Below are 57,671 nucleotides of genomic sequence, written 5' to 3'. Positions count from 1 at the left end.
TTCGACCGTTTCCATCGCGGTGATCGATCCGACGGCTCTGGTTTGGGACTCACCATTGCGAGGAGCCTCGCGCTGGCGCATGGCGGCAACCTGACGGCCCGCCGCAACGAGCAGCCGCTCGGCAGCACGCTCGTCCTCACTGTGCCGATGGGACTCAGGCAGCTGCCTTGAACGGATCGTGCTCGGCGATCAACTTCTCGAGTCGAGCCTCGTCCACTCGAACCCTGACGGTAGACGCCTCCTGCTGATCACGAATCACCTTGGCCAACGTGAACGTACTGGTGACCAAGAACAGCAAGGACATTCCGAGAAATCCGCGTTGCCACGCATCGATCGGAAGATACGCAATTCCGAGGAGGGTGCCGACAAAACTGACGGCAAAGGCTATTCCGGCCTGCAGATAGAAGGCTGCAGTGGTCTTCGAAGGTGTTGTCGGTGTGCTCATGCTTCGAAGTCTGCTCGCCCATCCCGGCACTCGGATGCGTAGTCCTACTCGAGTGCGCACGGTACTTCCCCGGCACAAATCAGATGCCGTTACCCATCCTGGTGGATAGTCTCGGTCCGGTATCCGGAGTTGTTCCAGAACAGTTGTTGTTCGACAACAGTCAGACGGCAGGAGTGATCGATGACCCGCAGACATATCGCCATGGTGAGCATTCCGGCACCTGGCCACGTCAATCCAAGCCTGGCGATCATCGCGCGTCTCGTCGCCGCCGGTCACCGCGTCACCTACGCCAACGACGAGTCGATGCGCGAGGTCATCGAGGCGACCGGGGCCGAATTCGCACCGTACGTCTCCACGCTGCCCAGCCTCGTTCCTTCCCCTGACGGCGCCGAACCGGAGAAGAGTTGGGATGGGGATCTGATCGATCAGTTGACGATTTTCCAGGACGACTACGAGGCGATGCTGCCGCAGCTGCGCCAAATCTACGACGACGACCGTCCCGACCTCTTTCTCTACGACATCGCCGGGATCCCCGCGCGAATACTGGCTCAGCAGTGGAACGTTCCCATCATCCAGTTGTCGCCGACGTATGTTGCCTGGGACGGCTACGAAGCCGACGCCGCACCGATGTACGACGAGATTCGTTCCGATCCGAGAGGCGTCGACCTGCTCGATCGGGAGGCCCGGTTCTTCCGCGCCGAAGGCGTCGAGGTCGATCCGCGTGAGTTCACCGGACGCCCACCCCGTGCAATCGTGCTGATCGCAGAATCGATGCAGCCCAACGCCGATCGAGTGAACCGCGACGTCTACACGTTTGTCGGCCCCGCACTCGAACCGAGCAATCAACCCTGGGTGAACCCGGATCCCGAACGCAAGCTTGTGTTGATTTCGCTGGGTTCAGCCTTCACCGATCATCCGGATTTCTATCGCACCTGCGTCGAGGCTTTCGGCCAGACGGACGGCTGGCACGTCGTCCTCCAGATCGGAAAGCAGGTGCAGATCTCGGATCTCGGACCACTGCCCGCCAACGTCGAAATACACCGCTGGGTACCGCAGTTCGCGATTCTGCAGCAGGCCGACGCATTCGTGACCCACGCGGGTATGGGCGGATCCAGCGAGGGGCTCGTGACCGGCACGCCCATGATCGCGGTGCCGCAAGCCGTCGATCAGTTCGGCAACGCCGACTCGCTCGTCGACGCCGGTGTCGCAGTACGCGTCGACGGCGCCACCGTCACGGCAGTAGAGCTTCGTGAGGCGCTGACTCGGGTGAGCTCGGACGAGTTCCGCCGACGCAGTGCAGAGTTGGCAAAAGAACTCGCAGCGGCGGGCGGTGTATCTCGTGCCGTCGAGTTGATCGAGTCCGCCCTGCCAGACAGCGGGCGGCGGTAGTGGTGGCTACCAGTGCCAGGCGTCGCCGCCCACGTTCTTGACGGTTCGCTGCAGAACCGTGATGGTGGTGACGAATTCTTCTTCGCTGATTCCCTGCATCCGCTCTTCCTGCAGCATCTGCTGTACCCGCGCGGCGCGATCGAACTGCTGGGTGCCCGCATCAGTAGGGAGAAGGACAGACTCGTCTTCACGCGCCCAGCCCAGGTCGAGAGCAGAGTCGACGGCCGCGTCGATCACGTCGGTTGATTCGTTCGGACCGATCGTTCGCAGGAGGACAGCTCGCTCCACCCCTTCAGGGTGCAGCGAAAGTTGGTGCAGGACCCACCACCCCGGCTGGGTCACGCCGATTGCTTCGAGCGCTCCGCGCGTGCGCGCGCGAATCGCTTCACCGGCACGCGCTGTCCAGAATCCGATCGGCTGATTGGCCGGTGGCTGCATCGCTTGTTTGTTCATGGACACGACGATAAAACCTCAACGGAAGTTCAGGTCAACCACCAGCGAGGTGAAGTTCTACATATGTTGTGTGATTGCTCGGCCGATGATGCGGGCGGCGTCGGGGAACTCACCCGGGTTCGGTCCGGCGTAGTTGAGCCGCAGGAACTTTCCGGTCGGTTCTGCCGGGAACCAATCGTCACCGGCCCCGACGATGACGCCGGCCGACCGGCAGTCCTGCACGACACGTTCGAGATTCGTGGTGTCGGGGAGCCGAAGCCAGAGGTTGAGTCCGCCTTGCGGTACAGCGTCGAGGTGAGCGTCCGGCGCATGCTCGCGCAGACTCGACACGAGGAGGTCGCGTCTGGCCTCGAGTTGGTGACGAAGCCGGCGCAAGTGCGTGCGCCAGGCCGGCTGAGTCACGACGTCGAGCGCTACCGCTTGCAGCATCCCACTGACATACATCGAATCTGCCTGTGTATCAGCAAGAATCCGCTCGTAGGCCGGGCCTCGGGCGATTAATCCGGCAACTCGCACCGATGGCGACACGCTCTTGGTCAGTGCACGAAGGTAGACGACGTGTCCGCTGTCGTCGCGTGCAGCAATGGGGCTGGGATCTGCGGTGATTCCGAAGTCGAGCGCCGAACTGTCCTCGATGAGGAAGGCGCCGTGCCGACGGACGGTGTCGAGAACCTTGTCAGCCAACGACGGCGACCACAGTGCTCCCGTCGGGCTCGCGAAGCTCGGTTGTGCGTAAAACGCCCGGGCACCGGTCTGTTCGAATGCACGCGAAAGCTCTTCGGGATCAGGGCCGTTGGCGCCGCTGGAGATCGGAATGACCGTGACTCCGGCCTGGGCGGCAGCCAGGATCGCACCCCAGTAGGTCGGCGATTCCATGAGCAACGGACGCCCCTCCCCCACCAGCGCACGGAAGGACGTCGCAAGCCCACCCTGACTGCCGGGAAGTACAACCACGTCGTTCGGCCCCGGCGGAGTGATCCCGGCAGGAGTTGCGGAACCCAATTCGGAGGCAAACCAGGACTGCAGTTCCGGAAGCCCGGCAGCGAGGGGCCGATTGAACACGGCGTCGGTTCGCGTCGCTCTGGTGAATGCTGCACGAACCAGCCCTTCGGGCAACAGCTCTCGGGCCGGATAGCCGGAATGCAGTGCGATCACGTCGTTGGAGGTGGACTGCAGCGCAATAGGCAGCTGCAGACGATAGTTCGGCGATCCGAGCGCCGCGGTCTGCCACCCGTAATCGTTGGGTCGCACGACGCGTGCGGCGCGTACGAAGGTCCCCACACCGGGACGAGCCTCCACCACCCCCTGAGATACCAGCGTTCGCAGCGCCTTCTGCACGGTGACCGGACTCGCCCCGTGCAGGCTCACGAGCGACCGAGTGGACGGAAGCTTCGCGCCTGGAGGAGCCGTCGCGATCCATTCGCGCAAGGCTGCGACAATCCTCGAACTGCTATCATTGGACATGTCGAATAATAGTAGCGCTACTCTTCTTTCGCCGCCAGCGCTATCGCGAATCAATGTCCGTTTCCAGACCGAACCCTGAGGCGCCCTTCTCATCTGAAACACAACTCACCCACCCGAACCGGAGAGGTACGTAACCGCGTGAACACACCCATCGATCAGGCCCGCAAGCTCGAGAATGTCAGGTACGACATCAGAGGGCGAATTCTCGACAAGACCGAAGAACTCGAGGATCAGGGACACACGATCCTGCGACTCAACGTCGGCAATCCGGCCCCCTTCGGGTTCGAAGCTCCGGACGAAATCATGATGGCCATGATCCGCAATCTCCCTACCGCGCAGGGATATTGCGATTCTCGCGGACTGTATTCGGCGCGCACTGCGGTGGTCCAGTACTACCAGACGCGGGGTATCACCGACGTCACCGTCGACGAGATCTATCTCGGAAACGGTGTGTCCGAACTGATCACCCTGACGATGCAGGCCCTCTGCAATCCAGAGGACGAGATCCTGATTCCCGCTCCCGATTATCCCTTGTGGACGGCTTCGGTTTCACTTGCCGGCGGCACGCCCGTGCACTACCTCACCGATGAAAGCCAAGGCTGGGCACCGGACTTCGACGATCTGGAAGCTCGGATCACGCCGCGCACCCGAGGGATTGTCGTCATCAATCCCAACAATCCGACGGGCGCCGTCTACTCGACGGAGGTGCTGCAACGCTTCGTGGATCTAGCGCGCAAACACGATCTGATGCTCTTCGCCGACGAGATCTACGAAAAGATCGTCTACGACGGCCGATCCATGACAAACCTTGCGACGATGACCGGGCGAGACGTTCTGTGTCTGACGTATTCGGGACTGTCCAAGGCCTACCGCGTGTGCGGATTCCGAGCCGGATGGCTGGCCATCACCGGACCACTCGAGCGGGCGTCGAGCTTCATCGAAGGCATCAAATTGCTGGCCAACATGCGAATGTGTGCCAACGTGCCGGCGCAGCACGCTATCCAGACTGCACTCGGCGGACGCCAGTCCATCGAGGACCTGTTGCTTCCACAAGGTCGGCTGACGGCCCAGCGCGATCTCGCACACACCACGCTCAACAGCATCGACGGGATCAGTTGCCAACAGGCCGACGGGGCGCTGTACCTGTTCCCCAAGCTCGACGTCGACAAGTTCGGCATCGTCGACGACGAGAGGTTCGTTCTCGATCTACTGGAATCGGAGAAGATTCTTGTCAGCCACGGCCGCGCGTTCAATTGGATCGAACCCGATCACTTCCGGTTGGTGACTCTCCCCAACACCGACGATCTCTCGACGGCACTCGAGCGACTCGGCAACTTCCTCAGTTCCTACAGCCAGTAGCCCTGGGTACCGGGCCCACATACGACTGAACGCCGACCGGATTTCCGGTCGGCGTTCAGTGGTGAAAATCAGCAGGCGATCAGGCAGTGACGATCGCGTCGAGGGCCGAGTAGAACAAGCCCAATCCGTCGTCACTGGGACCGGTGAGAGCCTCGGTGGCGTGCTCGGGGTGCGGCATCAAACCGACGACCCGGCCGTTGGCCGAGGAGATGCCGGCGATACGACGCTGCGAGCCGTTGGGGTTCTCCTCCGAGTAACGGAAGACGACGCGGCCTTCGCCCTCGAGTTCGTCGAGAACCTTCTCGGACGCCTGGAAGCGACCTTCACCCGACTTGAGGGGGATGAGGATCTGCGCGCCGGCCTCGTATCGCGAGGACCACGCCGTGTTGTTGGCTTCGACCGTCAACCACTCGTCGCGGCAGATGAAGTGCAGACCCTGGTTACGGGTCAGGGCACCGGGCAGCAAACCTGCTTCGCAGAGGATCTGGAAACCGTTGCAGATGCCCAGGACCGGCATGCCGCCCTTGGCTGCTTCCACAACCTTGCCCATCGCGGGAGCAAAACGTGCGATCGCGCCGCAACGAAGGTAATCGCCGTACGAGAATCCGCCGGGCACGATGACCGCGTCGACACCCTTGAGGTCTGCATCGCCGTGCCAGAGTTCGACAGCTTCACCGCCGGCCAGGTTCACTGCCCGAGCCGCGTCGATGTCGTCGAGCGTGCCGGGGAAAGTGATTACTCCGATACGTGCGCTCATGCCTCGACTCGCCTGACGGTCCAATCCTCGATCACCGTGTTGGCCAGCAGGCCTTCGGCGATCTTCTCGAGTTCGGCGTCTTCGACACTGCCGTCGATCTCCAACTCGAACCGCTTGCCCTGACGGACATCGGATACTCCTGCAAAGCCCAGGCGAGACAGCGCCCCGACAATTGCCTGTCCCTGGGGGTCGAGAATCTCGGCCTTGGGCATGACTTCGACGACGACACGGGCCACGTGCTGCTCCTCGGTACTAGTGCGCGAACCCGGAGTGAAACGCTCGGGTGATGGCCAGTTTACCGGGCGGACCCGAGATGGTTCGCATCGAGTGATCGGGGCGTGACGGCCACCACCTGTGAAACCCGCCTGCGAGTCCCTTCGGGGCGGCGCATACTCGAAATCATGCGACTGACACATTTTGGCCATTCCTGTGTGCTCGTGGAGTTGAACGGCTCGAAGATCCTCTTCGATCCCGGCAACTTCTCGCACGGATTCGAAGGCATCACCGGCCTCGACGCCATCCTCGTGACACATCAACACCCCGATCACGCCGACCCTGCGCGGCTGCCCGAACTGGCCGAAGCGAATCCCGACGCCGTGCTCTACAGCGATCCGCAGACGGCTGAAAAGCTCGGTGGGCGCTGGGCCGGCGTCCGGCCGGGCGACCGGTTCAGCATCGGCGACGTCGAGGTGACCGGAACGGGCGGAGAGCACGCAATCATCCATCCGGACCTACCGATGATCGACAACACCGCGTTCCTCCTCGGTGACGCCACCAACCCGGCACGGTTCATGCATCCCGGCGATTCCCTCTACGTCCCCGAACAAAAGATCGACGTTCTCGCCCTCCCCGCCGCCGCACCGTGGCTCAAGATCTCGGAGGCCATCGACTACCTCCGCGCGGTGGCGCCGCGCGTTGCGGTTCCCATTCATCAAGCGATCATCCGCGACGAGGCCGCAGGCATCTTCTACGGTCGCTACTCGGAAATGGCTGCCGACGGCACCGAGTTCCGAGTTCTCGGCGAGGAGTCGAGCGTCGAAGTCGCCTGATTCGGTTCTCACGCACTCACATCGACGATGATCCAGCCGGTGCTCGTGCCACCGGCTGCGTCGGTGAGTGTGTAGAGAATCCTGTCGGTGCCTGCCTTCGTTCCGGCTTCGAACACCACTTCGCCGTTTTCGAGCTTCACGGTGCCACCGAGAAGTGACGTCGCCCCGACGCCGGTCACTTTGATCGAATCTCCGTTGCTGTCATGATCATTCGCGACGGCGTCGACGGTGACTGTGCCGCCTGAGCGGACCCGCGCGGTGTCGAGTGCGGCGTACGGCGGGATCGGGCTTGCCGTGTACCGACCGACGTCGTCGAGTCGAGCCGAGGCAACCTCCGCCGCATCGACGATGGCAGCGAATTCGGTGCCGTCGAAGCGCGAGAGGTCGTTACCGTTCATGATGGTCGATCCCTCGGCTCCGCCGCCGTGGTAGTCGTCGGCATAGAAGTTGTGGCCCAACTCGTGGCGGAGAACGCGGCTGAAGTTGCCGTCGGATTCGGCACCGACATGCGCGTAGCTGTGGTCGAGTTCGAACTTCGAGTAGTAGGCATTTCCGCCACCGGATGCGCACACGACGGTCGCCTGATCGACGCTCGACCCGACCTGATCGGACCACAGATCTTCCAACTGCTCGAGATTTTCACAACTGCTCGAATACGGATCGCTGGCGGAATCTGCCCGAAGGACAACTCGACCGAGGACCGGCCGAATCCCGACGTCTCTGATCCAGATGGCAGCGGTGCGGGCCATTGATTCCTCGGCCCGATCCAGAGCGACGGCGGGACTGCCTGCGCCGTGCGCGGAGTACCACTCGCCACTGAGGTCCAGTCCCACCACGAACTGCTTGACCGTCTTGCCGACCCTTGCGGCCGAGGCCGGCGCAATGGCCGCGGTGGGCCACTTGGGTTTTGCGTCGATCGGCGCCGTGCTGCGACCGACCACCTCGGATCCGACGAACTCTATCGAAACACCACGATCGAAAATCACCTGCCCGCGCAGTGTTCCGGCGGAGTCGACGATGGCCGAGACGATTGCGTCCGGACGCCCTTCCACGCTGCCGATGTACGAACGGGGCGCCGGGATCACCGCGTCGGTCAGCTCTCCGTCGCTGTCTTGTACAGCCATCGAGAACTCGGATCCCCGCAGGTTCATCTTGTGAAGGCGCAGTGTGAGTTGCTCACCTTCATCGTCGACGGTTGCGGTGCGGACGCCATCGCTCGATCCGCTCGACCCGCCGTCGACACTGCCCGACGGCAGCGTGTGAACCGCGCCGGTCGGAGCGGCAGACGCGAGCGCCGGAACGAACGCAGCACAGACTACTGCGCCCACAGCCACGGCGAAAAGACCCTCGGCCGACTTGGAGAACACTCTCGTGCGCATGGCGAGATTCCGATCCCATCTACTAGCGGCAGATTAACTGCACGCACTCTAGCAGTGGGAGAGTTGGCTGACCCAGCGCTCTAATTGAACGTCCGTTTTATGCGATTTTGACCCACTCTGCACTACTACCAGCAAGGAAGTGGAGAAACGCGAAGAGTCTGCCCGCTCGGACAACCCGGACAGATGACATAGTCTCGTAGCTATCAAATAGTTGCCACCTGCCGAATTCAGGCAGCGCCGAGCTCCTGAGACGGGGAGTTCCACCGATACACCTGCGAGTCGGCTTCGTGGAAGAGGGCAAGGTCGACGGCGTCGAGGACGGCCTGACGTGGGCCCTCGTTTCCCAACTGCTTGGCCGTGATCGACAATCTGACCAGTCCCCCACGTTTGGCGGCACGCCCGGCTCCGAGAACCAATGCGCGACACCACCACGGCTCGGCCTTGAAGCCTTCGCCGATCCCGAAAACCCTTCCCCGTTGCAAGGTTCCGCGGGTCAGATCATGTACTGCCCCGAGGCCTGCCATCGTGCGAAAGCCCGTCTCCGGCAACACCGACATGGCACCGGGCGATGCCACCCAGCGCGGCGGTGCGAACGCCCGCGTCCGAAGGCCTGCATGCTCGAGAACGCGGTCCGCAGCGAGTAGTCGCAGTTTCGCTTCGTGCTTCGACAGAGTGGCGAACTCGGCTCGGCGACGCTTGGTCGCGGCCTGGTCGTAGCCGTGCAGAACGATGGCATCGCCGTGCTCGCGACGCTCACGCAGCCAAGCCGTCGTCACCGCGTCGTCGGCCAGTCGGTATTTGTCCTTCAGTCGCGGCGCCACCAGGAGCGACAAGCGGACACCACGGGCGTCCATCTCGTCTGCGAATCCGGCAGCGAGATAACATGTCTCGTCTCTGATTCCGGATACCGACACGATCAGTTCTGCGGACATACTCCGATAGTGGCAGCTGTGGGTGAACAGCACACTGCCGCCGGATGATCATCCGGCGGCAGTTTTCAGCGCACCTACTGGTTCTTGGGAGCCTCTAGTTCTTGGGAAGCGCAGCTTCGATCGCGGCGACAACCTCGGGTGCGTCAGGCTCGGTCCGCGGACGGAAGCGGTTGACGACGGTGCCGTCCGGTCCGATCAGGAACTTCTCGAAGTTCCACTGAATGTCTCCCGCAGCGCCTTCGGCGTCGGCCGCCTTGGTGAGCTCGGCGTACAGCGGATGCTGGTTTTCGCCGTTCACCTCGATCTTCTCGAGAAGCGGGAACGTGACGCCGTAGGTAGTGGAGCAGAACGTCTCGATCTCTTCGGCGGTACCCGGTTCCTGCCCCATGAACTGGTTGCACGGGATACCGATCACGGTCAGACCGCGATCGGCGTACTCGCTGGCCAGCTTCTCGAGCGCCGAGTACTGCGGGGTCAGTCCACACTTGGACGCGACGTTGACCACGAGGACGGCGCGGCCGTCGTATTCACCCAAAGAGGTGGGCACGCCACCGAGGGTGTTGATCGCGATGTTCTGTACTGGAGTTGTCATAGGCTCCAACTTAGCGACTCTCTCCCGCACTGCTCCTTCGCGCACTGCTAATTCGACGCTCCGAGAATGCGATCGAGGTCGTCCAGAACGGTGAGGCCGCCGAGCGGTCCGACGCCGGTGATCCAGTAGGACATGTCCACCAGATGCGGGTTCGGGAAGAATCCGGCGTTGTCTGCCACGGCCTTCGGCATCGTGCCGGCATCGGCCGGTTTCGCGGAGGTGACCAGGATGAGGTCGGCGTTGGCTCCGGAGACGAATTCCGGGGAGAGGTCGACGGAGATCGAGTTCTCCCAGTCGCGTGCGGGAATCGTGAGTCCAGCACATTCGAGAGTGCTTCCGGCAAACGACGTGGGTCCGTACAGCGTCAGAACGTCGTCGCGTGGGCGGATCAGCTGAGCGGTCTTGCCCTCGGTGCTGTGCTTGCTCGCCACTTCCTCGCAGCGTGCCGTGTAGTCACCGAGCAGTTCACCTGCCTGATCGGTCTTGTTCAACGCCTCTGCGACGAACTGGACGTTGTCCTGCCACGGATCGGTCTGAGTTGCCATGTAGACGGTCGGCGCGATGGCAGCGAGCTGCTCGTACATATCACCGTGCCGCGATTCCGTTCCGATGATCAGGTCCGGGCTCAGTGCGACGATCTTCTCGAGGTTCGGTGCCGCGACGGTTCCGACCATCTCGATCTCCGCCGCCTTCTCACCGAGGTACGCCGGAACGCCGGTCGTCTCGCTGAGTACCGCGGTGCCCACGGGAATCACGCCCAGCGCTACCGACGTGTCGAGCTGAACCGGCTCGAGCACGACAACTCGCTGTGGATCCGTCGGTACGTCGGTGGTTCCGCGGGCGTGGGTGATCGCGTGCACGGTGTCGGCAGACTGACTGCCGGTATCCGTCTTGTCGTCACTGCCACACGCCGTTGTCGTTGCCACGATGGCGGCGAGGACGAAACCACCCAGCACGTACTTCGCCCGCGAGTTACTGCGTTTCATTCCCAACACTCCTGTTACCGACTGCTTCCGACCGTCACAGCCACGCGCATTCACCACGGCTGAGCAAAGGATTCACCATCCAATAGTCTGGTGAGCCTAACCTACGAGACTGGAGCCTCATCATGTCTTCCCTCCCCTGCCACAGCGACGGTGTCCTGGGGAAAGGATCTATGCAGTGCCTTTCGGAATTTGTCGCCAATCCGCAAACCAGTCGACGCCCTCACGCCTGTACACGGCAGTCGTCGACCGCCGGCGAACCGATGGTCGGTCGCGCCGGAATGACACATCTGTGGGTATTGATCGAGCACCCCGGCCCCTGGCCGGCGTCCGCCCCTGACGACATTCTCCCCGTCGCGCTCACCGAAAAAATCTACGCAGCGCAGGGCCGTATCCGTGTCGTGGTGATCCGGCGGACCCGCAACCGCCGAGCCCTCACCCCGACGTGCGTACTCGCCTGGACGGACGGCACACGTCAGTGGATGCGGGAAGGGTCGGTCGACCGATACGAGGACCTGTCGGTACTGCCGTTCGAATCGATGGCCACCGGTGTGGAACCCGACTTCGGCCGCTCCCGCACGGAACCGCTCTTCGCGGTCTGCACACATGGAAAGAAGGATGCGTGCTGCGCGGAACTCGGTCGCCCGGTCGTGTCGGCACTGAACGCGGCACAGATCGCAGATGTGTGGGAATGCAGTCACATCGGCGGAGATCGTTTCGCGGCCAACATGATTGCGTGGCCCGCCGCAGTCTATTTCAGCCGACTGGACGGCAACTCCGCAATCGATGCAGCCGAAAAATACCAAGCCGGAGAATTGGAGCTGCTGCACCTGCGCGGCCGAGCGGCACTGTCACAGGCCGCTCAGGCCGCCGAACACGCAGTCCGACGCGTTACCGGCATCGTCGCGACGGACGCACTCGAGAGTGTCGCCGAGAGCGTCGACGGAGAACATACGACTGTCGATCTTCGATTGGAGGCGAGAGACTTTCGCGTGGTCGTTCGACCCGGCTCTCCAGGGCAGCCGTTCCGACACAATTGTGGTTCCGGAGGAACTGTCGAATGGAACGGATGGATCGTAGAACACCTTCACGAGCAATCGCACTGACCATTCGATTCCGGCCCAACTGCCCGGCAGGCCATCGAACCGAGATTTGCGCGGACTGACAACACTTCGAATCAGGTCGCGATGAAGGATCGACGCCCCTGGTGATTACAGCTTGCATTCATCCCATGACCACCGCACTGACGCCGAATGCCGTTTCCCGGTCTGCAGATCCGATCAAGAGTGAGGTCGACTACGAAACACTGGCAGCAAAATTCCGTCCGATCTTCGCGGACATCGCACAAGCCGTCGTCGAACGCGAACGCGATCACGTGCTTCCCTTCCAACAGATCGACGCACTCAAGAAAGCAGGCTTCGGCGCCGTTCGGGTGCCGACAACACACGGTGGATCCGGCGCGAGCATCCCGCAATTGATCCGGTTACTAGTCGAGTTGTCGAGCGCCGATTCCAACATCACCCAGGCACTGCGCGGTCATTTCGCGTTTGTCGAAGACCGACTGGTCGCCGACCCCGGGCCTGAGCGTGACACCTGGCTCCGACGCTTCGCGGAGGGACAGTTGGTCGGCAACGCGTGGACCGAAATCGGCGACGTTGCATTGGGCGAAGCCAACACCAAGGTCTCGCCCGCACCCGATTCCGACCACTTCCTGGCGAACGGGGCAAAGTTCTACAGCACGGGTTCCATTTTCGCCGACTGGATCGACCTGTACTCGCAGCGCACCGACACCGGCGCATTCGTGATCGCCGCAGTCGAAGCAAGACAACCCGGTGTCACACACAGTGACGACTGGAACGGGTTCGGCCAGCAGACGACTGGCTCCGGCTCGTCCGTCTACGAGAACGCAATAGTCCAGCCGGAGAACATCTTCGACTTCTCGACGCGCTTCAAATACCAGACCGCGTTCTACCAACTTTTCCACCTCGCCACTCTCGCCGGCATCGCCAAGGCTGCGACAACCGAGATCTCTCGTCGAGTCGCCTCTCGTACTCGAACCTTCAGTCACGGCAACGCTCCGAGATACGCGCAGGATTCGCAGATCCAGCAAGTTGTCGGCGAGGTGTCCTCGGCTGCCTTTGCAGCCGAGGCCGTGGCGCTGCACGCAGCACAGTCGTCCCAATGGGCATACGAAGCCGCATTCTCCGGCTCGCCGGAGGAAGAGAAAGCCGCCAACATCGCAGCCGAAATCGATTCGGGGCGAGGGCAAGTCGCCTCGATCGGACTCGTCGTTCCAGCCACGGCCAAGATCTTCGACGCACTCGGCGCTTCCGGAGTGAGCCGCGACCTCGATCTCGATCGGTTCTGGCGCAACGCGCGCACCGTGGCCAGTCATAATCCGGTCGTCTTCAAATCCAAAGTTGTCGGCGACTACGAAATCAACGGAACCGAACCGATTTACGTGTGGGCCATCGGGACTGCACCGACCGAAAAGGATGTACAGGCATGACCGTGACCAGTGAAACCGAAGTCTTCGTCGGCGTTCCCGACACATCCGAAGGCTGGATCGACCGCGCTCGCGAGGTGAGCAACGTCCTTGCCGTCGACGCGCTCGCCCGCGACCGAGCCGGCGAACCACCGTTCCGAGAAGTTCAGCTGCTCAAGGACAGTGGTCTGGTGACACTGCTGGGTCCGATCGAGTTCGGCGGCGGTGGGCAGCGATGGGAGACCGCCTACAAGGTGGTTCGGGAGATCGCGCGCGCCGACGGCTCGATCGGGCAACTGCTCGGGTATCACTACCTGTGGGCATGGGCAGCCAGATTGGTCGGAACCGATCCGCAGATCTCCGCTGTCGAGGAGCTGTACACGAGCAACCGATTCTTCTTCGGCGGCGCGGTGAACCCTCGAGACACCGACCTCACCGTCGTGGATCGCGGAGACACCCTGGTATTCAACGGTGTGAAGTCGTTTTCCACCGGCGGACGAGTCACCGACCTCACGGTGCTCGAAGGAATCATCGACGGAACTGCGACGCATGTGTTCGCTATCGTGCCGACTGCTCAGGACGGCATAGTCTTCCGCGGCGATTGGGACAACCTCGGGCAGCGCCTCACCGATTCGGGCAGTGTCGAGATCAACGACGTCGAGGTCGACTGGGCAAGTGCGGCAGGCTTTGTCGACAAGGAATTCCAACCTCTGGTCTACAACACCCTGAACTTCCCCGCGATCGAGATCGTGTTCGCGAACTTCTACCTCGGGATCGCCCGTGGCGCACTGGACACTGCGGCCGAGTACACCCGAACCCGTACGCGTCCATGGCCGTACGGCGGTGACAACCGCGAAATCGCAACCGACGAGTGGTACCTCCGTGAGGGCTACGGCGACTTGCAATCGAAGCTGTGGGCAGCGGAGGCCTTCGTGGATCAGGTCAGCCGTGAGGCCGACGCCGTGCTCCACGACGCTCGCGAAAACCTCACCGAGCAGGCTCGCGGCGACCTCGCCGTACGCATTGCGGCCGCAAAACTTCGCGCCGCCGACGTCTCCTTGGAGATCAGCAACAAGATCTTCGAACTGACCGGTGCCAGAGCCACGTCCAACGATGTCGGCCTGGATATCTACTGGCGCAACATCCGGACGCATACCCTTCACGATCCGCTCGCGTACAAGCGCCGTGAAGTCGGTAGTCGTTTTCTGACCGGCGAGATTCCCGAACCCACCTGGTACACATAGCACCCACGAACAGAAAGAGACCGTCGCACGGTTAGTGCGGCGGTCTCTTTCATCGTTACGACCAGGATCACTGATCGTAGATCGGGTTCCGCGCCTGCTGTGCGGTCAAACGTTCAGCAGAGCGGAAGTATCTAGTGATGGCTCACAAATGACTGCTTGGTGCCGGTCGGAGCCGTTTCGAGTTTGTGCTGCTCTTCTTCGTCCTCGTCGTCGAGCATCGTGGCTTCGTTGAACGGAATCTTCCCGTCGAGCACCTCGATGACGCGTTCCTTGTCGATCGTCTTGGTCCACGCGCCGACCAGGAGAGTCGCGACCGCATTGCCCGAGAAGTTGGTGATCGCTCGCGCTTCCGACATGAAGCGGTCGATTCCGACGATGAGTCCGACGCCGTCGAGAAGCTCGGGGCGATGACTCTGCAGTCCACCGGCCAGCGTGGCCAGACCGGCGCCGCTGACTCCCGCAGCGCCCTTGGAGGCGATGATCATGAACACCAGCAGCGAGAGCTGTTCACCGAATGCGAGCGGCTGTCCCATGGCGTCGGCGATGAAGATCGAGGCCATCGTCAGGTAGATCGCGGTGCCGTCGAGGTTGAACGAGTAGCCGGTGGGAACGACGATGCCCACCGTGGTGCGCTCGACGCCTACGTGCTCCATCTTGGCGATCAGACGCGGCAGTGCCGATTCGGAGGACGACGTGGCGAAGATGAGCAGGTACTCACGGGCCAAGTACTTGACCAGCTTGAAGATGTTGAATCCGGTGACCGCGCGCAGCAGCGTTCCGAGAACACCGAAGACGAAGATCAGGCAGGTCAGGTAGAAGCCGATCATCAGGGTTCCGAGCTGGACGACGGCGTTCAAACCGGTCTGGCCGACGACGCTGGCGATGGCGCCGAAAGCACCGATCGGGGCGAGCCAGAGAATCATCGTCAGGATCTTGAACACGAGCTTCTGGATGTATCCGACGGCCTTGAGAATCGGCTCACCCGACTTGCCGAGCGACTGGATCGCGAAGCCGACCAGAAGGGCGACGAACAGAGTCTGCAGCACGCTGCCGGCGGTGAGGGAGGACAGCATCGACGTCGGAATGATGGACGCGATGAAGTCCCAGGTACCGCCCGCGCTGTGGGCCTGATCTGCAAGCTTGGCCACGGAGGCCGCGTTGGGCGTGATGTTCAGGCCGCTGCCCGGGTTGAGCAGGTTGCCGACGCCCAGGCCGATCGCGAGTGCGATGGTGGACATCCCGATGAAGTAGGCGAGTGCGAGGCCGCCGACCTTGCCGACCTTGGCCGCAGCTCGAACCGAGCCGATGCCGAGCACGATGGTGCAGAAGATGACCGGGCTGATCATCATCTTGATCAGGCTGACGAACAACGTGCCGAGTACACCGACGGACTTACCGAACTCGGGTGCGAGCCAACCGACGAGGATGCCGCCGATAACCGCGACAATGACGCTCATGTAGAGCCAATGCGTCTTGTCGCGCTTTGCCTTGGTGCCCTCGGGCTGTGGGGAACCGTCTACTGTCCCTGTTGCCGTGCTGCTCATGGGGTGTCCTTTGGATCGGATATCTGTGAAGTGATCGGGATCACTTCGAGTCGTGGAGAATTCTTGTTGCAAACAGGTGGGCCCGGAAGTTTGTGTTCATTACGTTCAGGAGGCGCTCGATGGTCGAACGAAAGACCGGCCGACGTATGAGCGTCGCCAGGCAGATCCTGCTCCTGCAATTGGCGTTGTTGGCGCTGGTCATCGGCGTGGGGGCCGCGCTCGCAGTTGTCGACGAACGCCGAGACAGCGACGACGCGATCCGCAGGCAGGTGAGCTCGATAGCGCAGACTCTCGCCCTGTCGGATTCGACGGCGGCCGCCCTGACGAGTCCGGACCCGACCGCGATTCTGCAACCACAGACCGAGAAGATCCGACAGGCAACCGGCGTCGATTTCATCGTGGTGATGGCGCCGGATCGCACTCGGTTCACCCACACGAGCCCGGAGCTGATCGGTCAACTGTTCAACGGAAACATTGACCGCGCACTCGCCGGCGTGACCTTCACGGAGACGTACGCCGGGTCGCTGGGGCCGTCGATCCGCGCAGTCACTCCTGTCTACGATTCCGGCGGAACCCTGGTCGGTCTGGTTTCTGCCGGTGTCACCCGCGAGCAGATCAGCAAGCAGTTCGCCCAAAGCGTTCCGGTCATCCTGTTCGTTGCCGGCGGCGGTCTTCTTGCCGCCCTCCTGAGTTCACTTCTGGTGAGCCGACGCATCAGGCGACAGACCCTGGGAATGGCTCCGGACGAACTGCGCACCATGTACGAGCACCACGACGCCGTACTGCACAGCATCGGTGAGGGTTTGGTGGTGATCGGGCAAGGCCGAAGCAAAGACGCGAGAGTGGACATCGTCAACGACGAAGCACGTCGCCTCCTCGATCTACCGGACGGGCCCGTGCCACTTTCATCCATCCCCGAGACCATGCGGGTCGACGACGCCTCTCCCGCGAAGGATCAAGTGCACCTCACCGACAAGCGTGTGCTGGTGGTCAACCAACACCCGGTTGAGTGGGAGGGCAACAGAATTGGCACCGTGCTGACAATTCGCGATCACACCGAACTGCAGAACGTACTCGGGGAATTGGATTCGGTACGTAGTTTTGCCGAGTCGCTTCGATCGCAAGCCCACGAGAGTGCAAATCGTCTGCACACGATCATCACGATGGTCGAGTTGGGGCGAAACGAGGACGCAGTGGCCTTCGCCACCAACGAATTGCGGGTGTCCCAACAGCTGATCGATCGTCTGATGAATGCGGTCCACGAGCCGGCGCTGGCCGCACTACTGCTCGGGAAAATGAGCGAAGCGACCGAACGCGGGGTCGACCTGACCATCACGGAAGACACCGCGCTCGGTCCGGTTCCTTCGCTCAATGCACGCGAGTTGGTCACGCTGGTCGGCAATCTCGTGGACAATGCTATTGACGCATCGCGCGCGAGCGAGTCTCCGTGGGTGGAAGTGACGGTAATGGAAGAGGATTCGATGATGGTTGTTGCCGTCGCCGACAGCGGCCCGGGAATGACACCCGAAGCACTCGAAAAGGCCAAGGGCCGTGGCTACTCCACAAAATCCGGCTCTCGCGGACTCGGTCTCGCACTGGTCTCTCAAGTCGTGAAACGGCACGGCGGCACGCTCACCAGCGAGCCGGCGATGGGCTCCATGCTGGTTGTCCGTATCCCGCTGCGCGAGGCGGAAGCACCGCGATGATCCGTGTACTGATAGTCGACGACGAACCGTTGATCGCCCAGGCGCACCGTTCGTACGTCGAGCGTGTGCCGGAATTCGTGGTCCACGGCGTGGTTCATTCCGGGAACGCCGCCGTGCGTGCAGTTACGGCGGCCAATGCCACCGACCAGCCCATCGACCTGGTCCTGCTCGACATCGGGTTGCCCGACGCCAGCGGTCTCGACGTGGCTTCCGCCCTCGGCGGGTTGCGGCCCAGTCCGGACATCATCGCGGTTACCTCGGCGCGCGATCTGGAGGTGGTCCGAAGCGCCGTGGCTCGCGGGATCGTCCTCTATCTTCTCAAGCCGTTCACTTTCGCAGCATTCCGCGACAAGCTCGAGCGCTACCTCGAATATCGTGCAGCACTTCCCGCTGGCGAGTCTGCGGTCAGTCAGCACGACATCGACCGCGCGATGTCCGCACTACGAACGTCCGACGATCGCGCAGCGGCACCGAAAGGCTTTGCGTCTCAAACACTCGGACTCGTCGCAGCGTCTGTCCGGGATTCTGAAGGACCGGTGACCGCTGCAGAGGTGGCAGCATCGGTCGGCGTGTCCCGGGTGACGGCCTGGCGCTACCTGGAAAAGCTGGCAGACGACGGCATGCTCACCCGGGAGACCGAGTACGGGCGCGCTGGGCGCCCTCAGGTTCGTTACCGCAGAACCTGATTGACACAGAAGCTAGTTTGCGCCAACCGTGTCGAGAACCCAGGCGAACTCGAATGCGACCTCTTTCCACTTCTCGTACCGACCGCTGACACCGCCGTGTCCGGCGCTCATCTCGGTCTTGAGAAGTAGCGGAGCATCACCGGTCTTGGTGGCGCGCAGTTTTGCGACCCACTTGGCCGGCTCCACGTACAGAACACGGGTGTCGTTGATGCTCGTGATCGCAAGAATGGCGGGATAGTCCTTGGCTTCCACGTTCTCGTACGGGCTGTACGAGCGCATGTAGTCGTAGACGTCCTTGTTGTGCAGCGGATCTCCCCATTCGTCCCACTCGATGACCGTCAACGGTAGCGACGGATCGAGAATCGACGTCAGCGGGTCGACAAACGGAACATTGGCGAGAATGCCGGCAAACAGTTCCGGAGCGAGATTGGCGACAGCCCCCATCAGCAATCCACCCGCACTACCGCCGTCGGCAACCATCCGATCGGCCGCCGTGACACCGGTGTCGATCAAATGCTTTGCGCACGAGACAAAATCGGTGAAGGTATTCTTCTTCGTGAGCGTCTTGCCGTTTTCGTACCAGTGACGACCCATCTCGCCGCCGCCGCGCACGTGTGCGACCACGAAGACGACGCCGCGATCGAGCAACGACAAGCGGGCAACCGAGAACGACGGGTCGATGCTCGCCTCGTAGGAACCGTAGCCGTACAACAGCAGCGGCGCGGGACCTTCCGGCGCACCTACGCGCCTCACGATCGAGAGCGGAATGCGGGTTCCGTCGTCGGCCACTGCCCAGTCGCGACGCTGCTCGTAATTACTCGCATCGAAGTCACCGAGAACAGGCTGCGACTTGCGCAGTGCCAGTTCACCACTGGCGACGTAGTAGTCGTACACCTGCCCGGGAGTGATGAACGACGTGAAGCCGAGTCGGATGGTGGGCTGCGCCCATTCCGGGTTGGACCCCATACCGATGCTGAAGAGTTCTTCGTCGAAGTCGATTTCGTGACGCTCGCCGTAGCCGTCATCCGTCAACGGCCACACGGCAACCCGAGTGAGCGCCTCGCGGCGGTAGCTCAGGACGAGGTGTCCGGCAAAAGCTTCGGCTTCTTCCAGACGAACGTCTGCGCTGTGCTCGATCAGCGTCGTCATGTTCGTCGGATCCGACACGGGAGCTTCCACCAACACGAAGTTCTCGGCCTTGACTCCGTCCACGACGTCGTTGTGGAGGATCAGGAAGCGGTCCTCTCCCCCGATCACCGCGTGTTCAGCGCCGTACTCGACGCCCTCGCGACGCGGGATGATGACGCGGAAGTCGCCTTCCGGGTTCGCCGATTCCAGCATCCAGCCTTCGCTGGTCACCTTGGAACCGACCCAGATCATCAGGTACTTCTCACTGCGGGTAGACCCCACCGAAACCCAGTACCGCTCGTCGGGCTCGTGGAACACCGAAACATCTTGACTCTGCGGCGTTCCCAGCTTGTGACGCCACACGGTGTCCGGACGCCAGGAATCGTCGACCGTCATGTAGAAGACGTGACTGTGGTCGATCGCCCAGGTGGCGCCAGGCGCGGTATCGGGAATCTCGTCGGCGAGCATCTCACCGGTCTCGAGGTTCTTGAACCGCAAGGTGTACCGCTCGTCGCCGACGATGTCCACCGAGTACGCGAGCAACGTGCCGTCCTCGCTGATGGAGAACGCGCCGAGCGAAAAGAACTCGTGCCCTTCGGCTTCGACGTTGCCGTCCATGAGGATCTGCTCGCCGGCCAGCTCGACGCCGGGCGTCAGGTTGGGCGGAGTCCAGTCGTCTTCACCGGCGATGGGGCACCGGCACTGGACGGTGTACGACTTGCCTTCCACGCTGCGCGAGTAGTACCACCACTTACCCATGCGAGTGGGCACCGACATGTCGGTTTCCTGCGTCCGCGACTTGATCTCCTGGAAGATCTTCTCGCGCAACGGCTCGAGCGCGGCCGTCTGCTCGTCGGTGTACGCGTTTTCGGCTTCGAGGTATGCGACGACCTCGGCGTTGTCCTTGTCCCGCAGCCACTCGTAGTCATCGACGAACGTGTGTCCGTGATGGGTACGTTCGGCGGGGACCTTCTTTGCGACCGGCGGGATCAGGCTCATGCGCTGGGACCGACCCAATCGTCGAAGGACAGACCGGAAATGCGCTCGTACGCCTCGATGTAGCGTGCCCGAGTCGCGTCGACGATCTCCTGCGGCAACGGCGGCGGTGTCGTGTCCGAGCTACGGTCCCAGCCGGATTCGGGGCTCGTGAGCCAGTCGCGCACGAACTGCTTGTCGAAACTGGGCTGCACCTTGCCCGCTTCGTAGCCTTCGAGAGGCCAGTAGCGCGACGAGTCGGGGGTGAGCACCTCGTCGGCGAGCACGAGGTTTCCACCGGAGTCGAGACCGAATTCGAGCTTGGTGTCCGCAAGGATGATTCCGCGATCGGCCGCGAAGTTGGAGGCGCGGGCATAAACGTCGAGAGTGTCCTCGCGAAGCTGCACTGCCAGCTTCTGGCCGACCTTCTCCACTACCTGATCGAAGCTGATGTTCTCGTCGTGATCCCCGAGAGCTGCCTTGGACGCCGGGGTGAAGATCGGGTCGGGCAGCCGCGACGCCTCGACGAGGCCCTCGGGCAACGCGACGCCGCACACTGCGCCGGTGTTGTTGTAGTCGACCAGGCCGGAGCCGGTGAGGAAGCCACGAACGACGCATTCGACGGGAACCATGTCGAGGGAGCGCACCACGAGAGCGCGGCCGAGAACCTCTTCCGGGATGCGATCGTCGTCGGGCTCGCCGGCCAGGTGGTTAGTGCCACCGAGGACGTTGAAGAAGAACACGCTCATCGCGGTGAGCACGCGACCCTTGTCCGGGATCGGCGTGCTGAGCACGTGGTCGTAGGCCGAGATCCGATCACTCGCGACAAGCAGCAGATGCTCGTCGTCGATCGTGTAAAGGTCACGGACCTTGCCACCGGCCAGATGAGTGTAGGAATCAAGTGTAGGACGCACCCGGTCACCCTATCGGGCGTTCGCAGTTCGTACAGAACCCCGGTAGCCGGGACAGGTGAGCGTCCTCGCCGTTCGGAGAGCTGTCCGCCCTGCTCATCCGGATATGCAGGTGGCCCCTCGCCAGCAGGCGAGAGGCCACCGTCACAGTCGATGAACTACTGGTTTGCGGGCAGCTTCGACAGGCCCTCGTCGATCGAATCCAGCGTCAGAAGAGCCGTCTGATAGGTCGCGGCCAGCGAATGCTGGACCTGGACGACGTTGCCGGCCTTCACTGCGGGCAATTCCTTCCACAGCTCGGAATTGACCAGCTCCTGCAACTGCGGAGACATCGAGCCGTCGGCGTTGAGGCCGTAGACGATCACGTCGACATTTCCGAGATTTTCGCCGATCTTCTCGATGGATACCTGTTCGACGTGGATGTCGGCGGGGTCTGCGGGGGTGCCGGGGAACTGCAGTCCGAGTCCGTCGAAGAGATTGGTCGTGTACGAAGACGCGTACTCGCGTGAGAAGGTGCCGGCCTCGGGCTTGCAGACGTTGCACACGCCGCCGAAGGTCAGCGAGCCGAGCTTGTCCTTGTACTTCGCGGCCAGTTCGGCGGTTTTGGCGTCGTAGTCGTCCTTGAACTCGCCGTAGGTGTCGGAGACATTCGCGGCATCGGCGAACTGCTCGCCCAGCACTCGCCAATCAGCAGGAACCGTCGGTCCCAGGAAGACGACGGGAGCGGCCGCCTTGAGCTGCGCCATGTCCAGCTGGCTTTCGACACGAGCGGGAACACCCATGATGATCAGATCGGGCTCGGCAGCGACGATTCCCTCGTAGTTGAGCTGGGAGACGTTGCCGTCGGGCGCGACCTTCGGCAGAGCTTCGTAAGCGGCCTTGGTCTTGTCGTCCATGTTGCCGAGTTCACGGGTCCACTCACATACTGCTGCCAGGTTCGCTCCCGCCTGAATCAGCGGCAGAACTGCGTATCCGCAGGCCACGATCCGCTGCGGGTCGCTCGGGATCTCGATGGATCCGTTCTGTGCCTCGAAGACACGGGTCTGCGAGCTCGCGGCTGTCGTCGACGATTCGGACGACGCCTCCTCGGAGTTGCTGCAGCCGGCGACGCCGACCGCCAGCGCAGCTGCTGCGCCGATCACCACTGCGCGGCGAAACCACGACAGACCTTGAACCCGCATGTTGAACTCCATCTGAACGCACCGGACTGCTCCGGAATTGATTTGGTGAGGCTAACCAATATCAGGGCACTGGACCTTTACACAAACACAGGTCTCGAGGAATGAACTGCGCCTCCCGAGTCACTCACGCTCACAGCAGCACGCCTCCCACTGAGAGGGAGCAAAGCAAGATTCCTCTCGAATCGGACACGCGAACTCGCTACCTTGCCTTCGCGATACCTCATCGACCAGCCACTCTCTCCGCTCGACGAAGGGCTTACACATGTCCCGATCCACGCGCACGTGCTCGCTACGGTCTGCCGCGGCCATTGCGTTGACCAGCAGCTTTCTCATCACCGGTTTCGGCGCCTCGATCGCGCACGCCGAACCTGCCCCCTCGGCTCCACAGTTCGGCTCACTGGATTTCGGATCCAGCAACTTCGGCAGTGCCGAGCAAACCCCAGATGCTCCGCGGCTGACCGGGATCGACAATTTCCGCGACGTCGCAGGCACCGGCGCCGGATACTCGGGAACTCTCGGTCTGCCCGTGAACAAGGGAGTCTTCTACCGCGCGAACGCGATCACGCCCAAGGGCGATGACATGAGCATTCTCGAAAAGCTGGGACTGACAAAGGTTTACGATCTGCGCACGGAACCCGAGATCGCCAGCAAGCCGGATGTCCTGCCCGACGGGGTTGCGTACGAGAACATTCCGATCCTGTCCGGGAACATCGCCGAGATGGTCGCGAAGATCAAGTCCCCCGAGGACTCACGATCGATGATGCAGGACATGAACCGCGCCTTCGTCACCGGAGCGACGGAGCGAGCCGGGTTCGCACAGTTGCTCACGGGCCTCGCGGAAACCGAAGGCGCACAGGTCTTCCATTGCACTGCAGGTAAAGACCGCACCGGCTGGACGTCGTTTCTGCTGCTGAGCATCGCCGGTGTCGACCGCTCGGTGATCATGAACGACTACTTGCTGACCAACGAATACACAGCCGAAGGCATGAAGGCCACGCGCGCGGGCATCGCGGCGAGCCTGGGCGAACAGATGGCCGTCAACATGGAGCCCCTGTTGGGTGTCGAGGCAAGCTATCTCGATGCCGGCCTCGCCCAGTTGGACCAGACCTACGGGTCGGTCGATCGTTACCTGACCGAGGGCTTGGGTCTGAGTCCGGCGACCGTCATGACGCTCAAAGCCAAACTGCTGGGCTGAGCGACCCAGCTGCCCCGGGTTCGACGAGGGGTCGAACCCGGGGCACGTGGAATTTCTCTGCCCGTGCCGTGCCGGATGCGCCGCAGCGTCCCGTGCGTCAGCGCGATACGGCGATCACGTTGTTTCGGTACGCCCAGATGACGATCTGCACACGGGTGCGCACCTGCAGCTTCTTGCAGATGTTGCTGATGTGCGACTTCACCGTGCTCTGCTCGAGGCTGAGGGAATCTGCGATGTCGTTGTTTCCCAAGCCTTGTGACAGCAACTGCACCACATCCATTTCACGCGCGCTGAGACCGTGATCCGATCCGGAGCGCGCCGTGGACATCGGTGCCGGTTTGCGCCTCGCGAACTCCACGATCAGTCTCGACGTCAATCTCGGAGAGAGCACCGAACCACCCTCGGCCACGGTCAGCACTGCCGACGAGAGCTCCTCGGGATCGGCGTCTTTGAGCAGGAACCCTGCGGCGCCACTGTCGAGCGCCTCGAAAACGTACTCGTCGAGATCGAACGTGGTGATCACGACGACGCGGGTCGCCGGAAACTCGGCAAGGACCTCCCTGGTCGCGGTCAATCCGTCACCGTGAGGCATTCGGATATCCATCAGTACGACGTCCGGACGCAGTGCACGCACCTGCTCGTACGCCTCGACTCCCGTCTTGGCATGCCCGACGACGCGAATCTCGGGGTGACCGGAGAGAAACAGTTCGAACCCCTGCCGTACCACCTGCTGGTCGTCTGCAATAAGGACGTCGATCATGCGTTGATCCTCCCGTTCACCGGCACCAGTGCCTGCACAGCCCACTCACCTTCCGAATTCGGTCCGGCGTCCAGTTGACCACCCATGAGCGTCGCGCGTTCGCGCATTCCCACAATTCCGAGGTTTTGCCCGTCGGAGGACGGACGAGCATTCCCGAGCGTATTGATCACCCGGACTCTCACCGCACCGGCTTCTCGGCTCAGACATACCTTGGACTCGCTACCCGGCGCATGGCGAAGGACGTTCGACAACGCCTCCTGGACGATGCGGTAGCACGTCAACTGGACTCCGCTGTCCAGGTCGTCGAAGCGGCCGACCTTCTCGAGCGAGATCGACGAGATGGTGCGCCTGCAGTCGTCCACCAACTCGTCGATGTCGGAGACCATGGGCGTCGGGAAATCGGGGTCTTCCTCACCCAGACGGAGGATCCCCACGATCTGCCGCAAGCTGTTGAGGGCCCGCTGCCCCTGCTCGATGACGCCGCCCAGGAGGGCTTGCGCTTGTTCGGGATTGCTCGAGAAGAACTTGTCGGCGGCACGGGCCTGGATGATCATGCCGGTCATGTGGTGAGCCGCGACGTCGTGCAACTCACGTGCCATGTCCTGCCGTTCGGCGACAACGGCATTCGCGATCTTGCGTTCGCGGTCCCGGTGCAGATCCGCTACCGCCTGACTGTTCTCCATTGCTTGCTTTCGCAGACGCGCGACGATCTTTCCCATGGCGGCGACGACCAGAAAACTCGTGACGGTGTTTGCCGCCGGCTCGAGGAACAGGTGGGGCAACTCCCCCACCTGAACCTCTGCGACCGTCAGCCCGTCCCGCTCGGTGAGATACATCGCCAAGATCACGTCCATCGCCATTCCGAGGACCAGCAGTCCGACCAGACGCATGCCGCTCACCCGGATGGACACTGCCATGATCGCGAACCAGAAAAGCGGCGTGGCCCCCAGCGATCGACTGCCGAGGAAGAGCATCAATCCGCCGGATCCTGCCAACGTCAGGAGGTAGTACGCGATCGGGTACCGCCGGCGCGCACACGCCACAACGGTCAACACCGTCAGGAAACCCATGATGCCGACGACGGTTCCCGGATCGCTCAGCACTCGATTGCTCGTCTCGGGTTCAGTCTTGAGACTGGCGAGACCGAACACCCACGGCACACTCAGCAGGCCGACGATCACGGCCGCCGTGGCCGGGTTGTTCAGGTTGAAACGTCCCCACCCTCGCGATGCCAGGGCTTGCCCCGAGACATTCTGACCAGCCGAGTCGAACATCCACTCCCCATTCCGCATCCGATGATTGACGTTCATGGTGGCATGCGCGCACCACTTGGTCCCACATTCGACGAACGTGAAGGGAATGTTCGATTCTCGACTACAACCAAAGGACTAGTTCGGGGTGAAAGCACTAGTACTTATGGATCAGCCGAACTGCTCGACCAACCGGTTCACCATGTTGGTTGCGCTGTAGTAGTCGAGACGGAAGGTATCGAGCCCCACGGCATAGACATGGTGATCACGAATTGCCGGATGCTGCGCCAACAGGGGAAGTGCCTCGACCGCTTTCACCGCACCGTCGTCGGCGCTGACCAGGATCAGGGTGTTGCCCGCGATACCGTCGTAGAGGTTCTCGGCCGAGACCTGAATGATGTCCTTGCGCTTACCCATGGATTCACTGCTCTTCGCAGACTCGGGAATGTCGGCGACCGTGAAACCCATCGCCGTGAGCAACTTCGCCTGCCCGGACTCGTGCGTCCAGATATTGGCGCCGCTGCCGTCCTCGTAGTAGACGAGCGCGGTGGTCGGCTGCGGGGGAAGTGTGATCTCGGCCTTCGCTGCCTCTACTGCGCTGTCGAATTTCGCGACCGTGGCCGCTGCGTTGTCTTCGAGACCTGTCGCTTCACCCAGCACGGCGGCCACTTCCTGCCAACTACTTCCGCCGTAGTCCACCACTATTGTCGGAGCGATGGCCGTGAACTGTTCGTACAGATCGACGACGGAGTCACCTCCAGTCGCCGAGACGACGATGAGGTCCGGGTTCTGGGCCAGAACGGATTCTGCGTTCGCGCCGCCCATCGGCAGCACTGCGAGTCCACGTTCTCGAGCTATGTCGCCCCACTGTGTGAACAACCCCTGCGCATCCGATACGTCGGTGTTCGGTCCCGTCGATGCGGTAGCCACCACCGGAGCATCGATCGACAACAGTGTGCCCGTCAGCGTCACACTGGTCGAGACGATCCTCTCCGGCTTCGACGTGATCTCCACCGGCCCCTTCGACGTTTCCACCGTGCGGGGCCAATTACCCTGCGATGCAGCCGAATCAGCACCGGAATCGGCATCCGCAGAACTACATCCGGCGAGAGCGAACCCTGCCACCAAGACTGCGGAGAGCACCTTCAAGGCGCGCGATTTTTTCATTGTGACGCCCACTGGCGGACCACTCCTCGAATTCAAAAGCCCATGAAATTAGGTTAGGCTGTGCTCATGCTAACTCAGGCGGTGACAGAATTGTCCGCTTCCCTCGCGGCCTCGCCCGACATCGACACCTTCTGGAACCGGATAGTGCAACAAGGCACGCCGATCATCGAAAGTGTTGACACACATACAGTTCGAGTAACTTTCCTCTGGCGACAGCCCGAGGAGACGGAAGTCGAGCGCGTCTACCTCGACGCAAACTCGTTGACCGACCATCACGCGGAACAACTCAGCGTGATGCAACGGATCGGCGAGAGTCCGGTGTGGTTCTACGCCGCCGAAGTCTCGAACACCTGGCGCAGCAGTTACAGCATCATCCCGGCGCCGAAGTCCGTAGTCGACGAATTCGACTATCCGGGAGCAGGCAAGGAAGACACGACCCGCCGCACCCGCTGGTTGGGGTTGCTCGAACACCGAATTGCCGACCCACTCAATTCGCTCTCCGCAGGCGTGGACACAAGGCGTTCCGTCGCCGAGATGCCCTCGGCGCCGGTCCAGTTCGGTTGGGATGCTCCAGTTTTCAGGAAGTCGATACAGCTCACCTGGGCCAGTTCGACGTTGGACGTCGAGCGGCCGGTGTGGATCTACGAGACCGTGGACGACGGATTGACACCGCTCGAAGAACGGCCGCTCGTGATACTTCTCGACGGGCGCCACTGGGCCGAGGTCATGCCAGCAGGTGCCGCCTTCGATCGTGCAGTCCAGACCGGCAAACTGAAGTCCTGCGTTCTGCTGGCCATTGATTCCGTTGACAATCAACGTCGTTCGAAGGAATTTCCGTGCAACCGCGACTACTGGAGTGCAGTCGTCGACGAACTACTTCCGCAGGTGCGCGCCGTCGCACCCTTCTCGTCTGATCGAACGCGAACGGTGGTCTCGGGGCAGAGTTTCGGCGGCCTGGCCTCGATGTTCGCAGCACTCGAATTCCCCGAACACTTCGCGCTGGTCGCCAGCGGGTCCGGTTCATTCTGGTGGCCGACAGGCTTGAAGCGCGGCGAGGACGGTCCGCCGGGTGGAGACATCGCCGCACGCATCGAGCGCGATGGCGTGCCGGACGGTTTACGCGTTGTCCTCGAAGTAGGTAGGCACGAGTCCGACATGGTCGGGCACAGCGCAGCGGTCGCACAGGCGTTGGAAGCTGCCGGAGCGCAAGTGTCGTATCGGATCTTCGACGGCGGCCACGACTGGTTGTGCTGGCGCAGTGTCCTTCTGGACTCCGTTGTCGAACTGATCGGCAGTCCCTGAAACTGGCCGGTCCCGCTAGTTCAGTGCACCGCGAATGACGGCAGCCGTGCTGTCGAGAACTGCCCGATTGGGCGTGCGAGGTAGTGCACGCAGGCCGAAGCCGTCGCCGCGATTTCGCGGAATGACGTGCAGATGAACATGGAAGACTTCCTGCCCCGCAACAGCTCCGTCGGAGAGATGCAGATTCACTCCGTCGACCGGGAGAGGTCCGGTACGCATCGCTGCGGCGATCTTCTGTGCGACGGCAAAGATCCTGGCACCGTCGTCGGAATCGAGCGTGGACAATCCACTGGCGTGGCGCTTCGGCACGACCAGGAGATGGCCGGATGTGAACGGCCGAATATCCATGAAGGCAAGGACATTCGCGTCGTCGTAGACGACGCTGGCCTCGGCCTCACCGGCGATGATGGAACAGAAGATGCAGTTCATGCTCTTCGACCCTGTGCGCCTTTTCGGTGGTGGTGACTACCGAAAAGGCGCACGGGGGCGTAGCCCTTACAGAATCGGCGACGGCGCATACGCCGCAGCTTCGGGGTTGGCGTCGACAAGCTTCTGCACCTCGGCGACAACGGCGTCGACCTGAGCAGACGCGGCGCCGACAAAGGCCGCCTTGTCGGCCAGTGCCTCGTCGAGTGCGGCGCGGTCGAGCGGCAAACGGTCGTCGGCGGCAAGGCGATCGAGCAGGTCGGGCTCCTTGCCTTCCTCACGCATCGCCAGCGCGACTGCGACGGCGTTCTCCTTGATCGCCTCGTGGGCGGCCTCGCGTCCGACGCCCGCGCGCACCGCTGCCATGAGAACGCGGGTCGTGGCGAGGAACGGCAGGTAGCGCGTCAGTTCCTTCTCGATGACGGCCGGGTACGCGCCCATCTCGATCAGCACGGTCAGGAAGGTCTCGAACATGCCGTCGATCGCGAAGAACGCGTCCGGGAGAGCGACGCGGCGCACGACGGAGCAGAAGACGTCGCCTTCGTTCCACTGTGCACCCGCAAGCTCGGCTGCCATGGAGCCGTAGCCGCGCAGGATCACCTGAAGTCCGTTGACTCGCTCGCACGAGCGGGTGTTCATCTTGTGCGGCATCGCCGAGCTGCCGACCTGGCCGGGCTGGAAGCCTTCGGTGACCAGCTCATGGCCGGCCATCAGGCGGATCGTGTGTGCAAACGACGACGGGCCCGCGCCGACCTGGACGAGCGCGGAGATGACGTCGTGGTCGAGGGAACGCGGGTACACCTGGCCGACGCTGGTCAGTACGTGGGCGAATCCGAGGTGCTCCGCGACCTTCGCTTCGAGCTGCTCGAGCTTGGCCGCATCGCCGTCGAGGAGGTCGAGCATGTCCTGAGCGGTACCCATCGGGCCCTTGATCCCACGCAGCGGGTAGCGATCGATCAGCTGACGCAGACGTGTCAGTGCAACGAGAAGCTCGTCGGCCGCGGAAGCGAAACGCTTGCCCAAGGTGGTGGCCTGAGCTGCGACGTTGTGCGAGCGGCCGGCCATCACGATGGACGAGTACTCGGCAGCGCGCTCACCCAGACGGGCGGCGACGGCGATACCGTGGTTGTAGACGTGTTCGAGAGAACGCACGATCTGCAGCTGCTCGACGTTCTCGGTGAGGTCACGGCTGGTCATGCCCTTGTGGACCTGCTCGTGTCCGGCGAGTGCATTGAATTCCTCGATGCGTGCCTTCACGTCGTGGCGGGTGACCCGCTCGCGGTCCGCGATGGACGCCAGGTCGACGTTGTCGATGACGCGCTCGTAGTCGTCGATGGCGTCGGCCGGAATGTCGATGCCCAGCTCTGCCTGCGCACGCAACACCGCCACCCACAATTGGCGCTCGAGCACGATCTTGTACTCGGGAGACCACAGAGCAACAAGCTCCGGGCTGGCGTATCGGTTGGCAAGGACATTCGGGATGCGGCTCACGAGGCCTCAGTCTAACGGTGGCCGAGCAGTGCTGTTACCCCCGAGCTAGAGCAGCTGTCACCCCCGAGCTAGAGCAGCTGTCACCCCCGAGCTAGACGACCGGCGGCGCCATCACGTCGATCGATTCCAAGAGCATTCCTCTGGCCAACCCGCGTGGGTCCGGGTCGTACTCCCCGAGCGCCGTGATCATCGCGCCGTCGACCATCGCGACAAGACGGCGCAACTGCCCCTCGGGAGCCGTTCGGCCCGAGCGTCGAAGCGCATCGGTCAACAGGTCGTCGAGCTGGGCGCGTAGGCGCAACTGCACGTCACGAAGCGCGGGATGACGGGCACACGCCACAAATCGTTCGTAGCGCGAGATCAATCGTTCGCGGCTCTCCGGCCGCTTCTCTTCGTCTCCGAGCAGCAGCTCGACCAAAAGTTCGACGGTTGATTCCGCGCCCCGCCGACGTTGGGTCACCGCAGCCACTCTGGCGCGCATCGCTTCCATGTCGGCGTTGCCGTTGAGCTCGACGGCACACGCGATCAGATCGTCGAGTGAGTCGAAGTAATAGGTCGTCGAAGCCAGAGGAAGGTCGGCCCTGGTTGCCACCGCTCGGTGACGAACGGCGTCGAACCCGCCCTCCAGCAAAAGTTCAGCAGCGGACGCCACCAGAGCTTGGCGACGTCGTTCACCCTTGGGCGTAGCTGCAGAAGACACCACGACATCGTGCCAGCAGAGGGCACCTCCGCATGGCGAAACAGCTCGAAGACCCTGCTGTTTGTTACCCGAGCCACTTCTCGAGGCGGGTCAGCGCCTCCTGGATGTCGGCTGTCGCGCCCGCGAACGAAAGTCTGACCATCCGGTTTCCGTGGACGGTGTCGAAATCGATTCCGGGTGCCAACGCGACCCCGGTATCTGTCAGCAACCGGGCACACCACGCGGTGGCGCCCTCGTCGCCACACAGATGGCCGATATCCGCGTAGACGTAGAACGCACCGTCGGCGGGAGCCAGCTCGGTGATGCCCAGTTTCGGCAACCCGGTCAACAGCAGTTCACGATTGACGGCGTACCGCTGAACGTGCCCGTCCAACTCGACCTTCGCCTCGTCCGAGAACGCCTCGATGGCGGCGTACTGAGAGATCGCGGGCGGACACACCGTCATGTTCGACGCGAGTCGCTGCAGCGGGCGCCGCAAGTACGTCGGCACCAACATCCACCCGAGCCGCCAACCCGTCATCGAGAAGTACTTGGACACCGAGCCGATCACAACGGATTCGCGTGAGGTCTCCCAGGCGCTCGACGTGTGCTGATCGCCGTATCCGATGCCGTGGTAGATCTCGTCCGAGATCAGAAGGGTGCCGTGCTGCTCGCACCACGTCGCCAACGCAGCGAGCTCCTCGGGCGAGATCACCGTGCCCGTCGGATTTGCCGGGCTGGCAACGATCAGACCGGCAGGCGGCGACGGCAAGGCCTCGAGCATGTCCACCGTCGGCTGGTATCGGGTTGCCGGCCCGCAGTCGAGTTCGACGACGTTGCAGCCGAGAGCGGCAAGGGTGTTGCGGTAGGCGGGATATCCGGGGCGAGCGACCACCACGGTGTCGCCCTCGTCGAACGCGGCCAGGAAAAGCAAGGTGAACGCCCCGGACGAACCTGTCGTCACCACCACGTCTTCGGCGTCGACGGCTATTCCCGATCGCTCGCTGTGGTAGCGCGCAATAGCTTCGCGTAGCGGCAGGATCCCGAAAGTCTCGGTATACCCGAGTAGTTCGGTGCCGAGGATCTCGCGCGTCGCACGTAGCACCGGTGCCGGCGCGGGGGTCGACGGTTGACCGGCAGCCAACGTCAGAACGTCACCGTGCGTCCGCTGACGTTCGGTCGCGGCCTTCCATACATCCATGACATGGAAGGTCTGGATATCTGATCGACGAGATTCTGAGCGCACACCCCGACGGTAGCCGAACCACACTTCCGTGAGAAACGACGACCATCCATTGTGACGATCCGACAGATTCAGGTGCTCAGCATGAGTCGATTCAACGAGACCTGGGCCACGTCCCTCGCGCAGCATTGATCAACGACATCCTTCGATCAAAAGGTGCATCAGATGAAAGCTCGCTCAGTGCCCACCGCGGCTCTGGTCACGATCGGCGTTCTCACGGTTGCCTCGTGCGGAAGCACCTCTGATCCTGGCGGCGGGACCTCCGGGGACTACGCCAAGGACGGGAGTTTCACGACGATCGTGAACACCGACCCCGGCAACCTTCATCCCCTGATCACCAACCTGACTGCCACGCAGGCAATCAACAGCTATACCAACGACTCGTTGTTGGCCATCGACCCCAAAACCCGTGCAGCGGGCTCGTATCTGGCCGAAAAATGGAGCGAGAACGGAACTTCGCTGAACTTCACCCTCAAAAAAGGGATCACGTGTGAAGACGGCACGACGTTCACTGCCCAGACAGCCGCGAACAACATCAACTGGGTCGTCGACAAGACGAACGGCTCGCCGTGGCTGGGAGCGTCGGTACCCGAAACTGCAGTAGCAACCGCCGATGGCGACGAGCTCACGATCAAGACGGCGGAACCTGCGCCCTTCCTGCTCGAGCGCATCGGTGCTCTCAAACTGGCATGCCAGGCAGCACTCGACGACCCCGCCAGTGTTCGCGGCAGCAGCAACGGAACCGGCCTGTTCAAGATCACCGAAGTAGTGGCAAACGATCACGTGACGCTCGAACGCCGCGACGGATACAACTGGGGACCGAACGGCGAAACCACATCGGACACCCTCGGAGTGCCCAAGGCCGTCACGATCAAGATCGTGACCGACGCGGCGACGACGGCGAACCTGGTCCTCACCGGAACGGTGAACGCAGCACCGGTGGCCGGTGCGGATATCGAACGTGTGGAAGCGTCCGGCCTGGAATCGATGACGTCGAACACCTTGAGCGGGCAGTTCATCTTCAACCACAATGCTGCTCTTCCCACCAAGGACGAAGCGGTGCGCAGCGCGCTCGTGCAGGCAATCGATCTCGACGACTACACGGACATCAACACCGGTGGCAAGGGTTCGCGCGCTACGGCATTGGCCGTTGTCGATCCGCGGGCATGTGACTACGACAGTGTCACCGGTGTAGTTCCGAAGTTCGACATGGCCGCGGCGAAGAAGACCCTCGCCGACGCCGGCTGGAAGCCCGGATCCGACGGCGTTCTGACCAAGGACGGTCAATCGCTGCAATTGACGGTCATCTTTGCCAACTACCGCGATACCACTTCTGCAGCAGCAGAATACGCGATGAAGCAGTGGCAGGAACTCGGCGCGAAGGTAGAGCTTCGCGGTGGTGACAACAATTTCATCATCTCCAATACGTTCGCGGCAAAGGACCTGACATCCTGGTCGATCTCGATCGGTCTGACCGTCCAGAGTGACACTCCCAGCATCTTCGTTCCGTACTTCTCCGGCCCGACCCCTCCGGCGGGCGTCAACTTCGCATCGATCGACAATCCCGAGTACACCGAACTGGCTGCGAAGGCCTCGGTTCTGCCCGGGCAGGAATCCTGCTCGGCGTGGAAGGAAGCGGAACAGGCGCTGTTCACCTCTTCTGACGTCGTTCCGGTATCCACATCGCCGAACTTCATGTTCTTCAACGGTGCGACGTCCCTGTACGCGCCGATTGGTGGAACCCTGGCGGGCCCAGGCATCCGAGTTCTGAAATAAGCCGGAAGACAAAGCTTTACGTCTGCATCTATTTCTCCGATTCGAAGGATCTACATGACTGACCGTCCATTTGTTCTCGACGACCTCCACCGCGTGGTCACACCCACTGAAACCGCAATCTCGCCCGACGGCACCGTGGTCGTCTTCGTTCGCTCGGAAATTGTTGCCGGAAAGGCAACTACATCTCTCTGGGCAGTGTCCCGCGATTCCCAGGCTCGCCGCCTCACTGCGGGGCCCGCCGATTCGGCACCTCGGTTCTCTCCGGACGGAACTTCGATTGCCTTCCTCCGCAAGGTCGGCGACTCCGCGCAGCTGCACCTGATCCCGCTCGCCGGCGGCGAGGCCGAAACCCTCACCACAGCAGCATCACTCCCCCTCGGTGCCGGCGCACCGGTCTGGAGCCCGGACGGAAATGCCATTGCATTCGCCGCTGTGATCTCACGTTCGGACTCCACCGATCCGAATGCGCCCATCGTCACCGACCGACTCGGATACAAGGTGGACGGCGCCGGTTGGCTCGGCACCTTCCGTCGCCACCTGCACACCGTCGATCTGGAGACGAAGGCAGTACGACGCCTCACCGACGGTGATTGGAATGCGGACGTACCGTCCTGGTCGCCCGACGGCACGGCTCTTGCCTTCACCGCGAATCTCGAACCGGACAGCGATCTGAACCTCACGTTCAGCGCTTACCGAATCCTCGTCGACGATCTGTCAGTTCCGCCGCAGCGACTCGGTCACGCCACCGGGGTGCAGGGCTCCACACTGTGGCACCCGCAAGAAGATTCGGTCGTCGCCATCGGCACCCCCGAGGTCCGTGTCGGAACTGCCGACCTGATCCGTCTGTCCGTCCCCGGCCCAACTGAGACACCGGTCGACGTCACCCTCACAGCTCATCTCGATCGCAACGTGATGCCCGGCGCGCCCGGTTACCCCGGTGGCACACCGGCACTGTCGAATACTCGCGACGAAATCGTGTTCTGCCTCCGCGATCGCGGATGGACGCATCTGTATGCAGCCGACATCGAAACCGGAACCTCTCGCTCCCTCGTCGCCAATCCCAACGAGGTCGTCTCGGCGCTCTCCGTTGCCCGTGACGCCCGCGTCGCCTCCGTCATCGTCACCACACAGCAGTCCTTCGGCGAGGTCGCACTCGTCGATCTCGACAGCGGCGCTGTCACCACGCTGACAAAATTCACCGCAGAAGCACTCCCCGAGGTGACCCTGTTTGCCGCCGAGGAGCGCGAATTCACCATCTCCGACGGCCGTACCGTGCATGGTTGGTTGCTGTCCGCTCCCGAAACTGATGGCGCTGCACCTCTTCTGCTCGACATTCACGGCGGACCGCACAACGCGTGGACCGGCGTTGCCGATACCTATCACCCCGCCCACCAGGTTCTCGCAGCGCAGGGCTGGCGCATCCTGACCCTCAATCCACGTGGATCGGACGGGTACGGCGCAGACTTCATGTATGCCGTCAACGGCGCCTGGGGTACCTCGGACCAAGCCGACTTCCTCGAGCCGATCGACGCACTTGTCGCCGAGGGACTTGTCGACGGGGACCGCCTGGCGATCACCGGGTACAGCTACGGCGGATACAGCACCTGCCACCTCACCTCGCAGACCGATCGCTTTGCCGCGGCGGTGGCCGGTGGGCTGATCTGCGATTTCAACGCCATGGCCGGAGTCTGCGATTTCGGTCCGCACCTCGCGTCGCTCGCCACCGGCACCACTGTTCCCGAGAACTCCGCGGGGCTCCTGGCAGCCTCACCGCTCGCCGCCGTGAAGAACGTGGTGACCCCGACGCTGATCCTGCACGGAAAGTCGGACGAGCGGTGCCCGCTGGGTCAGGCCGAGGCCTGGTTCGCCGCACTTCGCCAGCAGCATGTACCCACCCGACTGGTGGCGTATCCCGGTGCAAGCCACGGGTTCCTCGTCAACGGCTCGATCTCGCACCGAATCGACTACAGCACACGGCTCATCGAGTGGGTCAAGCGATACACCTCCGCGAAGCTGCCCAAGACCGGCCTGGCCAACGCATCTGCCGGCGCCGACGCATGGAAGCGCTCACTGGACGTACTGTGTGAGCGTTACGGCGTCACCGGTGCTCAATTCGGTATTCTCACACTCGATTCCAGCGGCAAGGAAATCACCCGTACGACGGTGGCTTCCGGCGTGATCAATGCAGACACCGGGGTCGAGGTATCCACCGACTCCCTGTTCCAGATCGGATCCATCACCAAGGTATGGACCGCGATGCTGGTCATGCAGCTGGTCGACGAAGGCTTGCTCGACCTGGACGCGACCGTCCGGTCGATCCTGCCCGACTTCGCACTGCAGGACGAGGAAACAGCCGCCCGCATCACGGTTCGCGCACTTCTGAACCATCGCAACGGAATCGACGGTGACCTCTTCATTGACAAGGGTCGCGGAGACGACGTCGTCGAACGCTACGTCGAGGGCCTGCGTGACTTCCGTCAGGTTCATCCACTCGAGGACGGCTTCGCGTACTCGAACTCCGCGTACGTCCTTGCAGCTCGTATCGTCGAGGTTCTTCGCGGCGGCATCTGGGACGACATCCTCAAGGAGCGAATCATCGATCCGCTCGGCCTCGCACACACACTCACGTTGACCGGAGATACTCCGAGATACTCTGTGGCAGCCGGTCATACAGGGAACTCCGTCGTGATGCCCGTCTGGCCGATCACGCGCTCGATGGGGCCGGCCGGCTGCATCACTGCCAGCATCGGAGATCTGCTCACGTTCGCGGAACTCGGCCTTCTCGAAGGTCAGAGCGTCGACGGTGTGCGGATTGTGTCGGAGAAATCAGCCGCCGCGATGCGTACACCCGAAATCGACATCAGCGAACTGTTCCCGGACAAGTCGGGCTGGGGTCTGGGTTGGTTCCACGAAACCTGGTCGGGCGAAGAAATTTTCGGCCACGACGGCAGCACCATCGGGCAGCACGCATATCTGCGCATCTTCCCCCGCCACAATGTCGCGATCGCGCTGCTGACCAGCGGCGGCAAAGCAGACGGCCTCTATCGTGATCTCTTCACCGAAGCCGCGGCCGCATTGGTCGGACTCGAACCTCCGCAAGCCCTCGCCCCGAACCCCGCGAGCGTGGAGTCTATTCCGGATTCGGTTCTGGGTAAGTACAGCTCGGGCGGAATAGCAATCGAGTTCCGTCGTGGAGAGTCCGCTGACGAGGCTGTGATCACCGTCATCGGTGACGTCATCCCGAATCCCGAGGAAGACGAAACAGCTCCGAAGAAGCCTGCAGCGGTGGCCACTCTCGTACCGTCGCAGATCCCGGGGACCTGGACCACCCGTCAACCCGGGGCTGCCGGTTGGACGACGGTACGGCCGCACCGCGACGGCGTGTACGTCGGATTCCGCTTCCTACCACGGGTTAACGCGTGACGACGACCGATACACATACGATGACGGAAACACCGAACGCCGAAACACAGAACGCCAGCGAACTCGAGGAATCAAAGATGCAAGAACAGCTTCAGGAACTCGTCGACCAGTGGAGGGTCGAGGCAAACATCCCCGGCGTCTCGGTCGGTATCGTGCACGGCGACAAGGACATCGTCGTCACCAGTGGCATCGAGAGCGTCGAAACCCAGCTCCCGGTCACCGACAAGACGATGTTCATGATCGGTTCCACCACAAAGGTTTTTGCTGCAACAGCCGCGATGGCACTCGTCGAGGACGGCCTACTCGATCTCGACACCCCACTGGTCGAGTACGTCCCCGAACTGACCCTCGCCGACGACGAAGCCACCCGCACAGTCACGATGCGTCATCTTCTGACGCACACCGGCGGGTTCACCGGCGACGCCAGCCTCTCGGCAGGCTGGGGTGAAGACGCCCTGGGTCGATCGATTTCACGGCTGAAGGAACTACGACAGGAATTTCCCGTCGGAGAGGTCTTCTCCTACAGCAACTCCGGATTCGTCCTCGCCGGATTCGTCGTAGCCAAGATCAGTGGACTGACCTTCGAAGAGCTGGTCAAGCAGCGCGTTCTGGACCCACTCGAGATGAAGAACTCGGCGTTCCTGCCCTGGGACGTGATGACCCACCGGTTTGCACTCGGCCACTACATCCGCGAGGGTGAGCCGTTCGTGTCCAACGAGACCGGACTGGACCGCGGTATGACGCCCTGCGGTGGAATGTGGTCCTCGGTGCGCGATCAGCTCGTCTGGGCACGCTACGCACTGTCGGGCGAACACCCGGGTGAGGGACAGCCGCTCGACGAGTCCACCCGGTTGCTGATGCAGAAGCCGCAGCGTCCCGCCGCGATGATGTTCGAGGAAGTCGGCATCGGCTGGCTGCTGACTCGATACGGAACCACACAGGTAGTGCGGCACGGCGGAAACGTCAGCAACCTCCAGGTCTCCGAGTTCTTGACCGTGCCTGAGAAGAACTTCGCCGTCACCGTGCTGACCAACGCACTCGGCGGCGGAATCGGCAAGAAGATCGTCGACTGGTGCATGGCCAACCTCGCAGAGTTGCCCGCGCCGGCATCTCTCGACGTGGTCGAGCCCGAACCCTCTGCCGTCGACGCCGTCCTGGGCAAGTACCAGGCCGGCAACCTGACCATGACCGTCGCCCCCGGTGACGAGGGAATCGGCGTCCGCATGGGCAGCGCGCAGGACCTCGGCGAATACGAGGACATCGTCTGGCCACCGGCGATCCCGATCGCCTTCGTCAACGATCTCGACTTCGCTGCTCGCGCCGACACCACGCGGACGCTGGGGCGCTTCGTCACCGATGACACCGGACGCGCCGTGATGCTCGAATTCGGCGGCCGAACCGCCAAGCGAGTGGCTTGATCCTCTAGACGGGTGACGCGGTCCGATTACGAGGCCGCGTCACCCGTCTTTGTATATGCACAGCCTTTGTATATATGCACAGCCGCGAAGGTACAGACTGGACGCCATGAACGTCATCGGCGAGTCGATTCTGCACCCGTCCCGGTGGAGCGTGCGCGCCCGGACGACCGTGGCATCGACCCTCGTGATCGCCTTCTGCTTGGTGATCGCCGGGCTTGCACTGGTTTTCGTACTGGCGAACTCCCTGCACCTGTCCGCACTGAACAGCTCCGAGGCCCGTGCCGCACAGTTGGTCCAGCAACTCACCGGGAAGGGCCCAGCCGATCTCGACCCTTCGCTTCTGTCCACCGACAGCCAGATCGGAATCGTGCAGATCGTCGACGCCGATCACCGAATCGTCGCCCAATCGCCTGGAACTGACAGCGACCTACTCTCCGAACGCATTCTCGGCCCTGACGAGTCGGACACCTATGGAAGGGTCAAGAAGTCCGACGACGAGGACTACTGGCTGATCGGACACGGCGCTCAGACGCCGGCCGGACCGGTCACCGTTTTCGTCGGCGCCGACCGTGAACCGGTTGAAACCGTGGTGACCACCGTTGCCGTTCTGCTCGCCATCGCCGGGCCCCTGGTTCTTGGACTGGCCGCGTTTGCCACTTACCGCCTGGTGGGTTCGGCTCTCGCTCCCGTGGAACGCATCCGCGCTCGGGTTGCCTCGATTTCGAGTGGCCGTCAAGGTGAACGAGTCCCCGTCCCGTCCGGGAACGACGAGATAGCCCGACTGGCAACAACAATGAACGACATGCTGGCGCGCCTCGACGAAGGCGCACTTGCTCAACAACGATTCGTCAGCGATGCCTCCCACGAATTACGTAGTCCACTGTCCACGATCACTACGGCTCTCGAACTGGCACACCGACGCCCGGATCTCCTCGACGACGCACTGATCGAAGACGCGCTACTTCCCGAGGCGCGACGGATGCGGCAGTTGATCGAGGATCTGTTGATTCTCGCGCGCTCGGACGAAAGCGAACTCGAATCCATCGGTACCGTCGTCGACGTCGACCTCGACGACATTCTGTTCGCCGAGCAGAAGCGGATCGACGGTATCTCCGAGATCGCGGTCACCGCCACCGTTGCTCCGGTTCGCGTATCCGGAGACCCGAGGGCGTTGGCGCGCATGGTGCGAAACCTGGTCGACAACGCAGTGCGGCACGCGGAGACCCTCGTGCATCTCGAGTGTTCCGAAGCCGGCCACGAAGCCCATATCGTGGTCGAGGACGACGGGCCCGGAATCCCTGCAGCAGAACGCGAACGAATCTTCGGACGCTTCGTCCGCCTAGACCAGCCGCGGTCGAGGCAGGGAGGTGGCTCCGGACTCGGACTCGCCATCGCGTCGGAAATCGTTGCGGCGCATCACGGAACCATTTCCGTCAGCGAGAGGGTAGGCGGTGGAAGTCGATTCGAGGTGACAATTCCGCTACCGACCGACTGAAGATCAGGCAGTGCCGACAAAGCGGTACCCGATGCCTCGAATGGTTTCGATGCTGTGGGTTCCGAACGGGAGGTCGACCTTCTTACGTAGGTAACCGATGTAGACCTCGACGATGTTCTCGTCACCTTCGTAGTTGGTGTCCCAGACGGAGCGAACGATCTCGGTCTTCGTGACCACAACTCCGTTGTTGCGCATCAGGAACTCGAGAACGCTGTACTCACGTGGCGTCAGCGTCAATTCGATTCCCGCTCTGATCACCCGATGTTTGGCGGGGTCGAGGGACAGGTCTCCCACGGTGAGTATCGATGGACGCTGGGGAGCGCCGCGCCGCACCAGTGCGCGAAGCCGCGCGAGGAATACTACAAACGAGAAGGGCTTGACCAGGTAGTCGTCGGCACCGAGATCGAAAGCATCAGCGAGGTCGTATTCGCCGTCCTTCGCCGAGAGCATGAGGATCGGCGTCCACACCTCCCGGGCGCGTAGGTCCCGCACGATGTCGTATCCGTGTTTGCCCGGCAACATGATGTCGAGAACGATCACGTCGAATTCGTCGCTGCAGGCAATCGCGAATCCGTCGTCCCCGTTGAGTTCCACGGCGGTCACGAATCCCTCGGCTACCAATCCCCGCCGGATCGTCTCGGCCAGGCGTACTTCGTCTTCGACAACCAGTACTCGCACCACCGACCCCGTTTCGTCGACACGCAGTTGTTCGGATGCACCCAGTAGAGCAGACGGTGGGCCCATGACCGAGTTACGTTCAGCGTTTCTTCAGCTTCGGATCGTCACACTGCATTCATGCCAGCAACTGTGTCGACCGTGCGAAACGTGGTCACCGAAGTCTTGACCGAGAGCACCACCGCAGAAATTGCGGTTGCCGCAATCGTGGTGGCCGCCGCGCTGTTCGCATTCGGTTCGGCCTACCGGGCCTCCAGCGTTCGGTCAACAGCGCTCCGCGCGTCCGGGCTCGCCCTCGCCCTGGTGACGCTCTCGATCCAGGTATATCGAAACGGGTGGTTGACGAGCTTCGACGGGCCGGTGACCGACTGGATGGTCGATCATCGGAGCGGCGCCCTCAACCAGATCGCGGTCGCCGTCACAGATCTCGGTAGTCCTGTCGCCACCGCGCTGCTCGGGATCACTTGCGGAGTGCTCATCTCGTGGCGAGCGCGTTCGGTTGTTCCGGGTTTGATCGTGATCGGAACCGTTGGCGGTGCGGCAGTCGCCAGCACGGTAATCAAAGCGCTCGTCGGTCGCGAACGTCCGCCGATCAACATCCAGGTTCTTCTCGAGACCGGCCACTCGTTCCCGTCTGGTCACGTCACCGGCACAGCAGCGCTGTTCGGCATTGCAGTTCTCGTTGTGAGCGTCGACCGAACACCGACTGTCAAACGTCTTCTGATGCTGCTCGCCGTGACGGTCACCGTTGTCGTCGCGCTCACTCGCCTCTACTTGGGAGCTCACTGGCTCACCGACGTCGTTGCCGGAGCTGTCCTCGCGACGCTTGCCGTCACTGCGGGTGGAGCAGTCTTCCGGTTCGTCGGCACGCACAACCAGTCCGAATCAACTACTGCTGCAGTGTGCTCTGCAGAACCTTCAGCACTTCACGAGCCGCAGTCGGCCCGGTATTGAGGTAGAAGACGTCGTCGTCGACAGCAACGGCATGGTTGGCAATCACCCCACGTAACTGCGCCCACAACGGCGCGTTGGTCAACGTCGCCGGGTCCCCGCCTTGTACTCCGTAGAAGATCCAATCAGCGTCCGCCACGTTCAACTCTTCCTCACTGATGTCTCGGGAGGTGTCGTCGAATTGCTGCGACTCCGGACGCGTCAGGCCGGCATCCTGGGCGATACTGCCGGTGAACGAAGGAATACCGAAGATGCGCAAGCGATTTCCGTTCTGGCGGGTGAACGACACTGTCGGCGGCGACGAAAGGGAAGCACCGAGGGCTGCGGCATCCGCGTTGAAGGTATCCAGTAGTGCTTTCGCCTGCTGCGTCTTACCTACCCCGTCGGCAACCAGCAGGAAGTCCTGTTTCCAGTAGACACCGGTCCCCTGCGTTGCCACGGTGGGCGCAATTGCCGAAAGCTGGTCGTACAGCGAATCAGCATCCTTCCCTGCAACATTCATCAAAATCAGGTCAGGATCGAGCTTGACGATCGCTTCGAAGTTCGGTGTGAAGCGCCCACCTGCGTCGACGACATCACCTAACTGGGTGCGGAATTCGGGGTATGCGGCCAACAGGTACGGCGGCACCAGGTCCGCACCGTCACCACGAGTCGAAGCCGCAGGAACGACGCCGAGCGACAAAAGCGCATCTGCTTGCCCGGTTGAAATGACGACAACCTTTTCGGGCTGCGATTCGATCGTGGTGTCACCTTTGAAGTGTGAAACGGTACGAGGGAATTCGCCGTCCGACTTTCCGCTCCCCATTCCAGCCGGGACTTCTCGCGGAGCGACAAACGCAGAGTCCGCCGGAGTCGACGGACTGATGTCAGTGTCTGTTGGCGAGGCGTCGCTCGAGCAGCCACTGAGAGCTGCCACCAATGTCAGTGCGCCGATCAGCATTACACTGCGTGACTTCTGTCCAAAATTCATGATCGCGTCCCGTACGTCGTGAAGCATGACAGCTTCATCTACCGTCATGGTTAGGTGACCCTACCCTTTGAGGAACTGTAAACTATATCTGTGTCAGATACAGTTTTGGGGCGTGGATCACACGAGGTCGATCGCTACTCTGATCGCGTGCCCACTGCGGAAGAAGCATCGAGATCACTCATCGCTGCGGCGTTCGAATTGCGTCGAGCGCTGCGTGAATACATGGATACGTCGGGTACCGACGCGACTTTGCCAGAGGCACAATCCGAGGTACTTCACGATGTCGCGCACCATCCCGGCACTCGCATCGGGGCCGTGGCCGATCGCCTCTCCAGACGCCCGAACACCGTCAGCACGCTGGTGCGCTTCCTCTCCGACAAGGACCTGATCGAGCGGCGACCCGATCCCACAGACGGCCGGGTGAGCACGCTTTTCGTGAAGGACGAGCGAAGCGCGCGCCGGGACCGTCGGTCCGAACTACGCATCGGCGTCCTGGCCCAAGAACTGACAGCCCTCGACGAACGTGACCTCGACACATTGACCACTGCCATCGGCATCCTCGACCGAGTCAATCGATCACTGCGAGTTCACGCACCGCGATGATGCCACTCAGGTGACTTTCCCACTCTTCTCGTAGACGTCGGCAAAACGCCTCATCTGCTCCGTGATGCCCGTCAGGCTGTACCCCGTACGCAGTTCTACCGAGGCAACCTGGCCCGAAACCACAGCCGGAAGCCTGGTGAACGTCGGCGAATTGAGCTCCGGCGCGGCAGACCACGTCGGCGGAATCAGGAGGAGATCGGCCGGAAAGACGCCCGGCTCTTCCCAACTCGCTGATGCCCAGAAACCGTCCTCACTGTCCAGCTTCGCGAATTCGACGCCCATCGTTTCGAGAATACTTCCGAGCGGAGTCCATCCCGGCACCGCGTAGTCAAGGCTCGACTCCAACGGAATCACGTATGCAACAGAGATATTCGTTCGCGATGTGGCCAATTCACGCACCCGGTCACCGAGCGCACTCAACTCTTCCCGTTTTGCCGCGTAGACCGGCGAGGTGTCGGTGCCGCCGATACCCTGAACCAACGAACTGAAGCTGTCCAACGCCGCTTGCGCCCCGTCGGTGATCTTGACACCTGCAATGGGAGCAACCTCTTCGACGCGAGCGATATCGTCGCCCCAGATGCTGCCGAAGTTTCCGCCGTTGTACGAACTCCAGATGTCGATGACCAGATCCGGGTCCACTGCCAGGAGTTTCTCGGCACTGATATCTGTGTCGGTCTCGCTGACATGGGCAATTCCACTGAAGTCGAATGCATTCAACGTGGATTCGTCGAGCCTGGAAAAGCCGATGATACCGACTGGAACGACCCCGTATTCGAGTAGCACCGGCGCGGTGTCCGCCGTCGCCACAATGCGTTCGGGGATCTTGTCGAGTGAAATCTGCTGACCACGCGCATCGACATACGTCCACGCATCACCGTCGGACTTCGCGTCGGTCGTCGAGGTGCCACATGCTGCCAGCACCGTCGAAAGTGCCACTGCCACAGCCATGAAGATGGCCCTGCTACCGCGTTTCGAACGCGGCGCAACAAAATCGATCACTTCTGCCCCATGCTGTCGAGCGAGTTTCGGGAAACTCCCGAACCCGGAAAGTAAAGTAAGCCTCGCCTACATGGCTAACGGTAGAGCGGATCAGGGGATGACGCAATCGCGGAGTTTTGTCAAAGAATGTCGAAATCGGATCAACGATCCGCGTTCTTTCGAAATGCCATCGGCGTGACACCGGTGGACTGTTTGAAAGCGGCGACGAAACTACTGGGCGTCGAGTATCCGATCTGCTCTGCCACGTCGGCGACCGCAACACCTTGGCCGAGTAGGGACATCGCCACGTTCATCCGAAGCAGTACTCGCCACTGACCGAAACTCACGCCGGTGTCCATCTTGAATCGACGAGCCAAAGTGCTGGTGCTGACGCCGATCTCGTTCGCCCAGTCTCCGAAACTGCGTGGGTCCTCCGGATGAGACAACAAGTCGCGTGCAATCCGCCCGACCGGGCCCGAATCGGGGATCTTCATCGCTCCGCGCTCGTCGCCGGGAACAACGAGGTCGAAGAACACTCGCTCGGCGCGGCGCCTCGCGTCGTCCGACATCTCGCGAGCACTCAGATGCAGAAACAACTCGTAGAGTAGCGGCGTGCCGTGTACCGCAACCGGGTGATCACCGAGCGAAGGCCCCTGCCCTACAGCGCAATACACCGTCAGGAACTGCGCACCCGCGGCAACGCGCACCGAGTGTCGATGCAGTGCCGGTATCCACAGCCCTCGTCCCGGCAACAACGTCCACATCTGGGCGCCCGAGCGAACAACCACAATGCCGGAACGCGGGAACAGAATCTCGTTCGATCGGTGCGCGTGGGTTTCCCATGTCACCGGTTGATCAGCACTCGACGCACCACCCCACAGAACCAAATCTTCGGGCTCGTCGTCTAATTCGTGTTCGGATACCACCAGCTCGTCGCTCGACGGCACGCCCCACCGGAGCCAATCACCGTCGACCTCGGATTTTGTCCGCCTCACGTCTACATCCCTGGATCGACCGTCGTCTGTCCAGGTGACTGTAACCGCTGCCCACGCCGAGCAGGTGCGGCAGGAAGTTGATCCCACCGCACCTGACCCCAAGTCGCCGCTCTAGTTCATGTCGTTCGCAATGATGTTCTCGATGTTCCGTTCGGCCAGAGCGGTGATGGTGACAAACGGATTGACTCCGACATTGCCCGGAACGAGGGATCCGTCCATGACATACAGTCCCGGGTACTCCGGCAGACGACCGTAACCGTCGGTCGCCTTGCCAAGCACACAACCGCCGAGGGGGTGGTACGTCAACTGGTCGCCCCACGTCTGCACCGGACCGAAGAGGTCGGTCCGGTAGATCGTGCCTTCCTTCTTGTTGATCTTGTCGAAGAGTTTCTTCGCCATGTCGATCGACGGCTGGTTCTGCGAGCGCTGCCAATTCAAACCGACTTTGCCTGTTGCCGAATTGAATTGGAACTGAGCACGTTGCGGATTCTTGGCAATCGCCAAGTACAGGCTGACCCACAGTTCGGTACCGGCTGGGAAGGGCGCGATTTCCGCGAACACAGGAGCCGATGCGTCGGCCCAGTTGTCGATACCCATCACGGGGATCGCCGACTGCTTCGCGCCGGTGGCGTCCCACATGTGATTGGCGCGACCCACCATCACGTTGCCGTTGTGCCCCCATTCCTGCCCAACCGCACCCGGCAAATTCGCCAGCTGCCCTTGTGCTTTCATCGCGACCAGGAGCTTACTGGTGCCGATACTGCCGGCCGCGAAGAAGACCTTGTCCGCGGTCACCGTCTTGGTGCCGACGGTGTTGCCCTGCTCGTTGATCTGGTTCATCACCACTTGATATCCACCACCGGTCGCGGCCGGCGCAACCGAGGTCACGACGTGCAGCGCCGAGATCGTGAGCTTGCCGGTGGCGGATGCCGCAGCGAGGTACGTCTTGTCCAGAGACTTCTTTCCCGCGTTGTTGCCGTAGATGACCTCACTCACCAGGGCAGACTTGGTGACCTGACCAGCAGCTTCCTGCTTCATGTAGTTGAAGTCGTAAACATTCGGCACGAATGTTGTTGTGTAACCGGATCTCTCAGCGGTCTTTCGCCCGGTTCGTGCAAACTTGTAGTACTCGGTCGACTCGAACCAGGCCGGGTCGATGTTGTTGACTCCGAGCGCAGCGTTGGCCCGCGGGAAGTACGTCGAGTACATCTCGTTGGAATCGACCCCGGGCAGGATCTCTTCGAAGTAGTTGCGCTTGGGTGTGACGGCCATGCCGCCGTTGACCAGCGACCCGCCGCCGACCCCTCGGCCTTGGTAGACCTTGATCCCGCCGAAGTCCTCAGCGTCGAGAACGCCGACGTAGCGGCTGATGTTCTTGTCCACCGAGCCGCCGGAGAAGTGCGAAACCGGTTGAACTGTACGGTCTCTGAGCCAGAAGGAACGTCCGTCAGGTGAGAGCATCGGGCAGAAGACCTTGCCGTCGGACCCCGGTGTGGTCCACGACTTCCCCATCTCGACCATGTGTGTGTCGATGCCGGCCTGCGTCAGCCGAAGTGCCGCAACGGCTCCGCCGTACCCGCTGCCGATCACGAGCGCAGGGACACGGTCTCCGTCGCTCAATGCTCGCCTGGGCGCAGCGGCGGCCGTAGTCCACGAGGACGAGAGCGCAGCGGCGCCCACAGCTAATCCTGTTGCTGCCAAGAAGTTTCTACGCGAGAGCGTGGAATTGGTACGTGCGTGCCGTTCGTTGGATCCAGCGCGAATGCTCAAGTGTGCCCTTCTCTTTCCGTGACCCCCGCGCTGAGATATACCGGGAGAAACCGAACGAGAAGTCCATACTCGTGGGTAACTTCGAGGAACCGTTGATTTTCCATGAAAAGGGCCGATGAACAGAAAGTTCACCGGCCCTCCGAAAGAACGAGTCAGGGAAGAGAGATGCGCCCTTCGACGGCGCCGAGTCCGATGTCCGTGCGGAAATGACCGCCGGGAAGCTTGACGTCGGCGATCTTTGCGTAGGCGTCGTCACGCGCTTCGGTCAGATCCGTGCCCACTCCGACAACACTCAGCACACGCCCGCCGGCCGAGACGACGGCTCCGTCTTCACGCTTTTTGGTACCGGCATGCAGGACTCCGTCGGCGTCGGCTCCGGTGATCACGTCGCCGGTGCGGGGGGTCGCCGGGTAGTTCTCGGCAGCAATCACGACCGTGACAGCGGAACCGTCGCGCCACTGCAACGGACCGACCGAATCGAGTGTTCCGGTCGATGCCGCATTGAGTAGACCGCCCAGCGGCGTTTCGAGGAGAGCAAGCACGGCCTGAGTTTCGGGGTCACCGAATCGGCAGTTGAATTCGACGACGGCCGGGCCGTCGACACCGATCGCGAGACCGGCATAGAGAAGGCCGGAGAAACTGCTACCGCGTGCGACCAACTCGGCAGCTACGGGCTTGACGACGTCGTCGATGATCTGCGTGACCATCTCGTCGGGCAGCCACGGCAAGGGTGTGTACGCGCCCATGCCGCCGGTGTTGGGTCCGGAGTCTCCGTCGCCGACGCGCTTGTGGTCCTGAGCCGGGAGCAGCGGGATCACGGTTTCACCGTCGACGAGGCAGAAGAGCGAAACTTCCGGACCGTCGAGGAAGGATTCGAGGAGAACCGGGTGCCCGGTCTCGAGCAGTTCAGCGGCATGATCGCGCGCGGCGAGACGATCGGTCGTGACGACTACGCCCTTGCCCGCGGCCAGTCCGTCGTCCTTGACCACCCAGTTGGGACCGAAGCGGTCGAGTGCTTCGTCGAGCTTGGCCGGATTGTCGACGATCTCGCTGTGAGCGGTCTTGACGCCGGCGACAGCCATCACGTCCTTGGCGAAAGCCTTCGATCCCTCGATGCGGGCGGCGTCGGCCGAAGGCCCGAAGCAGGCGATACCTGCTGCGCGCACCGCGTCTGCAACACCGAGAACCAGCGGAACCTCGGGTCCGATGACGACGAGGTCGGCTTCGACCTTCTGGGCCAGCGCGGTAACCGCGTCACCAGAAGCGACGTCGACGGGGTGCTGCTCGGCGATTTTTGCGATCCCGGCATTGCCAGGCGCGCAGATCAGGGCCGTGACACCTGGATCGCGAGCAAGAGAGAGAAGGAGGGCATGTTCACGGGCTCCGGAGCCGATTACTAGTACGCGCACGGGGAACAGACTACGGCCTGCGATAACAGCGCTCTCGGAGTGCCACTGACGGGGCCAAGGTCCCAGCGTTCGACCTTTGTGCGAAATATCCGTTTCGAGATGAGATCATATGAATACCTGAATAGGTGAACAGATGTTTTCGGACACCTGTCCACCAAGGAAAGGACACCCGTGAAACTCCACAAACCCGGCGTTCTGACGCTCACCGCAACAGCCGCAATCGGCGCACTTCTGATCACGTCGTGCAGTAGCCCGACTGGCACCGACTCCTCGGGCAACAACGACGGCCTGGTCTTGGCCGACGGCTACGAACTGGGCGGCTACAACCCGGTCGCAGGGTTCGGCGCTGCCGGTGAGGCCAAGATGTACGACGGTCTCGTCCGGCTCACCGGAGGCACCGGTATGCCGGGATTCGAGCCGTCTCTGGCCGCGGAGATGCCCACGGCCAACACCGACGCGACAGTCTGGACGGTCAAACTCCGCGACGGGGTCACCTTCTCCGACGGATCGACCTTCGACGCCGCCGACGTGGTTGCCACGTACAAGGCGATCCTCGATCCCGCTTCCGCCTCCGAAGCGCGGTCGTCGTACGACATGATCAGCGACGTCGTGGCCGTCGACGACAGCACAGTCGAGTTCCGCCTCGCCTACTCGTATGCCCCACTGCTGACGAAGATGCTGATCGGCATGGTTCCGTCGGAGTCCCTCGCGACACCCGGGCTTGCCGCCGAATCGCCGTTGAACACCGCACCGGTTGGTACGGGTCCGTACACACTCGTCGACCTCTCACCGGATCGAGCGGTCTTCGAGGCGAACGAGAACTACTGGGACGGTGCGCCGGAGATCAAGAAGCTCACTCTCCTCTATGTTCCTGACGACAACACCCGCGCCCAACGTATGGCGTCCGGCGAGATCGACGGAACCAATCTCCCTCCACTGCTTGCCAATACGTTCTCAGGCAAGGACAACATGTCCGTGACGGCCCATCAGTCAGCAGACTGGCGCGGGCTCTCACTCCCGACGAACAATCCCGTGGCAGGCGACAAAGCCGTGCGGATGGCGCTCAACCTCGCCGCCAATCGCCAGTCGATGATCGACAACGTCCTGGGCGGACACGGCCGCGTCGCCGCCACTCCGATCCCCGAGGTCTACGGCGATTCGTACAACCCGAACGCAACCTTCGCCTACGACCCGACCCAGGCCGAGCGAATACTCACCGAAGCGGGCTGGATCGAAGGTGCCGACGGAATCCGTTCGAAAGACGGTCAGCGGGCGCAGTTCACGATCATGTACAACTCCGTCGACACCGTTCGACGCGATCTCGCTCAGGCATTTGCCTCCGACGCTCTCGCTGTCGGCATCGAAGTGGACCTCGAAGCACTCTCCTGGGACCGCATAGACCCTCGCATCAACCAGGATTCGACGCTTCTCGGTGGCGGCGACGAACCTTTCGACCCCGACACACAGGCGTACGACGCGCTGAACTCGAAGTACATCGCGCCCGGGGTCGGCAGCATCTACGACAACGCCAGTGACTACTCCAATCCAGCAGTCGACGCCGGCTTGGAAGTAGGACGCCGCAGCCTGGATCAGGCAACGCGTGATGCCGCGTATCGCGACGTACAGCAGGCGTACGTCGAAGATCCCGGGTTTGTCATCCTCGTGTTCCTCGACCATACGTACGTGTCGAAGGATTCCGACTGGCAGATGTCCGGACCGGTACTCGAACCACACTCACACGGTGTGACCTGGGGTCCATGGTGGTCACTGCAGACGTGGGCCCGAGGGCAATGACAGCGGTCGACGTTCGGCCAGACGCGGGGCCGACACGGGGTCACCGTGACAACTCCCGCCGAAAGGCCATCCTCACGATGGTCGGTCGGCGGGTGTTGTTCATCGTGCCGGTCATCGCCGTGGTGTCCGCGGGACTCTTTGCCGCCGCCGCGATCTCACCGTTCGATCCACTGGTCGGCTACCTCGGCACGCGATACATGACGACAAGCGACGCAGACAAAGCGTTGATCGCCGATCAGATGGGTTTCGACAACCCCTGGTACAGCACGTACTGGAATTGGGTCCAGGGTGTGTTCACCGGCGATCTCGGGATCTCCCGATCGTTCAATCAGCCTGTTTCCCAAGTCATCTTCGAACGTCTGCCATGGACCTTGCTGCTGGTCGGTATCTCACTCCTCATCGCGATTCTCGCCTCGCTGACACTCGGTGTTCTCGCCGGAATCCGCAGTGGAGGATTCCTGGACAAGACCGTGTCAGGGCTGAGCGTCGTGGTCCAAGGACTTCCGCCGTTTGTCTTGTCGCTGGGTGCCATCGCGCTCTTCGCGCTGGCTCTCGGCTGGCTCCCGGTCGCCGGACTGACCGACGGGGGCGCCGATCCCACACCGGAACAGGTGATCCGGCACTTGGTCCTACCGGTGACGGTGCTCGCCATTTCGCAAATGCCGTGGCTCCTACTTGCCGTCCGAGAGTCCGTCGTGGGTTCGAAGAGTGAGGGATTTGTCGCCGGCGCGGTAGCACGCGGTATCCCGACGCCGACCATCACGAAGCGCCACATACTGCCCACATCACTGGCACCTTTCGTCAACATCGTCGGCGTGCGGTTGCCCGAGCTGATAGTCGGGGCAGTGCTGGTGGAAGAGGTGTTCAGTTGGCCGGGGATCGCCGGCGCCATCGTGTCGTCTGCGCGAGACCTAGACATGGCACTGCTCGCGTTCCTCACCGTCGGTACGACATTGACGGTCATGCTCGGCTCACTGCTTGCCGACGTGCTGGTTGCAGTGCTCGACCCGAGAGTAGGTACCGATGGCTGAACGACGCTTCAAGATCGCCCTCGGCGTGCTGATCCTCGTTGCGCTGTACGCGGCGTTGGTCCCATGGTTGGCCGACGTCGACGACCGAGTCACAGACTTCTCGGCGGCTCGCCTGGCTCCGTCGTTCGATCACCCGTTCGGAACCGACTCGGCGGGCCGAGATCTATTCGTGCGCATAGCTGCAGGCATCAGAACCTCACTTCTGATCGCACTCGCCTGCGCGCTGCTCGCCACGGTGATCGGCGTCGCCGTCGGCACTACGGCCGGACTGGTCGGCGGCTGGGTGGACAGGTTCGTCATGCGCGGCACCGATGCCGTCAACGCACTCCCCCACCTGTTGCTCGGCATCGTCATCGTCGCGATGTTCCGTGGAAGCATTGCCGCCATCGTGCTTTCGATCGCACTGACCCACTGGACCCAAGTGGCCCGGATCATCCGCTCAGAGATCTTGAGTCTGCGCGAGCGTCCCTACATCGACGCCGCCATTCTCGCGGGAGCAAGTCGACGTCACGTGATCATGCGCCACCTCGTGCCGGCGACCGCGCCACAGGCCTTGATCGCAGTCGTTCTCCTGCTGCCCCATGCCGTCTGGCACGAATCAACATTGTCCTTCCTGGGTTTCGGTCTTCCCCCGCACAAACCCAGTCTCGGGACGCTCCTTGAAGAGGCACGCAGTTCTCTACTCCTCGGCGGTTGGTGGACGCTTGCATTCCCCGCCGCAGTCCTCGTGATCGCCACCGTCGCTGTTGCAGTTGCCGGTTCGGCCCTGCGGTCGATGCTCACGCCCCCTCGACCTTCGGAGCTACGACTGTGAAACGCGGCCTACGCATCAAATCCCTCACCGTCAGGATCCCTTTGCCCGGAGGATCCGTAGTCCACGCTGCGAGCGACATCGACCTCGACGTTCCAGCCGGCACGGTGACCGCACTTGTCGGGGAATCCGGGTGTGGCAAGTCGATCATCGCCACCTCGGTCATGAACATGTTGCCGCCGAATGCTTCTCGAACCGGAACGGTCACCGTCGATACAGCGGACCTCGAGATCGACGTCTTCTCCGGCACCGCGTTCCGTGGGCGGCACGTGGCTCTCGTTCCACAATCCGCCGCAACACATCTCACCCCCGTCCGGACTGCGCGATCGCAACTACAGGAGACGATCGACGCACTCGGCGGCGATCACACTTGCGACGCCTTGGCACTTCGCGTCGGACTCGAACCGTCGGCCCTGGACTGTTACCCGCACGAACTGTCGGGCGGCATGGCGCAACGCGTTGCCATTGCCGGTGCGCTGGCCGGGAATCCATCGGTGATCGTCGCAGACGAACCCACCGCCAACCTCGACCGCGAACTCACCGACCACGTCATGGGATTACTTCGAGAGTGCGCTGACTCCGGGGCGGCTGTCCTGCTCATCACCCATGACCTTGCATCACTCACCCGCAGCGATGTCGCGGATCGACTTGCCGTCATGTACGCATCACGCATCATGGAAACCGGTCCGGCGGCTCTGGTGTTCCAAGATCCGCTTCACGAATACACCCGAGACCTGCTCGGCGCCTTGCCATCCCGAGGCTTGAATCCCATGCCCGGATCACCACCGCAACTCACCGATCTCCCCGACGACTGCGTCTATCACCTACGACGCCCGGAGTCGAAACAATCCGGTGGCCCGACCGAACTGGTCACACTGGGTGACCGCACGTACCGAACACTGCGGAAGGTGGGCTGACATGAGTCTGCAAGCTCTGGGAATTACCAGCGGTTACCACCGGAACCGACCGGTGCTCGAGAACGTCTCGCTCGAAATTCCGCCGGGAAGGCTGATCGGCCTGACCGGGCCTTCTGGCACCGGAAAATCAACACTTGCAAGGATTCTCGCCTCGTTGGATGCACCGTGGTCAGGTGAGGTGCGAATCGACGGATCACCCGTCGTGGGTACCAAATTCTCGGTACCCGCGACACTGCGCGGGACGGTGTCCATGCTGTTTCAGTCACCTCGCGCATCGACCGACCCTCGGCAGACGCTCGCCTCGATCATCGGTCAACCCGGCGATATTGCCGGTAGGACAATCGATGTGGTCGCACTGGCAGCAGAAGTGGGCCTCACTCCCGATCTCTTGTCCCGTAGACCCCACCAGGTGAGCGACGGCCAACTGCAGCGCGCCTGTCTAGCGAGATCGCTGGCGCAACAACCGAAATACCTCATCTGTGACGAAGCGACGGCGATGCTCGACGCCGCCACGACGGCCGCGCTCATTCGGTTGATCGAGAGTCGCGCCACCGAAACCGGCGTCGGCGTATTACTCATCAGCCATGATCGCGAATTGCTCGACGCCTGCTGCGACGTGGTCCACGACCTAGACGGCATTCGCGCTTAGAGCGTGTTGCCAATCCTGATCCGGTAGTTCACGGGCGAGTGTTTATGCGTTTTGCGTGATGCGATTTCGGATGAGGCGGTGGAGGTGATCGGTCCGTTGCTCCCGAAGGTGAAGGCGACCGGTCAACCGCCCGTAGATCGGCGCACGGTGTTCGAACCGACTGCGTGGCGGTTCCGGACGGGAGCGCGCTCCACCGACTCTCCTGCAACACTCGCAACTCTGCCTGGGATCTTCCTTGCCGCCTGCACCAACGAGGCGCTTACTGATCAAACGGCGCCGTGAACGACACTGGTTTGCCGGTGGCGCGCGCGTACGCGATCTCTCGGCGCGTGGACTCGCCAATGTATCCGCGTGGGTTGACGACCAGCACCCGATCAGCCAGGTCGATCTTGCGCAGGTGAAGCGCGTCGAGCAGCGTTTTCTGCTCGATAGAGATCGCCTCGTCTGCTTCACCCGGCGCGACGACGATCACGCCTGCGAACGTCAGGTCGCGGTTCGCCTCCCGCATCTCTTCAGCGAATCGCACAGAGCCGCAAATACAGACAATCTCAGGTCGATCAGGCACGCTTCATTCTCTCATCGACCCGAGAACGCACGGCCATACCAGTCTCATCTGCCACCTCGAGCAACACACCCCAGCCCAACAAAATTGACCCTTGACTCGAACGCGTGTTCGAGTATTGTTTTGGGTGGGGATCGGGGGATTCAATGAGTGTCTATCTGTCGGACGTGGTTTCGGGTTCTGCGGTGGGGTTGCGCGGACGCCTGTGGCAGCTGTCTGCTTCTGAGTTGCGTGCTGCCGCTATCGAGGCGAGTGCGGAGATTCTTCGTCTCGAGGCTGTGCGGGTGGCGGTGGTGGACGAGTTGTCGTTGCGGCCGGATGATCAGGTGATTGCCAGCCGCGGGGTGGGTGCGTGGTTGGCGGCGAACACGATGCTGCAGGTCCGGGACGGGAAGAAGATCGCCGCCCTCGGTGCAGCGCTACGCCCGTTTCCCGCGGTGGCGGCCCGGTTCGATGTCGGGGACTGCTCCTTCGATCATGCCGTGTTGATCGTGGCGTTCTGCGAATCACCACCAAAGGGCATGCCGGACGAAGCGTTACCGAAGTGCATCGACCTGTTGCTCGCTGCTGCGTCGGGCGTGGAGGCGACGACCACGAAGGTGCGGAGTGTTATCGCGACCTTGGAGCGCATTTTCGAATCCGACGAGATTCCACCCGCCGAAGATATCGACCGCAACGAGCTCCGGATCGCATCGACACTGAACGGTCGGGTGGTGGTGCGCGGCGATTTCGACGCCCTCACCGGCGAAATGCTGCTGTCGGCGTTGTCGAATCTGACGATGCCCACCCCGGCACCCGATGGAACCCCCGATGCCCGGTCGGCGGCGAAGAGGACTGCGGACGGGTTCACCGAACTGATCCGCCGCTACCTCGACTGCGCCAAAACCGGCACCGACGGTGGCCAGCGTCCGCACGTGAACGTGCACATCAACGCCCGTGATCTGGCGGAGCATCGGGACTGCGCCGCAACACCCTCCAAGACTGATGACGGAATGGCCGTATCGGATCTCGATGTCGGACACATGCCCTGGCTCGGACCACTGTCCGTCTCGCAGACCAGACTCCTCGGTTGTGATTGTTTCCTGTCCACGGTGCTGCTCGACGATCACGGCGCGCCCTTGGATGCGAAACCCGGAAAGAGGTTGGTCACCGCGGAGCAGCGAGTGGCGTTGATCGCCCGAGACAAAGGCTGCGCGTTCCCCGGCTGCACATGCGTGCCCGCCTGGACCGATGCACACCACATCCGGCACTGGGCCAACGGCGGCCCGACCGTGATGAACAACCTTGTCCTGCTGTGCCGTTCACATCACCGGCTGATGCACCGCAAAACCGGATTCGTCGGGAAATGGGAAATTCGCATCGGGGTCGACAACAAACCCTGGTTCATCCCACCACCCTCGATAGACCCGCAGCAGCACCCGCGGCCCGCGAACACCACCTTCAAAACCTGAGGACGAACCTCAGACATACAACTTCACGCCAGGTCCGCATCGGGGGGAGCACCTCCGATGCGGACCTGGCGTGCGTTCATGTTGGTCAGCCCCCAACCGTCAAGTCGTAGAGGGTTACTCCGTCCACCGTTGTGGCGGTGAAGTTTTCGGTCACCCACGTCGAGATGGCGGTAGCGGTGCCTTCGGCGTTCATACCGCCACCCATCCCACCGCCGGCGATGAAGAAGTGAATCTTGCCCTCTGACACGTACTGCTGGAACTGCGCGAGCGTCGGGGACGGATCACTCCCGTTGAACCCTCCGATAGCCATGACCGGTGACTGCGTCGCAAGCTGATAGCCCGATGCGCTGTTGGACCCGATTGCCGCGGCTACCCACGTGAACTGGTCGGAGTTCTCTTCGAGTGTGGACACGACCGCGGCTCCCGGTGTGCTGCCCTGAAGCAAACCACCGGCGGCGCCGCCGCCCATTGCGCCCCGCGTTCCGTCGGTGGCCGATGTGGTGGTACCCGGAGCTGTTGCACCACCGGGCGTCTGACCCATTCCGGCAGGGGGCGTTCCCGGCGTTCCGGTCCCTGCCCCGTCAGTCCGACGGTTACCGCCGTCAGCCATGCCGCCAAATCCTCCGAATCCTCCGCGGCCACCGCCGGGCCCGCCCATTCCACCTTCGACGCTCGGTCCGGCCGAAACTATGGAACCGGTATGCGGAGTGTTGATCGTGTCGATCGCGTACGCAGTCGGACCCGCCAGACCGGTGAAGATCGCCGCGAGGATCACTGCCACAGCCAATCGACCTCGCGTCACTGCAGGAATCAGCACTGCCACGGCAGTGACGATGCCGACGACCAGAATCGCCCAGCGAAGCCACGGTACGAACGAAGGCGAGCGTCCGAGCAGTACCCACGCCATCGCGACGGTTGCCGCCAACGACACTGCCAGAACGAGGCGAACCCAGAGGACGTCACGATGACGCCAAGCGAATACGGATCCTGAACCGATCAGTGCGGCGATCGCCGGCGCCAGCGCAACGGTGTAGTAAGCGTGGAAGATTCCCGCCATGAAACTGAAGGTCAATCCGGTCACCAACAGCCACAGTCCCCAGACGATGAATGACGCGCGCTGTGTGTCAGCGCGGGGAGCCCTGCCTCGCAGCACGATTCCAGCCACCAGAAGTATCAGTGCAGCAGGAATCAACCAGGCAATCTGTCCGCCCTGGGCAGATTCGAACAGTCGGGTAATGCCGGTACTCCCCCACATACCGCCACCGGCGCCACCACCTGGTGCCATGCCTCCCGCTGCCATACCGCCTGCGGCCTCGCCCATTCCGGGGAAGCCTCCCGCAGCAGCACCGGCCGCAGCATCACCAGCACCGCGCATTCCGCCGCCGCCGACGCTTCCGGTCTCGTTGCCGCTCAAGCGTCCGAGCCCGTTGTAGCCGAGTGTCAGTTCGAGAATCGAATTGTTCTGCGAACCACCGATCCACGGACGTGAGTCGGCCGGCCACAGTTCGACGATTGCCAACCACCATCCGGCGGAGACGATCAGTCCGCCCAGTGCCGCGAACAGTTGGAGTACGCGCTTACCCAGTTTCGGCGGTCCGGCGATCAGATAGGTGAGCGCCAGCGGTGGAACTACCAACATGACCTGTAATTGCTTTGTCAGGAAACCGAATCCGCAGAAGATACCGACCAACACCAGCCAGCGGGTGCGACCGTCCTGCACGGCGCGCATCATCGCCCACACTGCTGCGATCATCAGGAGCACCAGCAGGGCATCCGGGTTGTTGAACCGGAACATCAGCGCCGCTACGGGTGTGAGCG

The 57,671-nt window shown here is 62.4% G+C and carries 51 protein-coding genes (1 of these 51 running past the window's edge); 23 read left to right on the top strand and 28 right to left on the bottom strand.

The genetic code is table 11. The annotated features are described in order from the left end of the window. Window positions 1–171, top strand: the 3' end of a protein-coding gene (locus ABX74_RS14815) for a sensor histidine kinase (protein WP_223257923.1). 966 nt of this gene lie to the left of the window's left edge; the window shows 171 of its 1,137 coding nt (coding positions 967–1,137); the start codon falls outside the window, past its left edge; the stop codon is at window positions 169–171. Here the strand turns inward: ABX74_RS14815 and ABX74_RS14810 are convergent. Next, entirely contained in the window at window positions 155–445 is a 291-nt protein-coding gene (locus ABX74_RS14810) for a YiaA/YiaB family inner membrane protein (protein ID WP_003945505.1), read from the bottom strand. The two genes, ABX74_RS14815 and ABX74_RS14810, sit on opposite strands and share 17 nt — an antisense overlap. A 180-nt stretch (window positions 446–625) precedes the next feature. Here ABX74_RS14810 and ABX74_RS14805 point away from each other — a divergent pair, with 180 nt between their 5' ends. Then, on the top strand, window positions 626–1,834 hold the full coding sequence (locus ABX74_RS14805) for a macrolide family glycosyltransferase (RefSeq protein ID WP_047889112.1): 1,209 nt from the start codon (window positions 626–628) through the stop codon (window positions 1,832–1,834). 6 nt (window positions 1,835–1,840) lie between these two features. Here ABX74_RS14805 and ABX74_RS14800 read toward each other — a convergent pair whose 3' ends face one another. Beyond that, window positions 1,841–2,287 (bottom strand): hypothetical protein, encoded by a 447-nt coding sequence (locus ABX74_RS14800; RefSeq protein WP_019747080.1) that lies wholly within the window; start codon window positions 2,285–2,287, stop codon window positions 1,841–1,843. Window positions 2,288–2,344: 57 nt separating this feature from the next. Further along, window positions 2,345–3,751, bottom strand: a complete 1,407-nt coding sequence (locus tag ABX74_RS14795; RefSeq protein ID WP_019747079.1) for a PLP-dependent aminotransferase family protein — start codon at window positions 3,749–3,751, stop codon at window positions 2,345–2,347. Window positions 3,752–3,889: 138 nt separating this feature from the next. Here ABX74_RS14795 and ABX74_RS14790 point away from each other — a divergent pair, with 138 nt between their 5' ends. Then, complete coding sequence (locus ABX74_RS14790) at window positions 3,890–5,110, top strand: pyridoxal phosphate-dependent aminotransferase (RefSeq protein ID WP_003945423.1); 1,221 nt, start codon at window positions 3,890–3,892, stop codon at window positions 5,108–5,110. A 79-nt stretch (window positions 5,111–5,189) separates the two neighbouring features. Here ABX74_RS14790 and purQ read toward each other — a convergent pair whose 3' ends face one another. Together purQ and purS are read right to left on the bottom strand one after the other, a co-directional pair. Then, entirely contained in the window at window positions 5,190–5,867 is a 678-nt protein-coding gene (gene purQ / locus ABX74_RS14785; RefSeq protein ID WP_003945887.1) for a phosphoribosylformylglycinamidine synthase subunit PurQ, read from the bottom strand. Continuing rightward, window positions 5,864–6,103 carry a phosphoribosylformylglycinamidine synthase subunit PurS gene (gene purS, locus ABX74_RS14780; RefSeq protein ID WP_003945817.1) on the bottom strand — a complete coding sequence of 80 codons (240 nt, stop codon included), beginning with the start codon at window positions 6,101–6,103 and terminating at the stop codon, window positions 5,864–5,866. Before purS ends, purQ begins: the two co-directional genes overlap by 4 nt. Window positions 6,104–6,268: 165 nt before the next feature. Between purS and ABX74_RS14775 the strand changes: the two genes are divergently transcribed. Next, window positions 6,269–6,916, top strand: a complete 648-nt coding sequence (locus ABX74_RS14775; RefSeq protein WP_037132300.1) for an MBL fold metallo-hydrolase — start codon at window positions 6,269–6,271, stop codon at window positions 6,914–6,916. An 8-nt stretch (window positions 6,917–6,924) separates the two neighbouring features. Here the strand turns inward: ABX74_RS14775 and ABX74_RS14770 are convergent, their stop codons facing one another. From ABX74_RS14770 to ABX74_RS14755, 4 genes are all read right to left on the bottom strand, one after another. Continuing rightward, the gene (locus ABX74_RS14770) at window positions 6,925–8,295 is read right to left on the bottom strand and encodes an Ig-like domain-containing protein (RefSeq protein ID WP_047889111.1); all 1,371 of its coding nucleotides are present in this window, start codon (window positions 8,293–8,295) and stop codon (window positions 6,925–6,927) included. A 227-nt stretch (window positions 8,296–8,522) separates the two neighbouring features. Further along, window positions 8,523–9,227 carry a DUF2334 domain-containing protein gene (locus ABX74_RS14765; RefSeq protein ID WP_047889110.1) on the bottom strand — a complete coding sequence of 235 codons (705 nt, stop codon included), beginning with the start codon at window positions 9,225–9,227 and terminating at the stop codon, window positions 8,523–8,525. Between the two features lie 94 nt (window positions 9,228–9,321). Continuing rightward, window positions 9,322–9,819: a glutathione peroxidase gene (locus ABX74_RS14760; RefSeq protein ID WP_003945816.1), complete on the bottom strand. Its 498-nt coding sequence runs from the start codon at window positions 9,817–9,819 to the stop codon at window positions 9,322–9,324. 47 nt (window positions 9,820–9,866) lie between these two features. After that, window positions 9,867–10,805, bottom strand: coding sequence for an ABC transporter substrate-binding protein (locus ABX74_RS14755; RefSeq protein WP_047889109.1), 939 nt, complete (start codon window positions 10,803–10,805; stop codon window positions 9,867–9,869). A gap of 122 nt (window positions 10,806–10,927) precedes the next feature. Between ABX74_RS14755 and ABX74_RS14750 the strand changes: the two genes are divergently transcribed. The 3 genes from ABX74_RS14750 to ABX74_RS14740 all read left to right on the top strand — a co-directional run bounded on the left by ABX74_RS14750 (window position 10,928) and on the right by ABX74_RS14740 (window position 14,531). Then, window positions 10,928–11,908 (top strand): sucrase ferredoxin, encoded by a 981-nt coding sequence (locus tag ABX74_RS14750; protein WP_223257922.1) that lies wholly within the window; start codon window positions 10,928–10,930, stop codon window positions 11,906–11,908. Window positions 11,909–12,033: 125 nt separating this feature from the next. Continuing rightward, a complete protein-coding gene (locus tag ABX74_RS14745) occupies window positions 12,034–13,311 on the top strand; it encodes an acyl-CoA dehydrogenase family protein (RefSeq protein WP_020968556.1) in 1,278 nt (425 codons plus the stop codon). After that, a complete protein-coding gene (locus ABX74_RS14740) occupies window positions 13,308–14,531 on the top strand; it encodes an acyl-CoA dehydrogenase family protein (RefSeq protein WP_019747070.1) in 1,224 nt (407 codons plus the stop codon). Before ABX74_RS14745 ends, ABX74_RS14740 begins: the two co-directional genes overlap by 4 nt. 131 nt (window positions 14,532–14,662) lie before the next feature. On the opposite strand, the gene ABX74_RS14735 is transcribed toward ABX74_RS14740, so the two are convergent. Beyond that, window positions 14,663–16,075 (bottom strand): C4-dicarboxylate transporter DctA, encoded by a 1,413-nt coding sequence (locus ABX74_RS14735; protein ID WP_003945501.1) that lies wholly within the window; start codon window positions 16,073–16,075, stop codon window positions 14,663–14,665. 119 nt (window positions 16,076–16,194) lie between these two features. Here ABX74_RS14735 and ABX74_RS14730 point away from each other — a divergent pair, with 119 nt between their 5' ends. Beyond that, window positions 16,195–17,781, top strand: coding sequence for a sensor histidine kinase (locus ABX74_RS14730; RefSeq protein WP_019747069.1), 1,587 nt, complete (start codon window positions 16,195–16,197; stop codon window positions 17,779–17,781). Beyond that, entirely contained in the window at window positions 17,778–18,467 is a 690-nt protein-coding gene (locus ABX74_RS14725; RefSeq protein ID WP_003945570.1) for a response regulator, read from the top strand. Before ABX74_RS14730 ends, ABX74_RS14725 begins: the two co-directional genes overlap by 4 nt. Before the next feature lie 12 nt (window positions 18,468–18,479). Here the strand turns inward: ABX74_RS14725 and ABX74_RS14720 are convergent, their stop codons facing one another. The 3 genes from ABX74_RS14720 to ABX74_RS14710 all read right to left on the bottom strand — a co-directional run bounded on the left by ABX74_RS14720 (window position 18,480) and on the right by ABX74_RS14710 (window position 22,674). Continuing rightward, a complete protein-coding gene (locus tag ABX74_RS14720; protein WP_019747068.1) occupies window positions 18,480–20,594 on the bottom strand; it encodes a S9 family peptidase in 2,115 nt (704 codons plus the stop codon). Further along, complete coding sequence (locus tag ABX74_RS14715) at window positions 20,591–21,484, bottom strand: phosphoribosylaminoimidazolesuccinocarboxamide synthase (RefSeq protein ID WP_019747067.1); 894 nt, start codon at window positions 21,482–21,484, stop codon at window positions 20,591–20,593. Before ABX74_RS14715 ends, ABX74_RS14720 begins: the two co-directional genes overlap by 4 nt. A gap of 155 nt (window positions 21,485–21,639) precedes the next feature. Next, window positions 21,640–22,674: an ABC transporter substrate-binding protein gene (locus tag ABX74_RS14710; protein ID WP_020906369.1), complete on the bottom strand. Its 1,035-nt coding sequence runs from the start codon at window positions 22,672–22,674 to the stop codon at window positions 21,640–21,642. 250 nt (window positions 22,675–22,924) lie between these two features. Between ABX74_RS14710 and ABX74_RS14705 the strand changes: the two genes are divergently transcribed. Beyond that, window positions 22,925–23,857 carry a tyrosine-protein phosphatase gene (locus ABX74_RS14705; RefSeq protein WP_020906368.1) on the top strand — a complete coding sequence of 311 codons (933 nt, stop codon included), beginning with the start codon at window positions 22,925–22,927 and terminating at the stop codon, window positions 23,855–23,857. A 97-nt stretch (window positions 23,858–23,954) separates the two neighbouring features. Here the strand turns inward: ABX74_RS14705 and ABX74_RS14700 are convergent, their stop codons facing one another. The 3 genes from ABX74_RS14700 to fepB all read right to left on the bottom strand — a co-directional run bounded on the left by ABX74_RS14700 (window position 23,955) and on the right by fepB (window position 27,034). Further along, a complete protein-coding gene (locus tag ABX74_RS14700; protein ID WP_019747064.1) occupies window positions 23,955–24,617 on the bottom strand; it encodes a response regulator transcription factor in 663 nt (220 codons plus the stop codon). Then, complete coding sequence (locus ABX74_RS14695) at window positions 24,614–25,927, bottom strand: sensor histidine kinase (RefSeq protein ID WP_223257921.1); 1,314 nt, start codon at window positions 25,925–25,927, stop codon at window positions 24,614–24,616. Before ABX74_RS14695 ends, ABX74_RS14700 begins: the two co-directional genes overlap by 4 nt. Before the next feature lie 111 nt (window positions 25,928–26,038). Then, window positions 26,039–27,034, bottom strand: a complete 996-nt coding sequence (gene fepB, locus ABX74_RS14690; RefSeq protein ID WP_047889107.1) for a Fe2+-enterobactin ABC transporter substrate-binding protein — start codon at window positions 27,032–27,034, stop codon at window positions 26,039–26,041. A 66-nt stretch (window positions 27,035–27,100) separates the two neighbouring features. Here fepB and fes point away from each other — a divergent pair, with 66 nt between their 5' ends. Beyond that, window positions 27,101–28,336 carry an enterochelin esterase gene (fes, locus tag ABX74_RS14685; RefSeq protein WP_047889169.1) on the top strand — a complete coding sequence of 412 codons (1,236 nt, stop codon included), beginning with the start codon at window positions 27,101–27,103 and terminating at the stop codon, window positions 28,334–28,336. 15 nt (window positions 28,337–28,351) lie between these two features. Here the strand turns inward: fes and ABX74_RS14680 are convergent, their stop codons facing one another. The 4 genes from ABX74_RS14680 to ABX74_RS14665 form a co-directional block, all read right to left on the bottom strand. Then, entirely contained in the window at window positions 28,352–28,765 is a 414-nt protein-coding gene (locus ABX74_RS14680; protein ID WP_047889106.1) for an HIT family protein, read from the bottom strand. A gap of 66 nt (window positions 28,766–28,831) precedes the next feature. After that, complete coding sequence (gene purB / locus ABX74_RS14675) at window positions 28,832–30,253, bottom strand: adenylosuccinate lyase (protein ID WP_047889105.1); 1,422 nt, start codon at window positions 30,251–30,253, stop codon at window positions 28,832–28,834. A gap of 91 nt (window positions 30,254–30,344) precedes the next feature. Further along, window positions 30,345–30,953 (bottom strand): TetR/AcrR family transcriptional regulator, encoded by a 609-nt coding sequence (locus ABX74_RS14670; RefSeq protein WP_024487531.1) that lies wholly within the window; start codon window positions 30,951–30,953, stop codon window positions 30,345–30,347. Window positions 30,954–31,017: 64 nt separating this feature from the next. After that, window positions 31,018–32,178 carry a pyridoxal phosphate-dependent aminotransferase gene (locus ABX74_RS14665; RefSeq protein ID WP_024487530.1) on the bottom strand — a complete coding sequence of 387 codons (1,161 nt, stop codon included), beginning with the start codon at window positions 32,176–32,178 and terminating at the stop codon, window positions 31,018–31,020. A 162-nt stretch (window positions 32,179–32,340) separates the two neighbouring features. Here ABX74_RS14665 and ABX74_RS14660 point away from each other — a divergent pair, with 162 nt between their 5' ends. From ABX74_RS14660 to ABX74_RS14645, 4 genes are all read left to right on the top strand, one after another. Continuing rightward, window positions 32,341–33,951: an ABC transporter substrate-binding protein gene (locus ABX74_RS14660; RefSeq protein WP_047889104.1), complete on the top strand. Its 1,611-nt coding sequence runs from the start codon at window positions 32,341–32,343 to the stop codon at window positions 33,949–33,951. 54 nt (window positions 33,952–34,005) lie between these two features. Next, entirely contained in the window at window positions 34,006–37,374 is a 3,369-nt protein-coding gene (locus ABX74_RS14655) for a serine hydrolase (RefSeq protein ID WP_047889103.1), read from the top strand. Window positions 37,375–37,394: 20 nt separating this feature from the next. Then, window positions 37,395–38,792, top strand: coding sequence for a serine hydrolase domain-containing protein (locus tag ABX74_RS14650; RefSeq protein ID WP_047889168.1), 1,398 nt, complete (start codon window positions 37,395–37,397; stop codon window positions 38,790–38,792). A gap of 106 nt (window positions 38,793–38,898) precedes the next feature. Then, a complete protein-coding gene (locus ABX74_RS14645; RefSeq protein WP_047889102.1) occupies window positions 38,899–40,287 on the top strand; it encodes a sensor histidine kinase in 1,389 nt (462 codons plus the stop codon). Window positions 40,288–40,290: 3 nt separating this feature from the next. Here ABX74_RS14645 and ABX74_RS14640 read toward each other — a convergent pair whose 3' ends face one another. Beyond that, complete coding sequence (locus tag ABX74_RS14640; protein ID WP_047889167.1) at window positions 40,291–40,965, bottom strand: response regulator transcription factor; 675 nt, start codon at window positions 40,963–40,965, stop codon at window positions 40,291–40,293. Window positions 40,966–41,082: 117 nt separating this feature from the next. On the opposite strand from ABX74_RS14640, the gene ABX74_RS14635 reads away from it, so the two are divergent. Next, complete coding sequence (locus ABX74_RS14635; RefSeq protein ID WP_223257920.1) at window positions 41,083–41,916, top strand: phosphatase PAP2 family protein; 834 nt, start codon at window positions 41,083–41,085, stop codon at window positions 41,914–41,916. Here ABX74_RS14635 and ABX74_RS14630 read toward each other — a convergent pair. Beyond that, window positions 41,852–42,931, bottom strand: a complete 1,080-nt coding sequence (locus tag ABX74_RS14630; protein ID WP_223257919.1) for an ABC transporter substrate-binding protein — start codon at window positions 42,929–42,931, stop codon at window positions 41,852–41,854. The two genes, ABX74_RS14635 and ABX74_RS14630, sit on opposite strands and share 65 nt — an antisense overlap. A 42-nt stretch (window positions 42,932–42,973) precedes the next feature. Between ABX74_RS14630 and ABX74_RS14625 the strand changes: the two genes are divergently transcribed. Next, a complete protein-coding gene (locus ABX74_RS14625; RefSeq protein WP_223257918.1) occupies window positions 42,974–43,486 on the top strand; it encodes a MarR family winged helix-turn-helix transcriptional regulator in 513 nt (170 codons plus the stop codon). 6 nt (window positions 43,487–43,492) lie between these two features. Here the strand turns inward: ABX74_RS14625 and ABX74_RS14620 are convergent, their stop codons facing one another. From ABX74_RS14620 to purD, 4 genes are all read right to left on the bottom strand, one after another. Next, window positions 43,493–44,434: an ABC transporter substrate-binding protein gene (locus ABX74_RS14620; protein WP_047889098.1), complete on the bottom strand. Its 942-nt coding sequence runs from the start codon at window positions 44,432–44,434 to the stop codon at window positions 43,493–43,495. Window positions 44,435–44,625: 191 nt separating this feature from the next. After that, entirely contained in the window at window positions 44,626–45,459 is an 834-nt protein-coding gene (locus tag ABX74_RS14615; protein WP_047889097.1) for a helix-turn-helix domain-containing protein, read from the bottom strand. Window positions 45,460–45,570: 111 nt separating this feature from the next. Next, the gene (locus ABX74_RS14610) at window positions 45,571–47,139 is read right to left on the bottom strand and encodes a GMC oxidoreductase (protein ID WP_201026968.1); all 1,569 of its coding nucleotides are present in this window, start codon (window positions 47,137–47,139) and stop codon (window positions 45,571–45,573) included. 242 nt (window positions 47,140–47,381) lie between these two features. Further along, a complete protein-coding gene (purD, locus tag ABX74_RS14605) occupies window positions 47,382–48,638 on the bottom strand; it encodes a phosphoribosylamine--glycine ligase (protein WP_047889096.1) in 1,257 nt (418 codons plus the stop codon). 171 nt (window positions 48,639–48,809) lie between these two features. Between purD and ABX74_RS14600 the strand changes: the two genes are divergently transcribed. Genes ABX74_RS14600 through ABX74_RS14580 form a run of 5 tightly spaced genes read left to right on the top strand, consistent with a single transcriptional unit; the run spans window position 48,810 to window position 53,840 of the window. Continuing rightward, window positions 48,810–50,432 (top strand): ABC transporter substrate-binding protein, encoded by a 1,623-nt coding sequence (locus tag ABX74_RS14600; protein WP_047889095.1) that lies wholly within the window; start codon window positions 48,810–48,812, stop codon window positions 50,430–50,432. Then, window positions 50,429–51,463, top strand: a complete 1,035-nt coding sequence (locus ABX74_RS14595) for an ABC transporter permease (RefSeq protein WP_082148508.1) — start codon at window positions 50,429–50,431, stop codon at window positions 51,461–51,463. Before ABX74_RS14600 ends, ABX74_RS14595 begins: the two co-directional genes overlap by 4 nt. Continuing rightward, window positions 51,456–52,277 (top strand): ABC transporter permease, encoded by an 822-nt coding sequence (locus ABX74_RS14590; RefSeq protein ID WP_020906350.1) that lies wholly within the window; start codon window positions 51,456–51,458, stop codon window positions 52,275–52,277. Before ABX74_RS14595 ends, ABX74_RS14590 begins: the two co-directional genes overlap by 8 nt. Then, window positions 52,274–53,191, top strand: coding sequence for an ABC transporter ATP-binding protein (locus ABX74_RS14585; protein WP_047889093.1), 918 nt, complete (start codon window positions 52,274–52,276; stop codon window positions 53,189–53,191). The genes ABX74_RS14590 and ABX74_RS14585 overlap by 4 nt, the downstream gene beginning before the upstream one ends. A 1-nt stretch (window position 53,192) precedes the next feature. Further along, complete coding sequence (locus ABX74_RS14580; RefSeq protein WP_047889092.1) at window positions 53,193–53,840, top strand: ABC transporter ATP-binding protein; 648 nt, start codon at window positions 53,193–53,195, stop codon at window positions 53,838–53,840. Between the two features lie 259 nt (window positions 53,841–54,099). On the opposite strand, the gene ABX74_RS14570 is transcribed toward ABX74_RS14580, so the two are convergent. Next, window positions 54,100–54,348 carry a hypothetical protein gene (locus tag ABX74_RS14570; RefSeq protein WP_223257917.1) on the bottom strand — a complete coding sequence of 83 codons (249 nt, stop codon included), beginning with the start codon at window positions 54,346–54,348 and terminating at the stop codon, window positions 54,100–54,102. Between the two features lie 200 nt (window positions 54,349–54,548). On the opposite strand from ABX74_RS14570, the gene ABX74_RS14565 reads away from it, so the two are divergent. Further along, window positions 54,549–55,853, top strand: coding sequence for an HNH endonuclease signature motif containing protein (locus tag ABX74_RS14565; RefSeq protein ID WP_047889090.1), 1,305 nt, complete (start codon window positions 54,549–54,551; stop codon window positions 55,851–55,853). 85 nt (window positions 55,854–55,938) lie between these two features. Here ABX74_RS14565 and ABX74_RS14560 read toward each other — a convergent pair. Then, on the bottom strand, window positions 55,939–57,671 hold a 1,733-nt coding region (locus tag ABX74_RS14560), incomplete at its 5' end, for a glycosyltransferase family 39 protein (protein WP_047889089.1).

This window comes from Rhodococcus sp. ARP2, from assembly GCF_001029585.1.
GTDB classification, from domain to species: Bacteria; Actinomycetota; Actinomycetes; order Mycobacteriales; family Mycobacteriaceae; genus Rhodococcus_F; species Rhodococcus_F erythropolis.
Note: the sequence above shows the minus strand (reverse complement) of the source record. Positions and strands in the feature narration are given on the sequence as shown.

What these genes read in the sequence shown, in the direction of transcription:
- ABX74_RS14680 (WP_047889106.1), bottom strand. Translation starts at nt 28,765, where the DNA reads ATGAACTGCATCTTCTGTTCCATCATCGCCGGTGAGGCCGAGGCCAGC.
- ABX74_RS14635 (WP_223257920.1), top strand. Translation starts at nt 41,083, where the DNA reads ATGCCAGCAACTGTGTCGACCGTGCGAAACGTGGTCACCGAAGTCTTG.
- ABX74_RS14745 (WP_020968556.1), top strand. Translation starts at nt 12,034, where the DNA reads ATGACCACCGCACTGACGCCGAATGCCGTTTCCCGGTCTGCAGATCCG.
- ABX74_RS14795 (WP_019747079.1), bottom strand. Translation starts at nt 3,751, where the DNA reads ATGTCCAATGATAGCAGTTCGAGGATTGTCGCAGCCTTGCGCGAATGG.
- purQ (WP_003945887.1), bottom strand. Translation starts at nt 5,867, where the DNA reads ATGAGCGCACGTATCGGAGTAATCACTTTCCCCGGCACGCTCGACGAC.
- ABX74_RS14800 (WP_019747080.1), bottom strand. Translation starts at nt 2,287, where the DNA reads ATGAACAAACAAGCGATGCAGCCACCGGCCAATCAGCCGATCGGATTC.
- ABX74_RS14655 (WP_047889103.1), top strand. Translation starts at nt 34,006, where the DNA reads ATGACTGACCGTCCATTTGTTCTCGACGACCTCCACCGCGTGGTCACA.
- ABX74_RS14705 (WP_020906368.1), top strand. Translation starts at nt 22,925, where the DNA reads ATGTCCCGATCCACGCGCACGTGCTCGCTACGGTCTGCCGCGGCCATT.
- ABX74_RS14755 (WP_047889109.1), bottom strand. Translation starts at nt 10,805, where the DNA reads ATGAAACGCAGTAACTCGCGGGCGAAGTACGTGCTGGGTGGTTTCGTC.
- ABX74_RS14580 (WP_047889092.1), top strand. Translation starts at nt 53,193, where the DNA reads ATGAGTCTGCAAGCTCTGGGAATTACCAGCGGTTACCACCGGAACCGA.
- ABX74_RS14595 (WP_082148508.1), top strand. Translation starts at nt 50,429, where the DNA reads ATGACAGCGGTCGACGTTCGGCCAGACGCGGGGCCGACACGGGGTCAC.
- ABX74_RS14630 (WP_223257919.1), bottom strand. Translation starts at nt 42,931, where the DNA reads ATGACGGTAGATGAAGCTGTCATGCTTCACGACGTACGGGACGCGATC.
- ABX74_RS14725 (WP_003945570.1), top strand. Translation starts at nt 17,778, where the DNA reads ATGATCCGTGTACTGATAGTCGACGACGAACCGTTGATCGCCCAGGCG.
- ABX74_RS14760 (WP_003945816.1), bottom strand. Translation starts at nt 9,819, where the DNA reads ATGACAACTCCAGTACAGAACATCGCGATCAACACCCTCGGTGGCGTG.
- ABX74_RS14695 (WP_223257921.1), bottom strand. Translation starts at nt 25,927, where the DNA reads ATGAACGTCAATCATCGGATGCGGAATGGGGAGTGGATGTTCGACTCG.
- ABX74_RS14770 (WP_047889111.1), bottom strand. Translation starts at nt 8,295, where the DNA reads ATGCGCACGAGAGTGTTCTCCAAGTCGGCCGAGGGTCTTTTCGCCGTG.
- ABX74_RS14570 (WP_223257917.1), bottom strand. Translation starts at nt 54,348, where the DNA reads ATGCGGGAGGCGAACCGCGACCTGACGTTCGCAGGCGTGATCGTCGTC.
- ABX74_RS14750 (WP_223257922.1), top strand. Translation starts at nt 10,928, where the DNA reads ATGTCTTCCCTCCCCTGCCACAGCGACGGTGTCCTGGGGAAAGGATCT.
- ABX74_RS14710 (WP_020906369.1), bottom strand. Translation starts at nt 22,674, where the DNA reads ATGGAGTTCAACATGCGGGTTCAAGGTCTGTCGTGGTTTCGCCGCGCA.
- ABX74_RS14650 (WP_047889168.1), top strand. Translation starts at nt 37,395, where the DNA reads ATGACGGAAACACCGAACGCCGAAACACAGAACGCCAGCGAACTCGAG.
- ABX74_RS14805 (WP_047889112.1), top strand. Translation starts at nt 626, where the DNA reads ATGACCCGCAGACATATCGCCATGGTGAGCATTCCGGCACCTGGCCAC.
- ABX74_RS14700 (WP_019747064.1), bottom strand. Translation starts at nt 24,617, where the DNA reads ATGATCGACGTCCTTATTGCAGACGACCAGCAGGTGGTACGGCAGGGG.
- ABX74_RS14565 (WP_047889090.1), top strand. Translation starts at nt 54,549, where the DNA reads ATGAGTGTCTATCTGTCGGACGTGGTTTCGGGTTCTGCGGTGGGGTTG.
- fepB (WP_047889107.1), bottom strand. Translation starts at nt 27,034, where the DNA reads ATGAAAAAATCGCGCGCCTTGAAGGTGCTCTCCGCAGTCTTGGTGGCA.
- ABX74_RS14590 (WP_020906350.1), top strand. Translation starts at nt 51,456, where the DNA reads ATGGCTGAACGACGCTTCAAGATCGCCCTCGGCGTGCTGATCCTCGTT.
- fes (WP_047889169.1), top strand. Translation starts at nt 27,101, where the DNA reads ATGCTAACTCAGGCGGTGACAGAATTGTCCGCTTCCCTCGCGGCCTCG.
- ABX74_RS14620 (WP_047889098.1), bottom strand. Translation starts at nt 44,434, where the DNA reads ATGGCTGTGGCAGTGGCACTTTCGACGGTGCTGGCAGCATGTGGCACC.
- ABX74_RS14775 (WP_037132300.1), top strand. Translation starts at nt 6,269, where the DNA reads ATGCGACTGACACATTTTGGCCATTCCTGTGTGCTCGTGGAGTTGAAC.
- ABX74_RS14765 (WP_047889110.1), bottom strand. Translation starts at nt 9,227, where the DNA reads ATGTCCGCAGAACTGATCGTGTCGGTATCCGGAATCAGAGACGAGACA.
- ABX74_RS14660 (WP_047889104.1), top strand. Translation starts at nt 32,341, where the DNA reads ATGAAAGCTCGCTCAGTGCCCACCGCGGCTCTGGTCACGATCGGCGTT.
- ABX74_RS14740 (WP_019747070.1), top strand. Translation starts at nt 13,308, where the DNA reads ATGACCGTGACCAGTGAAACCGAAGTCTTCGTCGGCGTTCCCGACACA.
- ABX74_RS14730 (WP_019747069.1), top strand. Translation starts at nt 16,195, where the DNA reads ATGGTCGAACGAAAGACCGGCCGACGTATGAGCGTCGCCAGGCAGATC.
- ABX74_RS14720 (WP_019747068.1), bottom strand. Translation starts at nt 20,594, where the DNA reads ATGAGCCTGATCCCGCCGGTCGCAAAGAAGGTCCCCGCCGAACGTACC.
- ABX74_RS14810 (WP_003945505.1), bottom strand. Translation starts at nt 445, where the DNA reads ATGAGCACACCGACAACACCTTCGAAGACCACTGCAGCCTTCTATCTG.
- ABX74_RS14735 (WP_003945501.1), bottom strand. Translation starts at nt 16,075, where the DNA reads ATGAGCAGCACGGCAACAGGGACAGTAGACGGTTCCCCACAGCCCGAG.
- ABX74_RS14645 (WP_047889102.1), top strand. Translation starts at nt 38,899, where the DNA reads ATGAACGTCATCGGCGAGTCGATTCTGCACCCGTCCCGGTGGAGCGTG.